At 65.8% G+C, this 57,671-nt stretch carries 41 protein-coding genes (1 of these 41 running past the window's edge); 32 read left to right on the top strand and 9 right to left on the bottom strand.

Annotation, left to right across the window (positions count from 1 at the left end; all coding sequences use genetic code 11):
• The 9 genes from folK to QF819_06410 form a co-directional block, all read left to right on the top strand.
• Positions 1–456 carry the 3' portion of a 2-amino-4-hydroxy-6-hydroxymethyldihydropteridine diphosphokinase gene (folK, locus tag QF819_06450; GenBank protein MDP6802798.1) on the top strand. It extends 72 nt beyond the left edge of the window, so only the last 456 of its 528 coding nucleotides appear in the window; its start codon lies off the left edge, out of view; its stop codon occupies positions 454–456.
• The gene (locus QF819_06445; protein MDP6802797.1) at positions 453–1,091 is read left to right on the top strand and encodes a deoxynucleoside kinase; all 639 of its coding nucleotides are present in this window, start codon (positions 453–455) and stop codon (positions 1,089–1,091) included. Before folK ends, QF819_06445 begins: the two co-directional genes overlap by 4 nt.
• Positions 1,092–1,157: 66 nt before the next feature.
• Positions 1,158–2,012, top strand: a complete 855-nt coding sequence (gene panB / locus QF819_06440) for a 3-methyl-2-oxobutanoate hydroxymethyltransferase (GenBank protein ID MDP6802796.1) — start codon at positions 1,158–1,160, stop codon at positions 2,010–2,012.
• Positions 1,990–2,871 (top strand): pantoate--beta-alanine ligase, encoded by an 882-nt coding sequence (panC, locus tag QF819_06435; GenBank protein MDP6802795.1) that lies wholly within the window; start codon positions 1,990–1,992, stop codon positions 2,869–2,871. Before panB ends, panC begins: the two co-directional genes overlap by 23 nt.
• Complete coding sequence (locus QF819_06430) at positions 2,868–3,614, top strand: NTP transferase domain-containing protein (protein MDP6802794.1); 747 nt, start codon at positions 2,868–2,870, stop codon at positions 3,612–3,614. The genes panC and QF819_06430 overlap by 4 nt, the downstream gene beginning before the upstream one ends.
• Positions 3,611–4,153, top strand: coding sequence for an HIT domain-containing protein (locus QF819_06425; GenBank protein ID MDP6802793.1), 543 nt, complete (start codon positions 3,611–3,613; stop codon positions 4,151–4,153). The genes QF819_06430 and QF819_06425 overlap by 4 nt, the downstream gene beginning before the upstream one ends.
• Entirely contained in the window at positions 4,150–4,551 is a 402-nt protein-coding gene (locus tag QF819_06420) for a LytR C-terminal domain-containing protein (protein MDP6802792.1), read from the top strand. Before QF819_06425 ends, QF819_06420 begins: the two co-directional genes overlap by 4 nt.
• Complete coding sequence (locus tag QF819_06415) at positions 4,548–4,814, top strand: DUF4321 domain-containing protein (protein MDP6802791.1); 267 nt, start codon at positions 4,548–4,550, stop codon at positions 4,812–4,814. Before QF819_06420 ends, QF819_06415 begins: the two co-directional genes overlap by 4 nt.
• Positions 4,815–4,829: 15 nt before the next feature.
• Positions 4,830–5,129 carry a twin-arginine translocase TatA/TatE family subunit gene (locus QF819_06410; GenBank protein MDP6802790.1) on the top strand — a complete coding sequence of 100 codons (300 nt, stop codon included), beginning with the start codon at positions 4,830–4,832 and terminating at the stop codon, positions 5,127–5,129.
• 86 nt (positions 5,130–5,215) lie between these two features.
• Here the strand turns inward: QF819_06410 and QF819_06405 are convergent, their stop codons facing one another.
• Complete coding sequence (locus QF819_06405; GenBank protein ID MDP6802789.1) at positions 5,216–7,063, bottom strand: peptidyl-prolyl cis-trans isomerase; 1,848 nt, start codon at positions 7,061–7,063, stop codon at positions 5,216–5,218.
• A gap of 143 nt (positions 7,064–7,206) precedes the next feature.
• Between QF819_06405 and QF819_06400 the strand changes: the two genes are divergently transcribed.
• From QF819_06400 to QF819_06330, 15 genes are all read left to right on the top strand, one after another.
• Positions 7,207–9,459 (top strand): M23 family metallopeptidase, encoded by a 2,253-nt coding sequence (locus QF819_06400; protein ID MDP6802788.1) that lies wholly within the window; start codon positions 7,207–7,209, stop codon positions 9,457–9,459.
• Positions 9,456–12,953 carry a DNA polymerase III subunit alpha gene (locus QF819_06395; GenBank protein ID MDP6802787.1) on the top strand — a complete coding sequence of 1,166 codons (3,498 nt, stop codon included), beginning with the start codon at positions 9,456–9,458 and terminating at the stop codon, positions 12,951–12,953. Before QF819_06400 ends, QF819_06395 begins: the two co-directional genes overlap by 4 nt.
• Before the next feature lie 145 nt (positions 12,954–13,098).
• Entirely contained in the window at positions 13,099–13,941 is an 843-nt protein-coding gene (locus QF819_06390; GenBank protein MDP6802786.1) for a hypothetical protein, read from the top strand.
• A gap of 55 nt (positions 13,942–13,996) precedes the next feature.
• Positions 13,997–14,992 (top strand): acetyl-CoA carboxylase carboxyltransferase subunit alpha, encoded by a 996-nt coding sequence (locus tag QF819_06385; GenBank protein ID MDP6802785.1) that lies wholly within the window; start codon positions 13,997–13,999, stop codon positions 14,990–14,992.
• Between the two features lie 128 nt (positions 14,993–15,120).
• Positions 15,121–19,269, top strand: a complete 4,149-nt coding sequence (gene porU / locus QF819_06380) for a type IX secretion system sortase PorU (GenBank protein ID MDP6802784.1) — start codon at positions 15,121–15,123, stop codon at positions 19,267–19,269.
• Between the two features lie 45 nt (positions 19,270–19,314).
• The gene (locus QF819_06375) at positions 19,315–20,358 is read left to right on the top strand and encodes a PorV/PorQ family protein (protein ID MDP6802783.1); all 1,044 of its coding nucleotides are present in this window, start codon (positions 19,315–19,317) and stop codon (positions 20,356–20,358) included.
• Positions 20,359–20,431: 73 nt separating this feature from the next.
• Positions 20,432–23,788 (top strand): FG-GAP-like repeat-containing protein, encoded by a 3,357-nt coding sequence (locus QF819_06370; protein MDP6802782.1) that lies wholly within the window; start codon positions 20,432–20,434, stop codon positions 23,786–23,788.
• Positions 23,785–24,534 carry a hypothetical protein gene (locus QF819_06365; GenBank protein MDP6802781.1) on the top strand — a complete coding sequence of 250 codons (750 nt, stop codon included), beginning with the start codon at positions 23,785–23,787 and terminating at the stop codon, positions 24,532–24,534. Before QF819_06370 ends, QF819_06365 begins: the two co-directional genes overlap by 4 nt.
• A 44-nt stretch (positions 24,535–24,578) precedes the next feature.
• Positions 24,579–25,553: an NHL repeat-containing protein gene (locus tag QF819_06360; GenBank protein ID MDP6802780.1), complete on the top strand. Its 975-nt coding sequence runs from the start codon at positions 24,579–24,581 to the stop codon at positions 25,551–25,553.
• An 11-nt stretch (positions 25,554–25,564) separates the two neighbouring features.
• Positions 25,565–28,864 carry a hypothetical protein gene (locus QF819_06355; protein MDP6802779.1) on the top strand — a complete coding sequence of 1,100 codons (3,300 nt, stop codon included), beginning with the start codon at positions 25,565–25,567 and terminating at the stop codon, positions 28,862–28,864.
• A 9-nt stretch (positions 28,865–28,873) separates the two neighbouring features.
• Positions 28,874–30,574 (top strand): BamA/TamA family outer membrane protein, encoded by a 1,701-nt coding sequence (locus tag QF819_06350; GenBank protein ID MDP6802778.1) that lies wholly within the window; start codon positions 28,874–28,876, stop codon positions 30,572–30,574.
• An 11-nt stretch (positions 30,575–30,585) separates the two neighbouring features.
• Positions 30,586–32,613, top strand: a complete 2,028-nt coding sequence (gene ligA / locus QF819_06345) for an NAD-dependent DNA ligase LigA (protein ID MDP6802777.1) — start codon at positions 30,586–30,588, stop codon at positions 32,611–32,613.
• A gap of 172 nt (positions 32,614–32,785) precedes the next feature.
• Entirely contained in the window at positions 32,786–36,439 is a 3,654-nt protein-coding gene (locus QF819_06340; protein MDP6802776.1) for a S8 family serine peptidase, read from the top strand.
• Positions 36,440–36,585: 146 nt separating this feature from the next.
• A complete protein-coding gene (locus QF819_06335; protein ID MDP6802775.1) occupies positions 36,586–37,890 on the top strand; it encodes a sulfatase in 1,305 nt (434 codons plus the stop codon).
• Positions 37,891–37,982: 92 nt separating this feature from the next.
• The gene (locus tag QF819_06330; protein ID MDP6802774.1) at positions 37,983–40,544 is read left to right on the top strand and encodes a S49 family peptidase; all 2,562 of its coding nucleotides are present in this window, start codon (positions 37,983–37,985) and stop codon (positions 40,542–40,544) included.
• On the opposite strand, the gene QF819_06325 is transcribed toward QF819_06330, so the two are convergent.
• Both QF819_06325 and QF819_06320 read right to left on the bottom strand, forming a co-directional pair.
• Positions 40,492–41,070 (bottom strand): hypothetical protein, encoded by a 579-nt coding sequence (locus QF819_06325; protein MDP6802773.1) that lies wholly within the window; start codon positions 41,068–41,070, stop codon positions 40,492–40,494. The genes QF819_06330 and QF819_06325 overlap by 53 nt on opposite strands.
• Positions 41,071–41,079: 9 nt before the next feature.
• Positions 41,080–41,457, bottom strand: coding sequence for an FMN-binding protein (locus tag QF819_06320; protein ID MDP6802772.1), 378 nt, complete (start codon positions 41,455–41,457; stop codon positions 41,080–41,082).
• Between the two features lie 650 nt (positions 41,458–42,107).
• Between QF819_06320 and QF819_06315 the strand changes: the two genes are divergently transcribed.
• Complete coding sequence (locus tag QF819_06315) at positions 42,108–43,229, top strand: hypothetical protein (protein MDP6802771.1); 1,122 nt, start codon at positions 42,108–42,110, stop codon at positions 43,227–43,229.
• Between the two features lie 91 nt (positions 43,230–43,320).
• Here QF819_06315 and QF819_06310 read toward each other — a convergent pair whose 3' ends face one another.
• The 3 genes from QF819_06310 to QF819_06300 form a co-directional block, all read right to left on the bottom strand.
• A complete protein-coding gene (locus QF819_06310) occupies positions 43,321–43,818 on the bottom strand; it encodes a hypothetical protein (protein MDP6802770.1) in 498 nt (165 codons plus the stop codon).
• A 314-nt stretch (positions 43,819–44,132) separates the two neighbouring features.
• On the bottom strand, positions 44,133–44,660 hold the full coding sequence (locus QF819_06305; GenBank protein ID MDP6802769.1) for a gamma carbonic anhydrase family protein: 528 nt from the start codon (positions 44,658–44,660) through the stop codon (positions 44,133–44,135).
• A 31-nt stretch (positions 44,661–44,691) separates the two neighbouring features.
• A complete protein-coding gene (locus QF819_06300) occupies positions 44,692–45,474 on the bottom strand; it encodes an enoyl-CoA hydratase-related protein (protein ID MDP6802768.1) in 783 nt (260 codons plus the stop codon).
• Between the two features lie 471 nt (positions 45,475–45,945).
• Between QF819_06300 and QF819_06295 the strand changes: the two genes are divergently transcribed.
• From QF819_06295 to QF819_06265, 7 genes are read left to right on the top strand one after another with little or no spacing between them, the layout of a single operon-like run.
• On the top strand, positions 45,946–47,625 hold the full coding sequence (locus QF819_06295; GenBank protein ID MDP6802767.1) for a glycerol-3-phosphate dehydrogenase/oxidase: 1,680 nt from the start codon (positions 45,946–45,948) through the stop codon (positions 47,623–47,625).
• Positions 47,622–48,839, top strand: coding sequence for a glycosyltransferase family 4 protein (locus tag QF819_06290; protein ID MDP6802766.1), 1,218 nt, complete (start codon positions 47,622–47,624; stop codon positions 48,837–48,839). The genes QF819_06295 and QF819_06290 overlap by 4 nt, the downstream gene beginning before the upstream one ends.
• A complete protein-coding gene (locus tag QF819_06285) occupies positions 48,836–49,861 on the top strand; it encodes an NAD-dependent epimerase/dehydratase family protein (protein MDP6802765.1) in 1,026 nt (341 codons plus the stop codon). Before QF819_06290 ends, QF819_06285 begins: the two co-directional genes overlap by 4 nt.
• Positions 49,858–51,678, top strand: a complete 1,821-nt coding sequence (locus QF819_06280) for an HAD-IIIC family phosphatase (GenBank protein MDP6802764.1) — start codon at positions 49,858–49,860, stop codon at positions 51,676–51,678. The genes QF819_06285 and QF819_06280 overlap by 4 nt, the downstream gene beginning before the upstream one ends.
• Before the next feature lie 12 nt (positions 51,679–51,690).
• Positions 51,691–51,918, top strand: coding sequence for an acyl carrier protein (locus tag QF819_06275; GenBank protein ID MDP6802763.1), 228 nt, complete (start codon positions 51,691–51,693; stop codon positions 51,916–51,918).
• On the top strand, positions 51,915–52,439 hold the full coding sequence (locus QF819_06270) for an acyltransferase (GenBank protein MDP6802762.1): 525 nt from the start codon (positions 51,915–51,917) through the stop codon (positions 52,437–52,439). Before QF819_06275 ends, QF819_06270 begins: the two co-directional genes overlap by 4 nt.
• Entirely contained in the window at positions 52,436–54,544 is a 2,109-nt protein-coding gene (locus QF819_06265) for a hypothetical protein (GenBank protein ID MDP6802761.1), read from the top strand. Before QF819_06270 ends, QF819_06265 begins: the two co-directional genes overlap by 4 nt.
• On the opposite strand, the gene QF819_06260 is transcribed toward QF819_06265, so the two are convergent.
• The 3 genes from QF819_06260 to QF819_06250 all read right to left on the bottom strand — a co-directional run.
• Positions 54,541–55,281 carry an RNA methyltransferase gene (locus tag QF819_06260; protein ID MDP6802760.1) on the bottom strand — a complete coding sequence of 247 codons (741 nt, stop codon included), beginning with the start codon at positions 55,279–55,281 and terminating at the stop codon, positions 54,541–54,543. The two genes, QF819_06265 and QF819_06260, sit on opposite strands and share 4 nt — an antisense overlap.
• A complete protein-coding gene (asnB, locus tag QF819_06255) occupies positions 55,278–57,236 on the bottom strand; it encodes an asparagine synthase (glutamine-hydrolyzing) (GenBank protein MDP6802759.1) in 1,959 nt (652 codons plus the stop codon). Before asnB ends, QF819_06260 begins: the two co-directional genes overlap by 4 nt.
• Positions 57,237–57,275: 39 nt before the next feature.
• The coding region (locus QF819_06250; GenBank protein ID MDP6802758.1) for a 4Fe-4S dicluster domain-containing protein at positions 57,276–57,671 on the bottom strand (396 nt) is incomplete at its 5' end.

Here is a 57,671-nt window from a genome sequence, read left to right as displayed (position 1 = left end):
GCGTTGGCCGCCGAAGACAGCGCCGCTTCCGTCACGCTGTCGGGCCTGTTCGATACGGCACCTGTGGGCGGTCCGGAGCAACCGCCTTTCGTCAATGCCGTGGCGGTCATCCGGACCGACCTCTCTCCCGAATGCCTGCTGGACCGCCTGCACGAACTGGAGCATGAGGCCGGGCGCGTGCGGGGGGAGCACTGGGGGCCGCGCGTGCTGGATCTGGACCTGTTGTGGCATGGCGACTCCATCGCGAATGACTCCACGCTGAACCTGCCTCATCCGGGCATCCGCGACCGGAGCTTTGTGCTGGAGCCGCTTGCAGAGATTCACCCGAACTGGCGACACCCGGTCGAGGGGAAGACCGCCAGAGAAATGCGTGATGAGCTGGCAGCCTCGGGTCGCTGGACTCCATGCCGCAGAATCGGTCCGCTTCCCGGATGGACGGGAGGGGAAGCGGTATGACGGAGCGCGAGAATCGCTACATTGCGGTGGAAGGTGTGATCGGAGTGGGCAAGACGACACTGACGCACCGTCTCGCCAAGTCGCTCAGTGCCGTCGAAGTGCTGGAAGTTGTGGAGGAGAACCCTTTCCTCGCGCGGTTCTATGACGACCCGGACTCTTATTCTTTCCAGACGCAGATCTTCTTCCTGCTGTCCCGTTACCGGCAGCAACGGGAACTTTCGCAGCGGGATCTCTTCCGCGAACGCGTCGTGGCCGACTATCTCTTCGCCAAGGACCGCATCTTCGCCACGATCAATCTGGGCGAGGACGAACTGAGCCTCTACCGGACCATTGTTCCGCTCCTGGAGGCCCGATTGACGCGGCCGGATCTTGTCGTCTACCTGCAAGCCACGACGGACACGCTTCTGAATCGGATCAAGCATCGCGGACGACCGTTTGAACGGAACATCTCCAGCGAGTACCTGGAAACGCTCTCCGAAGCCTACAACCACTTCTTCTTCCATTACGAGGAGACCCCGCTTCTGATCGTCAACACGAATGAACTGGATCTCGTTGGAAGCGACAGCGACTACGAAGGACTTCTTTCGATGATTCGTCGCCACGCTTCCGGCACCCACTATGTAGGCGCAGTCTAAACCGCACACCTCGACCGGGCCGGTCCCGGTCGGGTACACTGGCCGCTCCGGAAGGAGGGGGTTCCCATCGCACGAGAGAAGTCGCCGGTGTCCGTGAGAACGCTGCACGCCATGAAGCGGCGTGGAGAGCGGATCACCGTGGTCACCGCCTACGACTACCCCTCCGCGCGCATCTGCGACGAAGCGGGCGTGGATGCGCTCCTGGTGGGGGACTCGCTCGGGATGGTCGTGCAGGGGCACGAGAACACCCTCCCGGTCACGCTGGACGACATGGTCTACCACGCGCGTATGGTAACGCGCGCCCGGCCGCGCGCTTTTGTGATCGCGGACATGCCCTTTCTTTCGTTCCAGTCCGGGCGGCATGACGCCGTGCGGAACGCGGGCCGGCTCATCAAGGAAGGGCGCGCGCAGGCGGTCAAGCTGGAGGGCGGCCGGGAGTTCCTGGATGTCATCGGCGGCCTGACGGATGCTTCCATCCCGGTCATGGGACACCTGGGGCTCACGCCGCAGTCGATCCACCGTTTCGGCGGGTATCGCGTGCAGGGGAAGGACCGTACTTCCCGCAAGCGACTGATCGAAGACGCCACCCTGCTGGAGGGCGCGGGGTGTTTCTCCATGGTTCTGGAGGGGATCCCCTACGAACTGGCCGCAGAGATCACCGCTGCGGTGGACATTCCCACAATCGGGATCGGGGCGGGACCGCACTGCGACGGGCAGGTCCTGGTGTTCCACGACATTCTCGGTCTGGAGAACGGAATCCAGCCGCGGTTTGTGAAGCGGTACGCAGAGGTCGGCCGCGTGATGGTGGAGGCGCTGCGGCGTTTCCGGGTCGAAGTCCGAGACGGCGCTTTCCCTGACCTGGAGCACAGCTACAGTGCCGGAGAGCGGAGGCCCGACCGTGGAGATCGCGAAGACGGTTGAGGAAGTCCGCCGGGCGGTTTCCGCAATCCGCGAGGGCGGCCACCCGGTGGGGTTCGTCCCGACCATGGGTGCGCTCCATGAAGGCCACCTCTCGCTGGTGAGATTTGCACGGCGCCGCGGGGCGTCGGTGGTGGTCTCGGTCTTCGTGAATCCACGGCAGTTTGGCCAGGGAGAGGACTTCGGAACCTATCCGCGGGATCGGCCCCGGGATCTTCAGCTTGCAGAGGAGGCGGGGGCGTCGGTGTTCTTCGCTCCGTCGGTTCCAGAGATCTACCCGGACGGATTTGCGACCACGGTTCGTGTGAAACCACTGGAAGCGGGGCTTTGCGGTCGCGTTCGCTCCGGCCACTTCGAAGGCGTGGCGACGGTGGTGGCGACGCTGCTGAACATCGTCCGGCCGGACTTCTCAGTGTTCGGAGAGAAGGACGCCCAGCAGGCGCTGATCGTCAAGCGGCTGGCTGCGGATCTTCGCCTGCCGGGGCGCATCCTGACGGCGCCCACCGTGCGGGAGAGTGACGGTCTGGCCATGAGTTCGCGGAACGCCTACCTCTCGCCGGAGGAGAGGCACGCGGCGGCGGCCATTCCCCGGGGGATTCGCGCGGCGGAAGAACTCTATGCGTCCGGCGAACGCTCCGCGGCGCAGCTCGTTTCGGCAGTGCGGAGCGAACTGGCGGGAGAGCCTCTTCTGTCGGAGGAGTATGTGGAGATTGTGGACAATGAGACGATCGGGCCCTGGCCTGGCGGGGACGCTCCCGCGCTCCTGGCCGTGGCCGTTGGCGTGGGCGCGGGGCGACTGATCGACAATGTGTCTCTGGGGTCGGCGGTCGCCGACGGAGACGGAACGGGAGAAGGGTCGTGACGGAAACAGACGGAGTGGCGGTGATTCTCGCGGCGGGGGAGGGCAAGCGGATGAAGTCCGACCTGCCCAAGGTGCTGCACGAAGCGGCGGGAGAACCTCTGCTGGCGCATGTCGGTCGTGCGGCACGCGAGTCGGGTGCGGCGCGGATCATCGTCGTGATCGGGAACGGCGCGGATCTCGTGCGGGACGCCTTCCGCGAAGAAGGCTGGGAGTTTGTCGTCCAGACGGAGCGTCTGGGCACTGCCGATGCCGTACGCCGTGCCGCGCCTCTTCTCGGCGAGGCGGATGGGGATGTGCTGGTGCTGGCCGGAGACACGCCGCTTCTTCGAGGAAGCACGCTGGCCACGCTCCTTGCCCGGCATCAGGAGAGTGGTGCCGCCGTGACCGTGCTCACCGCCCGGTTTGCCGATCCCTTCGGGTACGGTCGGATCGTGCGCAATGACGACGGTGACTTCATCGGCATCGTGGAGGAAAAAGACGCCACCGTAGATCAGCGCGCGATCGATGAAGTCAACTCCGGCGTCTACTGCTTCTGTCGGGAGGACCTTCTCTCCGCTCTTGCACGCATCGGGGCGAACAACGCACAGGGCGAATACTACCTGACCGATGCCGTCGGCATTCTCCGGCGCGCCGGGAAGAAAGCGGTGGCCGTCGCGGCAGCGCAGCCGGAAGAGATCCTCGGCGTGAACAATCCGGATCAACTCCGGGAAGCGTGCGAGATTCTGGAGCGGGAGGGATCATGAGTGGCCGGGACGCGGAAGGAACACTCCTCACGCGGCTCTGGGCCACCTGGCGAATGAAGTACATCCGCTCCATCGGCGAACCCACAGACGGCTGCATCTTCTGCACACTCCTTGAGGAAGAAGACGGCCCCGGAAATCTCGTGCTGCATCGGGGGGATACCTGCTTCGTGGTCCTGAATCTCTACCCGTACAATAACGGGCACATGATGGTCGTCCCGAAACGCCATGTGTCCGAGTTCGGCGAGTTCAGTTCGAAGGAGGCTTCGGAAGTCATGGAACTGGCCGCGCTCATGCAGCGCGTTCTGGATTCCACCCACCAGCCCCACGGGTTCAATCTGGGGATGAATCTGGGCCGCGTCGCGGGGGCGGGAATCCCGGATCACCTGCACCTCCATCTGGTGCCGCGGTGGACCGGCGACACCAACTTCATGCCCGTGACGGCAGAAACCAAGGTGCTGCCGGAGGCGCTGGAGGCCACCTGGTCTCGCATCCGCGAGGGCGTCATTGCGGAGCTGGAGAAGAAGGAGGGGGCGGAGTGAAAGCCGCCGGGCTCATCGGAGGGGTTGTCGCAGCCGCAGTCGGTTTCGTGTTTCTTCTGTCGTCCGGGAAGGGTGAGCGAGCGGAGTCGCTTCGCACTGACGGTTCGCCCATTCGCGTGGAAGTGCTCAACGGCAGCGGGGAGTCCGGCGCGGGGCTGATTCTTGCGGAAGAACTGAGGGATGTGGGCTTTGATGTCGTCGCCATCGGGAACGCGCGACGCTTCGATTACGAGCGGACACTTGTGCTGGATCGTGTCGGGCAGCCGGAGTACGCGCGGCGCGTCGCATCCGCACTGGGAGTGGAGCCCTCCGTCCAGCAGAGGAACACGGACATCCTGCTGGATGTGACGGTCATCCTCGGGAAGGATCGGGCGACGGCCCGGAAGGAGGGAGCATGACGGTTCGCCATCGAAGTCCCGGCATTCTCGTGTTCGGGATTATACTGGGACTCCTCATCGGGGCGATTGTCGGAGAGGCCATTGGCCTCATTCTCCCGGACGGCGTGGTGAAGGAGTTCTTCCTTCTGTCTGTCGGTACTTCCGTGGGCCCGGCCACAGTGAATCTTGTCGCGTTGTCCTTCACGGTCGGCTTCACCGTGAAGATCAATCTGATGGCGGTGCTGGGGGTGGTCTTCGCCACCTACCTGCTTCGCTGGTACTAAGAGGAGGAGACGGACATGCCGGGCGGTATCGGCGGAATGGAACTCATCCTCATCTTCCTGATTGTGCTTCTGGTGTTCGGCCCGAAGAAGATCCCCGAGGTGGCGCGCGGGATCGGGAAGGGCATCCGCGAGGTTCGCAAGCTCTCCACCGAGATGCAGCGCGAAATGAACCTGGCCGAAGCGGTGCGGGAGGCGGAGTCCGGGGAAACTCCGAAGGCGGGGAAGGAGTCTTTGCCCACAGGGATCCGGGATGAGACCTCCGCGAAGGACACGGACTCGCCGGAAGTCCCCAAGGGAATGGACGACCCGGTCTAGCACCTCATGCGGCGCCCGTCCGGGCTGTCGCCGCCGGTGAGCCGGGGCGACCACCCGGAAAGGCGGGTCCGCGAGGGCGTCTCCGGTCAGTTCTCTCGCAGGTAGGACAGCACGGCGTCGTCCGGCGTCCACAGGGTCTCGGACCGCGTACGGAAGTCCTCGATCTCCGCGTTCACCAGAAGCTGCTCCAGCCAGCCCGCCAGGAGGCGCTGCCGCTTGTCACCGATGAGCCGGTTGCGGATCTCCGCCTGCTTCTCGACGAAAAGGGCTTCCTCGCCCGGGATTCGCTCTTCCACCATCAGGACATGGAAGCCCCGGTCGGTCTCCAGGACTTCGGATACGGATCCGGGATCCATGGAGAATGCCGCCGCGCTGAAGTCGTTTCGGACGCCGACTCCCGGGACGAACGAATCCCGCGTGAACTCCTTGGGCGTCTTGATCTCCGTTCCCAGCTCTCGCGCGATTCCCTCGAGCGATCCGTCCGATGCGGCGACGGCGGCCTCCAGCGCCTCCTGCGCCCGGGTGGCACGGAGTTCGCGGACGACATAAGCGCGGACCGTGTCCAGTACCTCGTCCATTGGCTGGGCATGGGCGGGAATCCGCTCCACGAGCCGGTACAGGAAGAAGCCTTGATCATTCTCCTCAGGATCCGGAGAGGTCGCGCCCGGATCTTCGCGGAATGCCAGGTTGCGGACGCCTCGCAGGTACCCGATGCCCGGCACGCGCTCGCTCCGGGTGAAGGGGTCCGTTCGGACCAGCTCGATGCCGAACTCGTCCGCGGTCTTCGCGAAGTCACCGCCCTCGGCGAGCGCGGCGGCAAAGTCGTCGCTCCGGGCCGCCGCCTTCATGATGGTCTTCCGGGAAGGCTCGACGCGCATCAGGATGTGTCGCGCCCGGACGAGGTCTCGATCCTCTTCGGTCTTCTTCTCTTCCACCTTCACAATGTGCAGGCCGAAGTCCGTCCGGACGACTTCGGAGATCTCTCCGGGATCAAGCCCCATGGCCGCGCTCTCCAGAGCGGGGGGCATCTCCCCGACGCCGAAGAACCCCAGATCTCCGCCGCGCTCCGCAGACGCGGGTTCTTCCGACCACTCCGTGGCGAGATCCGCGAAGTCCGTTCCTTCGAGGGCCATCTCCCGCAGGTCCAGGAGATCCTGACGAACCTCTTCGGAATCCGCCGGAGAGGGTGTCTTCGGAAACTGGATCACTTCCAGTACGGCCTGCTCCCCGATCTGGAAGTCCTCGCGATGGGATTCGTAGTAGGCGGTGAGCGCGGTCTCAGGCGGCGTCTCGTCCGCCTCCTCCAGTTCCACCGCGCTGATGAGCGAAGTGACATGCTTCACGCGCGCGGTTTCATGCTGGCGGTCGAACTGGGAGCGGACCTCCGCGGAGGTGACGCGCGCATTCATCCCGACATAGGCCACGAGCTTGTCCATGGGCATCGTGGATCGGATGTACTGCTCCACGCCCGACCAGTCGATGGACGGGTCCGCCATGGCCCGCTGATAGGCGACGGCGTCGAACTGCCCCTCTTCGTTGACGAACTGGGAACGCAGGATGGCGGGCGGGTTGCTCCGGAGCACTTCCAGCACTTCCGCATCCGAGGCCCCGATCCCGTACTTCTTGACGCTCTGAACGAGCAGCGTTTCCTGGATGAGCGTGAGCCATGTCTGGGATTCGATGCGCTCCAGGTCCGCGTCGTCGGGCGAGCGCCCGGTGCCCTGCTCGAACTCGCGGACGGTGTTCTGCCGAGTGGCGCGGTAGGAATCGAACGGGATGTCCTGTCCGTTCACCTTCCCAATGGCACCGCCGCCCCCCGGGCCTCCGCCTCGCGTGGACTGCATGCCCCAGTCGAAGAAGATCAGCCCGAGAAAGGCGACCAGGGCGAGGAAGAGGACCACGCGGGTCTTCTCCCTGAGAGTGTTCATCAGCATGGCGGATCTCCCGTGAGTCTCAGCGCAGAAAGGTTCCGGTTCGCGGAAAGCCCGGCGAAGATATCACGCCTTCGGAAGGGCGGGCAAGCGTGAGGGCGACGCGTCTTGACACCCCCTGCGCAGCGGTGATAATCGATTCACGCATGAGAAATCCCGCCCACCGGCCCTGCCGACCACTCCTTTCAGCCGTTCTGAGCGTCGTTCTTCCGCTGGCTTTCGCCGGATGGGCCGGTCGCTGTGCCGCCGGAAGCCCTCCTGCCGTCTGGCCAACGGATGCTGGCTGGTGCGTCACTTCCTCCTTCGCGGAGTTCCGCCCCGGGCATTTCCACTCGGGGATCGACATTTCCACTTGGGGGCGCGTCGGTTACGAGTGCCGGGCGGTGGCCGATGGCGAGATCTCACGCGTTCGCGTGTCCTGCTACGGCTACGGGAAAGCGGTCTACCTTCGGCTTCACGATGGACGAACTGCCGTCTACGCCCACCTGTCCCGCTTTGCCGGAGCGGCGGCGGACTCCGTTCGCGCTCTTCAGGACGCCGCGGGGGACGCGTACCTGGACTACGAGTTCGCACCGGGGAGCCTCCCCGTTTCCCGGGGGGAGGTGGTGGCCTACACGGGCCAGTCCGGCGTGGGTGTGCCGCATCTGCACTTCGAAGTCCGCGACATCGACGAGCGGCCCATGGACCCGCTGGCACACGGGTTTGGCGTTAGGGATGACTCCCCTCCCGGGATCGTCCGCGTGGGGCTGGTGCCGCTCGAACCGGGATCCGCCGTCGAGGGGAAAGCGGGGACCGTGCTGTTCCCCGCGAAGCGCTTCGCCTCCGGGACACGCGGTGAGCCCGTGCCCGTGCGCGGGATGATCGGAATCGAGGTCGAAGTCGAGGAAACGACCTCCGGCTGCCGTCGGGGGCTGGGGCCGTCGCGCCTGGCGCTTCTGGAAGACGGCGAGGAACGGTGGAGCATCGACTACGACCGCTTCGACTTTGCGGATGCGGGGAAGATGGACCTTCGGGTGGATCCCCGCTATTCGTACGAAGGGCGGGGGCGCTTCCACCGGCTCTGGACTTCGGAAGCCGAGGCTGCCTCCGGTGCGTTTGCTCCCTCGGGAGACGGGGCGCTTTCGGGCGAAGCCCCGGGGGAGCGGGTCCGCACGCTGGAGATTCGCGCACACGACGCTGCCGGAAACGAGGGCGGTCTGACCGTGGTCTTGTCGTTCGCGCCGCCGCCGGGCGTGGCGCTCCTTGCGCTGGCCCCGGGAGGGACTTCGGCGGATTCGATGGAAGTCCTGGGCGTCGTGGACAGACCGGGGCGCGCCGTCCGGCGGGTTCGCATGGAATGGTCCACGGACGAAGGCCGAAACTGGAGCGCACCCGTGGATCTCCCGGTGGGCGAGACGGGCGCGTTCGGTGCGTGCTTCGCTCTGGCGGGCGTACCGGCTCTCGTCCGCGTCTGGGCGATGGATGCGCTGGGCGTGGAGAGTGCCCCGGTAGTCCGGGCGACTCCCGGGCACCCGCCGGCGGAGGTCGTGTTCTCCACACCGACGGTCGTCACAGCGGGTGCATGGCTGGAGCTACTCTTCCCCCGGGAAGGCGCGCCCGGGGACTTTCCCGGCGCGGAGCCGTGGGGGCGAGGCGGGCTTCGGCTGGTCCTTCCCGCGGACGCGCCCCGGAGTTCCACGCTGCCCGCCGCGGGTCTCGGCGCGGACCCCTGGGGGCGTCCGGCCCGCCTTCCCGCACTCCCGGTTCCGGGCACGGCTCGGGTGGACGGGCGGACCCTTCTGATCTCTCCCTCGGGCCTCGGCACATGGACGCTCCCGGACGGGGCCTTTCGCCGTCCCGTCTTCGCGCGGCTCCACGAGATCCCGCCGCCGGAGGACGGCGCCCTTCGCCCGGCAAGCTCTCTCTTTCGGCTGGATACGGGGTGCATCTCTCCGGCGGTGCCGTGCTCCGTCGCCATCGCGCCCGGCCCCGGGAGTTTTGACCCGCTTCGGCTCGGACTTTTCGTGCAGGAACGGGATGGTTTCGGTACCATCGGCGGGGCGTGGGAACCCGCCCTGGAAGCTTGGGTCGCCGAGGTTCGAACCCCGCTGCCCGTGGGGCTGTTCGAGGATTCGATCCCCCCGATCATCGAACCGGGTCGGCTGGAGCATCGAGCTGACGACTTCGTGTTTCGATTCACTCTGCGGGACGACGGCGCGGGCGTGGACTGCGATGGCGTCGAGGTTCTCGTGGAAGGTCTGCCGACCATTGTCGAACTCGACACGGAGACGGGAGAGGTCGCTGCGCGCTTCCCGGCTTCCGTGCCTCGCGGAGAGTCCGTCCGTGTGAAGATCGTCGTGGCGGACCGGTGCGGAAACCGGGTGGCATCGGAGCTTGAGCTTGTTCTGGAGGAATCTTGAAGCACTGCGACTTCGTACATCTGCACAACCATACCGAGTTCAGCCTTCTCGACGGTGCAAACCGAATCCGGGATCTCGTGGCCCGCGCCAGAGAGTGCGGAATGCCCGCGCTGGCGATCACCGATCACGGCGCCATGCATGGATGCGTGGAGTTCTACAAGGAGGCGCGCAAGCAGGGCGTCAAGCCCATCCTCGGGTGCGAAGTGTACATCACCACGGGAAGCCGCACCGATCGGATCCCCACCAGGGGCGGCGGTCCACGCACGCATCACCTGGTGCTGCTGGCCCGGGACGCGGCGGGGTATCGCAACCTCATGAAGCTGACTTCGGCCGCATACCTCGAGGGGTTCTACTACCGCCCGCGGATCGACCATGAACTTCTTTCGCGTCACTCCGAAGGACTGATTGCGCTGACGGCCTGCCTTCAGGGAGAGGTTCCGTCGCTTCTTCTGGAGGAGAAGGAAGACGAGGCGCTTCGGATCCTCGGGACCTATCAGGACATGCTCGGCGCGGAGAATGTCTATGTGGAGGTTCAGGATCACGACATCGACGAAGAGCGCCGCGTCATCCCCATGCTTCGGCGGATCGCCGACCGCTCGGGTGCGAAGATGGTGGCCACCAACGACTGCCACTACGGGGCGCAGTCGGATGCGGAGTCTCACGACATCCTGATCTGCATCGGGACCGGCAAGGAGTTTGACGACCCGAAGCGCCTCCGAATGAGCACGGACCAGCTCTACTTCAAGACCGCCGACGAGATGAAGGAGCTTTTCCGTGACATTCCGGAAGCGGTCACGAACACGCTGGAGGTCGCGGAGCGGTGCAATCTGGAACTGGAACTGGGCGTCAACCGAATGCCCCGCTTTCCGATTCCCGAGGGGGCGAAGGGCGAAGCGGAGTACCTCGCCGGGCTGGCGCACGAGGGGATGGCGGCCCGGTATCCATCGGCGGACGAGACGGTTCGTAAACGCCTTGAGTACGAACTGGGCGTCATCACGCAGATGGGCTACCCGGGATACTTCCTGATCGTGCGGGACTTCATCCATGCGGCGAAGGACCGGGGCATTCCCGTCGGCCCGGGCCGGGGTTCCGCGGCGGGGTCTCTGGTTGCGTACTGCCTTGAGATTACGGATGTGGACCCGATCGCCCACGGGCTTCTCTTTGAGCGGTTCCTCAATCCCGAGCGCGTGTCGATGCCGGATATCGACATCGACTTCTGCTACGAGCGGCGCGCGGAGATCATCGACTATGTCGTGAACAAGTACGGGAAGGAGAGCGTCTCGCAGATCATCACCTTCGGGTGCATGGCTGCGCGGGCGGTGATTCGGGATGTGGGCCGCGTTCTCAAGGTGCCGTTCGGGGATGTGGACCGCATCGCGAAGATGGTGCCCGATGATCCCGACATGACGCTCGCGAAGGCCTTCTCCATGAATCCGGACTTCGAGCGGCTGGAGCGGGACGACGCCACCTTCCGCCGACTGGTAGGGCACGCGCGGGTGCTGGAGGGGCTGTCCCGACACGCCTCGACTCATGCGGCAGGCGTGGTGGTGGCGCCGGGAGACCTCACCGATTTCGTTCCGCTCTTCAAGTCCGGGCGGGATGAGATCACCACGCAGTACGACATGAAGTGCGTGGAGGATGTCGGACTGCTCAAGATGGACTTTCTGGCGTTGCGCACGCTGACGGTTGTGCAGCGCGCGCTGGACATGGTCAACGCACGACTCGGGCAGACGATCACCCCGGCCGAAATCCCGCATGACGATCCGGCAACCTACGAACTCCTGGCGTCCGGCGAGACGGTGGGCGTCTTTCAGTTGGAGAGCGGTGGAATGCGCTCGATGCTCCGGAGCCTCCGCCCCACCGGATTCAACGATATCGTCGCGGTCAATGCGCTCCATCGACCCGGGCCGCTGGGTGCGGGGATGGACAAGGAGTTCATCGACCGGAAGCACGGCCGCCGCGAAGTTCAGGTGCTGCATCCCGAGATGGAACCCATCCTCCGCGACACGCACGGCGTCATTCTCTATCAGGAGCAGGTCATGGCCATCGCTGCGCGGATGGCGGGCTTCTCTCTCGGAGAAGCGGACCTTCTGCGTCGGGCGATGGGGAAGAAGAAGATCGAGGAGATGGACCGCCAGCGGGAGAAGTTCGTGGCGGGGTGTGTGGGGCGGGGGATCGCCGAAGGGGTTGCCGGGAAGGTCTTCGATCTGATGGCGCACTTTGCGGGATACGGCTTCAACAAGTCCCACTCGGTGGCGTACGCCGTCCTTTCGGTTCAGACGGCATGGCTCAAGGCCAACCATCCGGCGGAGTTCCTGGCGGCCACGCTGACTTCGGAAATGACGAAGTCGAAACGGATGCCCGTCCTGATGGAAGAGGCCCGGCGAATGGGGCTTTGTCTTGTGCCGCCCGATGTCAATCGTTCAGAGACGGGCTTTATCGTGCGGGACGGCGCGATCATCTTCGGAATGGCGGCCGTCAAGAATGTGGGTGTCGGTGCGGTCGAGCGGGTTCTGGAGATTCGCTCGCAAGACGGAGAGTTCGGGTCGCTGATCGACTTCGTCACGAGGCTGGACTCGAAGGTTCTCAACCGGCGTGTCGTGGAAAGCCTCGTCCAGGCCGGGGCGCTGGATTCCTTCGGCACTCACCGCGCCGAAGTGTTTGAGGCCGTGTTCGATGCCATGGGACACGCTGCGCGGCTTCAGCGGGAGAGAGACCTCGGGCAGACCTCTCTGTTCGGCGAAGGAATCGGAGACTCCACCGTCGTTCCATTCCGGGATGGGCTTCCCGAGGTGGAAGAGTGGACGAAATCCGACCTTCTCCACCGGGAGAAAGCGGTGCTGGGTTTCTACTTCTCCGGGCACCCGTTGTCCCGGTGGCGGCGGGAGATTCGCTCCTTCGCGACGGCCCGGACGGATGATCTGGAGAACCGAACCGACGGGACGGACATGATCCTCGGGGCGCTGGTGGTCGCCGTCCGAACCAAGCTGGATCGGCGTGGGAACCGAATGGCGTTTGTGGAACTGGAGGACTTCACGGGAACCGTGGAGGCGCTGGTCTTCTCGGAGCCGTATCGAGATTGCGCCGAAACGCTGGCCGTGGATTCGATGGTCCTGATCGGGGGGACGCTTTCCGTGAAGGACGAAGGGGAGCCCAAGATTCTGCTGAACCGCGCCATGCCGCTCGATTCCGTGGCGGAGGGGCTCACCGAGAGGATCGTGCTCGATGTGATCGACTCAGAAGTGGGCGATGTGTTCGTGGAGAAGGTGAAGGAAATCGGTCGCCGTCGCCTCGGGGGGCTCCCCACCGTGCTGCGCGTGGGGCTCTCCGACGGGAATATGGTCCCGGTGGAGGTCACCGCTGTGCGGCTCCGGGCGGATGAGGAAACTCTGGAGGAACTGGAGGGACTGGTGGGGGAGAACGCCGTCCGCCTCGCGGGGCGATGGCCCGCCGGGGTTCGCGAAGGCCGCAGAGGGCGTCCGGGGCAGAGGTAAGGGCAATGGGCGCTCCGCGGAGAGGGTTCGTTGACATTCCGAAAACGGGTCTGATACCGTCCCCGGCGCCGGGAGTGGCCCGCCCGCGTCCCGCTCCGGATGCGTGCCGGGCGCGGCGGAGGGGCATTTCCCACCGGAGGAACCGATGACCGGATTCGCGAGCAGATCAGGGATCACTTTCAGCCCCCGCAGTCGGGTTGGGGCGGCGGCTTGTCTTCTTCTCCTCCTGCCGTGGGCAGGTGCACTTGCCGACGAGACCGCTTCCACCGGTTTCCTGGTGCCATCCCGTGTCCTGGTGGATTCCCCGACGGCGGGGCTTCTGCCTCCCGGCACATTTGAATCGCGGGCCCGGGTCTTCCCGGGAGGCGGCGTGGAGTTTCGCGTGGACATCGGCCTGCAGGACTGGATCACGGTGGGGGCCGGTTTCGGCGGGCTGAAGGTGATCGGGGATGGCGAGCCGGACTGGAACCCTCACCCGGGGATTCTGATGAAAGTCCGCGTTGCGGAAGAGACCTACACCATGCCGGCTTTCGTCATGGGAGTGGATACACAGGGCGCCGGGTACTACGACACCGGACTGGCCCGATACCAGTTCAAGTCCCGGGGCGTTTATGCGGTGCTCTCGAAGAACTACGCGGTGGGCGGAGACCTCTCCATCCACAGCGGAGTGAGCCGATCGCTGGAAGATCTGGACGACTCCGACCCCACGCTCTTCGTGGGCGCGGAGAAGAGCCTCGGGGATGCCTGGAGTATGGTGCTGGAGTACGATCTTGCCACGAACGACGACCTTTCCGATGGGGTCTACGGTCGCGGGCGGGGCTACTTCAATGCCGCATTCCGATGGAGTCTTGCCCCCGATGTGGAGGTGCGCTTCGTGATCCGGGATATGCTGCGCAACTCCGAGAAGCTGGATCCGGGTCTCGCGGAAGTTCTGGTCGACGAGGGCTGGGGCCGGGAGTTCACGCTATCGTACGCGGAGTCCTTCTGAGGCCGCGCTTCGTCCGGGCGGATCGATCGCCCGCTTCCATCGTGTGGAGATGTGCATGAGCGAGGGATCGGGAGGCTGGTTGGACTTCGAGCAACCTCTTGTGGAACTGGAGACCAAGATCCGCGAACTGGAGGATCTTGCTTCCAGCGAGGAGTTCGAGGTTCGCGATGAGCTGCAGAAGCTCGAAGGGAAGGCGGAACAGCTTCGTCACCGCATTTTCTCCAGGCTGACGCGGTGGCAGACGGTTCAGCTTGCCCGGCACTCAAAACGCCCGCAGGCACTCGATTATATCGACCGGATGACCACGGGTTTCTGCGAACTCCACGGGGATCGCCGTTTCGGGGACGACGGGGCCATTGTGGGGGGTATCGCGGGATTCCGGGGGCGAAAGGTCATGGTGCTGGGGCACCAGAAGGGGCGGGATCTCAAGGAACGGCTGGCACGGAACTTCGGCATGCCCCACCCGGAAGGCTACCGGAAGGCCATGCGCCTCATGGAACTGGCGGGGAGGTTCGGTCGCCCGATCCTGAGCCTGATCGATACGCAGGGCGCGTTCCCCGGCGTGGAGGCGGAAGAGCGAGGCCAGTCCGAGGCCATCGCGCGGAATCTGTTTGTCATGGCGCGTCTACCCGTTCCGATTGTCGGGGTGGTGATCGGCGAAGGCGGAAGCGGCGGGGCGCTGGCCATGGCGGTCTGTGACCGGATCTACATTCTTCAGCACGCGGTTTACTCGGTGATCTCTCCGGAAGGGTGTGCCGCCATCCTGTGGGGAGACCGGGCGAAGGCCAAGGACGCGGCCGAGGCCCTGCGCGTGACCGCGCCCGATGTGGAGGAGCTTGGGATTGTGGACGGGGTCATCCCGGAACCGGAGGGCGGCGCCCACCGGGATCCCGCGGAAGCGGCACGGCTGGTGGGAGATGTACTGGAGACGGCATTCACCGATCTGGCCGCCGTTCCGGTGGAGGAGCTTCTGGCGAATCGCATGGAGAAGTACTCGCGGATGGGCCGATACTTGGAGGACGGCGTTCTCCGGGGCGGGGGGGCGTCTTGACAGTTTTCAGGGATCGTTGCAAGTTCAACCCCCTGCGTACGATCCGTGTGCGCGGGCTCGGCGCGGACACGGTTTCTTTCCCGTCCGCAGGGGCCGTTCGGTTACCACTTTCAGAACCTGGAACACGAATGCGGAAACTCCATCTTGCGGGATCCAAACCAGCGGCGGCGGTTCTTGTGGGGGCCGTCCTGAGTGCACTCTCTCCGGTGGGGCTTCTCTTGCAGCCGTCGGCCCTCGCCGCGGAAGCGTCAGGGATTCGTGTGATCTCCTCCGACGAGCGATCACTGGTCGTCGAATGGACGCTGCCCGAGCGGGCGCTGGAAGATGTCCCCGGTCGCGGAGCTACCAAGCGGCCCACTTTCAGCCGGGCGGTGCATCTGGCCAGGCCGGGAGAGGCGGACCTGCCATCGGCCGTAGGGCTTCTGGGCATTCCCCCCGGGGAGATCCCGAAAGTCACGGTGTCTGCGGTTTCCGTGACCCGCAGCCCCTTTCCCTATGCCTTGAGCACCCGGATGGACGAATCGGACGACGCGCCCGGGAGTGCCGCGATCCGCTCGCACCCATGGGCGGAGATTGCGGGAACCTCGAGCGTGAGGGGGCAACGAGTGGCCCGGCTGGTCTTCCATCCCGTTCGGCATGACGCGGGGTCGAGGGAGCTCGTATGGGCGGAGCGCTTCATCGTCCGGTTGGACTTTTCCAGGCCGGAGACGAGTCGGGCGGGCATTCCGCGTCGGGATGCAGCGGACTTCGAAGCGGCCTTCGATTCGGCTCTCCTGAATGCTCGAACGGCTCGTCGCTGGCGGACTCCGCGCCGGGCGGGGGGAGTCCGGGGTCTCGGGGACTCCTTCGGTTCGGCGCCGGTCTGGTTGAAGGTGCCCATCCAGGCGGGGGGGATGTACCAGCTGGACTACTTTACCTTCAACGATGTCGGCGTGGATCCGGGATCGGTGGACCCGACGACCATTCGTGTGTTTTCCGGGTCCGGGATCGAACTGCCGGAGGATTATTCGGTCGCGCGTCCTGAGTTCATGTCCGAGTGTGCCCTTCTGGATCTCGGCGACGGGGACAGCGTTTTTGATCTGAGTGACCGTTTTGTCTTCCATGCGCTCGGCCCTTCGGCCTGGGGGGCGGAGTATTCTTCGTCCCTGGCCCGCACCGACCACATCGACAACCCGTACAACCGGGAGACCACCTACTGGATCACCTGGGGCGGGTCGTTCGTGGATCCTCCGGCGCGGATGACCACGCGCAGCGCGGCGGCGAGCGCCACTTCCTATGCGACCACGGCACCGCATCGGATTCACTTCGAAGAAGACAATCTGGAGAGTTTCAAGCATCGGGATGAAGACGGCTGGATGTGGGAGTCCCTTTTCGGCAGGGGAGACAACCGGTCGTACTCCATGTTTCTGGATCGCGCAACATCTCCGGAAGCAATGGTCAGGGCGCGACTCTACAGCTTCCAGGGGAGTCTTACGGCACCCCAGCGGGATGTTGAGCTCTATCTTCAGGGAGGGTTGGCCGCGGATACGGTCTGGACGCACTCCGCGTACCTCGCGACGATGGATCTGTCGGGGAGCGTATCCACGCTGCAAGACGGAACGAACTCGCTGGTCATCAACGCAAGTTCCGAGGGAGCGACCTTCTCCGACCATCTTTACCTCGCCTGGTTTGAGGTGGAGTACGAGAGGGCGCTGGAGGCGGAGGGGGGACACTCGTTGTCCTGGTACTCCGATCCTGCGGACAGCGTCTCGGACTACCTCCTCTCCGGCTTTGATGCGGCTCCGGACGACATCCTTCTGTTCGATGTGACGGACGCCCACGAAACGGTACGCCTCACCGACTACACCGTCTCCGAGGCGCTGTCGCCGCATGGTGTGCGCATGTCGGATTCGCCGGGCAGCGGTGTTCGCTGGTACACCTGCGTGTCACCTGCCGGGTTTCTCTCGCTTCCCCCGGCGGAGACGGTCGAGATCGTCGGCCTCCGGAGTCCCGCGCGGGCCGCGGAGTATCTGGTCATTACCCACTCGAAGTTCCGGGAAGGCGCTGAGCGTCTTGCCTCGCTTCGTGCGGGTTTTGCCCCTCATCCGTACACGACGGCGGTGGTGGACATCGAGTCCGTGTTCAATGAGTTCGGGTGGGGCATGCAGGATCCTTCCGCCATCCGGGACTTTCTGGCCTATGCGCTGGAAAGCTGGTCGGTGAGCCCGCTGTATGTGGTGCTGGTTGGAGACGCGGTCTTTGATGTGAAACAGAACCTCTCCGGCAGTCCGGAGAATTACATTCTCCCGTACAACAATCGTTATCGCCAGATCAACACTCAGTACGAGGGCGGTGACAACGGGTCCTTCTACGCGACGGATGACTTCTTCGGCTATCTGGAGACCGCGGACTACGACAGCGCGGGGGCTCAACCGGCTCTCGATGTCGTGATCGGGCGCTTCCCGGTTTCCACCACGGCGGAGTTGGATGTCATGCTGGACAAGCTGGAATCGCAACTGAACTACGAAACTCCGGGACACTGGCAGAATCGGGTCGTCATGGTTGCGGATGACGAGCGCACGGACACGGACTCCGCGCGCGAGTCATTTCATACGACGCAGGTGGAGGCCCTCGCGAACGGGTACCTGCCCACCGCTCTGGAGCGCGTGAAGATCTACCTCACCGAGTACCCCAGAAACGACTTCGGGAAGAAGCCCGAGGCCCAGCAAGCGTTCATCGAGGAGTTCACCCGGGGAGCGCTCATGGTGACCTACACGGGGCACGGGGATCAGAACACGATGGCTCACGAGGAGGTCTTTGTGTCTCAGAAGATCCCGGAGCTCTTGAACGAGACCCGGACTCCTCTCTTCTCCACATTCTCGTGCACGGTGAGCCGGTTCGATCTACTGGGCGGAGACAGCATGTGCGAGCTTCTCCTGTTCCATCCCGACGGAGGCGCGGCGGTGACCTTTGCATCCGGTGGGCTCGTGCAGGCCGGAACGAATGCCGCGCTGAACAAGTTCTGGCTTCAGGCGATGTTCGGAACGCCGTATCTGGTGGAAACCAACTCCCGGGCGGTGAAGTCCGTGGGGCTGTCGGCAATGGAAGCCAAGATGATGATGCCGTCGAGTGTTCCGGTGAGGATCAACAACGAGAAGTATGTGGTCCTTGGAGATCCCGCGATGGAAGTACGCTTCGGCGAGTACTTCGTCCGGTTCGACTCCACGACCGTGGACTCCAGCTACACGGAGGGCACGCTTCGGGTCATTCGGGGGCGCGTGGTGGATGAAAACGGGCAGACCGTGGACGGAACGCACGGTTCGCCCGCGTTCAACGGGACGGCATTCGTCATGACGACGGAAACCGCGGACACGACCGGCTACGACTACACGGACTATTACGGCGTGGAGAAGCACATTCCCTATCGGATTGAAGGCCCGACCTCCTTCCGGGGAGATACGCCGATCACGGCGGGCGAGTTCGAAGTGAAGTTCTTCCTGTCGCAGGGCGTGCTTTCCGGGAACAGTGGCCGCGTCAGCGTGTTTGCTCTGGAAGACGATCTTCTGCGTGACGGTTCCGGGGGGTACGACTCCCTGGTCGTCGCGCCCACGATTTCGCCGGAGCAGGTGGAAGATTCCGAAGGACCGGGTCTTCGCATCTCATTTGAGGGGTATGACAGTTTCGTGAGCGGAGACTATCTCTTCACCGACAAGCCCGTTCTCCTGGTGGATCTCGCGGATTCCAGCGGGATCAATCTGCGGCCTCATCCTCAGTTCGCCCGGCTGGAAGTGGATGTGGACGACCATGAGCGCGTGGATCTCTTTGAGGACTTCATCTATCAGGACGGAACTTCCACGACCGGTCGTGTCCGGCGCGTCTTGCCTCTGGGTTCCGGAGACCATACGATCGTGGTGAAGGCGTTCGACAATGTCGGCAACCGAACCATTGAATCGGCAAGTTTCCGTGTGGTTCTTCCAACCACGGATTTCGAAATCGACGAAGCCTTCACCGCGGTATACCCGAACCCGTTCTCGGATGAGGTGGCGTTCGTGTTTCGCGTGACGCAGGCTGCGGAGGTCACGCTCAAGGTGTTCACGGTAACCGGCCGAAAAGTCAGGGAGAGGGGGCCTGTCTCCGTGTCTGCTGGAGAGGGTCGCATCATCTGGAATGGGCATGACTCGAACGGAACGCCCATGGCCAATGGAACCTACATTTATCTCCTCGAAGCGGAGTTTGATGTCCCGGGCGGGAGTCGAACGACGGACGAGTTCATCGGGCGTGTCGTGCAGATGCGCTAGTTGCCTCCTGCAGGCAGGCGGCAATCGGAAAGGGAAGACCTGGTCATGCGGAAGATTCTCAGTGTTCTGGCGGTGGTTCTTCTGGTCCCGGTGGCGGCGGGGGCCGTTTCCGAATCGGTGACTCCATGGCTTCTGTTCAGCATGGGAGCCCGGGCCTCGGGAATGGGCGGCGCGCACATTACCGAAGCGAGCGGTGCGGATGGTGTCTACTGGAACCCGGCGAATCTCGGGTACATCCGGGGTCCGTCGCTGACAGGCATGCACTTCGCGCCGGTCCCGGACCTCACGGACGATGTCTACTTCGAGTACGCATCGTACGCGAAATGGATGGAGGGCATCGGAGGAGTCGGCGGGAACATCATGTTTCTGACCTACGGGACCAGCGAGGCGACGGATGCCTCGGGGATTCGCCTGCGCGAGTTCACATCCTGGGAGATGGGGATCGGCGGCGGCTGGGGAACGGAGATTTCGTCTCACTTCGCGGCGGGCGCGGGGGCGAAGATCCTGTTGAGTTATCTTTCCCCGGAGATCGGAGAACTGGAAGAGGGGCAGGGAATCACCTGGGCCATCGACATGGGCGTTCACGGTCATGATCTCGGACCGTGGGGCCTGCGCTGGGCTCTGGCCATTCAGAACATGGGGCCTGCGCTGAAGTTCGTGGACAACGGAAGCCCCAATCCGCTTCCACTCAACTTCCGCATGGGGCTGGGCGTGACTCCCTTCGAGAATGATGTGCATCGAATCTCGGTGGTCGCGGATGTGAACAAGGTGCTCGTCCGGCAGCGCGGAGGGACCGGGACGGAGGAGTTCTCGGTGGACCCGGCGTGGAAGGCGCTCTTCACGGCATGGACGGACGAGAGCCTCAGTGACGAGTTCAAGGACATCATCTACAACTACGGCATGGAGTACTCCTTCGCGGATTTCGTGTTCCTTCGAGCCGGGTGGGTTCATGATCAGACGGGAGACATCACCGACTACACCTACGGGATCGGGGTCTCCTACGCGTCGGCACGAATCGATTTTGCCGGGTACCCTCAGGCCACAGGACTCGACGATGTGAAGAGGTTCTCTCTTTCGTACGAGTTCTAAATCTCCGGTACCAGGACCGTCCCCTTCCGAAAAAGGGGGACGGAGGCCCGGTCGAGAAAGCGAGACGCCCCAGTTGGACGAGAGAAGTCGGGAGCGAACGGGCCGAAGCCTGCGGCCGCTCCTCACGCTGGCGCTGTTGATTGCGCTGGGCGCAGTCAGTATGGGACCGCCGAATGGCGCCCGCGCGGGGAAGCTCCCTGCAGCCGGCTACCCCGGGAAGGGAAACTCCCGCGCGAATGAAGCCTCCCTCCGATCGGCCGAGGGAGTGGAGCGTCGTCACCGGCGGCTGGATCTGGATCTGGGGCCGGTCACACCGGTCTTCGCGCGGCGTGCGCTGGAGCGGCGTCCGTCCTTCACGCGGGACGGAGGCGAGACGCTGGTCGTGAAAGCGGCGGCACTCCGGATTGAGTTCGCGGAGGACTCCAAGGGAGACCTCACGACCGGGGACGGCCGGATGATGCGCGAAAACCCGGACCCCGCGACCATTTTCATCGATCCGCCTCCGCACGATGATGCGTTCTTCCAGGCGCACATGGAGGCGCTGCAGCGGTACTGGCTCTCCATGAGCTACGGGAACATCAAGATCGAGGGTACCGTCTTCCCGAGAAACCAGCGCTGGGGCGCGTACGAACTTCCGGACATGGCGGACTACGGCCCGGAAACCGAAGACGACTTCTTCACTGTGGAAGGACTCACGAATCTCTTCCGCGATGCCATCGTGGCCGCCGATGCAGACTCCGATCTCGTCTGGGCCGATTGGGACATCTTCTTCGTCATGCACGCGGGAAGTGACTGGCAGAACGATGTCTTTCAGAATTCCCCCTACGACCTCCCCACATTCTCGATCTCGCTGACTGACTCCGATGTGGTCGTTACCGATACGGCGGACACCATTACCACAGGCATGGTCTTCCCGGAGACCTCTTCGCAGGACGGGTTTCTGACGGCGCTGAATGGCGGGATCGCTCACGAGACGGGGCACCAGCTCGGACTCTTCGACATCTACAATGTGGAGAGGTTCACCCCGACCGTCGCCTACTACGACCTGATGGACAGCGGGAATCTCACTCGCGTCATGCTGATGACTCCCGCGCAGGATGACACCGTGGAGGTGGTCGGCGTCTTGCCGTCCGCCGTGGGAGCGTGGTCGAGGTGGCTCTTGCTGTACCAGTTCGGGATCAGTCCTGTCACCGTGACCGAGGACTTCCCGCGCGCGAAGCTCCGTGCCATCCAGGATCCGTCGCGGGGGCTGCCTCCCGGCACCGCCAAGTGGTACGAACTGCCGATCAGTGCGACGGAGTACTTCCTGGTGGAGAATCGAGTGGACAACCTGGATGGCGGGAGTCTTGAAACCGGGTTCAACACGGCTCTCGATCAGGACGACTCCACCGGAGTGGTTCTCGGTCCGATCGACGCCACTACCGAAGAGGTCAGTCACAACTACGATCTCCTGATCGATCCCGGGGTGCTGATCTGGCACATCGACGAGCGGCAGATTCTGGCGAACTTCGCGGCGGGACGCGGAATCAATGTTCTCTACGACAAGCGGGGGGTGACGATCGAGGAGGCTGACGGGATCGTGGACATCGGGAGCCCGTATTCGTACTTCCCCATGGGAACGGACCGCGAGACCTTCCATGCGGACAACAACGCGGACTTCACACCCCATACGCGCCCGAACTCGGACAGCAATCTCGGAACTGCGTCGAGTATCTCCATCAGGAACATCGGCCCCCGGGACAGCACCGTCACGATGGACTTCGGGTTCTCCTCCAAGCCGCGCGGATGGCCGGTGCAGGTGGGGAGCTACGGCAGCGGGGGCGCGACAGCGCCGGTGATTGCCGATGTGGATGCGGATGGTCTCGGAGAGGTTGCGGTGTTCGCAGACAGTTCCGTCTTCCTCTTCCGGCATGCGGACACGGACGGAGACGGAGAAGTGAATCCGGCCGGTTCGTGGCCCGCGCCAGCGCCTCCCGGGCGCGTGAATGGAGCTCTTCAGGCATCTCCCGCGATGGGCGATGTGGATGGAGACGGCCGGCTGGAGGTCGTCGCGTATACGGATTCGGGTGCCGTGTACTGCTGGAACGACGATGGCACGCCCGTGGCCGCCGCGGACTCGGCGGGGCAGGTGCTGTTTCTCGGGGCGGCTGGCCGCCCGACGACCCCGGTCGTGCCTGCCGATCTGGACGGCGACGGTACGGACGAAGTCTATGCGGCGACGCTCGCGGGTCACCTTGTGGGCTATGACCTGTCGGGGGGTGCGCTCGCCACGAACTTCTCCAAACCGCTCCTTGGTTCGGTGGCGGTGGATTCCCTGTTCCCGACGCTGGCGTTCGGAGATCTGAACGACGACGGCCTTCTCGACGGGCTCGTGGCGTATCAGCATGGTGACAGCGTTCACATTCAGCGATTCAACGCGCAGGGGCGGCGGATTCTCCGGATTGGACACGCGATGGACGAACCGGAGAGCGGTACCGTCTTCGTCGGGATTGCGGACATGGACCGCACGCCCGGCGTGAACGATTCCGAGATCCTTCTGGCCACCGAGGGTGGGTGGATGGCGCTTCTCGATCGAGACGGCGCGATGATGAATGGCTGGCCGCTTCGAGTGGACGCCCCGATCGGAGGAGCCCCCGCCTTCGGCGATGTGGACGGGGACGGGCTCTTGGAGATTGCCGTTCCATCGGGAGAGGGGACCTGCCACTTGTTCAACTACAACGGAACTCATCCGCCGGGGTGGCCGATTCAGATTGAGACCGTGGATCACCCGCCGACCGGCCTGCCTCTCCCGGGAGCGGCCATTGCGGATGTGGATGGCGACGGGCGGCAGGATGTGGTCCTCGGCGCTCCGGACTTCACCGTGCGTGCGTACAGCGGGTCGGGGATCCTGCTGGAGGCATTCCCGATTCCGGTCGGTGGCCCGATGGCATCCGTCCCGGCGGTGGCCGATGCGGACGGGGATGGTCGTATGGAACTGTTCGCACGATGCACCGACGGGAGAGTCTATGCCTGGACCACGGGCGGCTTTGCATCGCGGACCAATCCCGCATGGCCCATGCTGGGCGGTGGGCCGGGACTCCACGGATCGTATCCGGCGGAGCGGCTTCCCCTCTTCCCGGATGAGGAGGGCGGAGTTCTGGCCGGTCCGGTCACCATCTACCCGAATCCCGCATTCGACAGCCACGGAAGCGTGACCGTTCGGTATACGCTCGGGCCAAGTCCGGATCCGTCGACGCAGGTGCGGCTCACCGTGTACGACCTCTCCGGCGCGGAGATGTTGAGCCTTTCGGGACCGACGCTGTCCGCGACGGAGAATGTGATCACTTTCCCGGTGGCCGACCTTGCGAGCGGGGTGTACCTGTGCTCCGTGCAGGCGCTGTCCGGAACGCGGGAAGAACAGATTACGCAGAAACTGGCGGTGATCCGATGAAGCGACTCACCGCGGGACTGGTGCTGCTGGTCGCGCTGGGAGCGGCTTCCGTCCTGGCGGCGCCTCCCCCGCCTGCGGGAGACTGGGACTGGGTGGACGCGGCCCCGCCCAGTGCCTCCACCGCGGAGAAGTCGGTGGCGCGTGCGCTGGCGTCGTCCGCCCTGTTTCCGGGACTTGGCCAGCGTTATGTGGGTCATACGAGAAGAGCCACGGTCTTTCAGATTGTGGAAACGGCAGTCTGGACCACTTTTGCCATCCACCGATATCGGGGAGCCATTCGCCGGGACCGGATGATCGATTATGCCGTGCTCCACGGCGGGGCGAACCCGTCGGCTGGTTCGGACTATTACGAGCACATCGGGCACTGGTTGTCGCAGGAGGAGTGGCTGGACATCGTCCGCCGCGACGCGCGACTGCGCTTCCCGGATGATCCCGCCGCGCAGGACGAGTTCCTTTCTCAGACACGGTGGTACGGGTCGGAGGCCTACTGGTCCTGGCCGGACGACGACGCGCGGGTGCGCTTCCGCGTGCTGCGCTCGGGAAGCGAACGCGCGTTTCGGAACTCGCGTCTGGCTATCGGAGCGGCTATCTTCAACAGGCTGGTGTCCCTGGTGGATGCTCTGGCCGTCACCCGAGGGCACAACCGTCGGGTTCGGGAGGAACAGGCCACGCTGGAGTGGCGCATGGGCCCCACGCCGACCGGAAGCGGTCTTGTCGTGGGACCCGTGGTGACGGCACGGTACTGACTTCCCGCCGACGCGTCCCTTTGATCCCGGAGGTCGCGCCAAGAGTGGAATCCCGGATCCTCTCCACCGCTTTCGTAGTCCTGCTGGCTCCGACTGTGCTCGGTGCTTCTTCCGCAGAGCAGGACTCCGCCGACCACGGCGCGTACTTCGTGGCACGCCACGAGGCGTCGCTCCAGTCGCTGCCGGACTCCCCCGGGTTTCGCGCGCCGGAGGGAGTCTCCACCGATCCCCTGGGGCAGGTGTTCGTCGCGGACACCGGGAATCATCGTGTGTGTCTCTTCTCTCCGGCCGGGCGTTTCGTGCGGGAGCTCGGCGGCTACGGATGGGACGACGGGGAGTTCGTCGACCCGACGGATGTCTGTGCCCGAGGAGGGTTTCGGCTCTTCGTCGTGGATTTCGGGAATGACCGGATTCAAGAGTTCTCCATCTCGGATGAGTCGCCGGTGGGCGTTGTGTTTCCGTTTCGCGCCGGGGCGGGTTTCTCCGACGAAGAACTCGTGCGGCCCGTGCGGATGGACACCGATGCGGAGGGGCGTCTCTACTTTTCGGATGCGTTGTCGCATTGCGTCTGGGTTTTCGCGCCGACCGGGGAGCCGGTCGGCAAGCTCGGCGGGCTCGGTGAGGAGCCGGGGCGCTTTCGTGACCCCGCTGGCGTGGCGGTCGGTCCGGACGGGCGCGTCTTTGTCGTGGATCGAGGGAATCGCCGGATCCAGGTCTTCGACGCGCTCGGAAACTGGCGAGCCTCCTGGCAGGGCGGCGAGGGCTTCGTGGATCCGACGGGGATCGATGTGGGCGCTCGCGGAAATGTGTTCGTGGCCGACGCGGGGGCCGCGCGAGTGCGCATCTTCACCCCGGCGGGAGTGCCGCTCTTTTCCTTTGGCGAGCGGGGCGACGCTCCCGGCCGGTTCCTGGCTCCCGTGGATGTGGCGGTCGCGGAGGACGGGCGAGTCTTTGTCGTGGATCGAGAGCGCGAAGCCGTGGAGGTCTTCCGCATCCTGACGGAAACCCGCGCCCGTTGACGGCCTGCCGCTTGACTCGTGCCTCGGCGGCGATCCTGGCGGCCTTCTGCGTAGGGGCGGCCGCGGAAGCGTTCGCAGCGATGGCGGCTCCGGAGACCACAGAGGTCTTTGCCGAACCCCCGGAGGGCGGTGTCCTGGTTCTGGCGCATCGATTCCTCCTGGTCGGGTCGGAGGTGGTTCGGGTGGACGGCGAACTGCGGGCGCGCGAAGTGGACTACCGGCTCGACCCGGACGCGGGGCTTCTCCGGTGGGCGGATGGGATTCAGCCGCCGGGGGGCGTGTCGGTGAGCTACTCGTGGGTGCCGGTGGACCTTCCGCGGGAGTTCACTTCGCTGGTGCGCGGAGAAGCTTCGCCCGAGGGTGCGACGGCGCTTCCGGAAGGGACCCCATCCGCTTCCCGCGAGGGGGGCGAGCAGCCATCGCCGGGCGCGGGTCTTCGCATCACCGGGGCCAAGACGCTGGCGATGGAGGTCGGCTCGAACAAGGACGCCGCGGTGGAGCAGTCGCTGCGTGTGCAGGTTCGCGGGGATGTTGGCGACCATGTCCGCGTCACCGCGCTTCTCTCCGATCAGGACATTCCTCTCCAGCCGGAAGGAAACACAAGGCGGCTGGAAGAGCTGGACGAAGTTCTCATTCGCGTGGAGAGCCGACGGGGTTCCGCCACGCTCGGAGACTTCGTGGCGGGTCGCAGCGGGAGCGCGTTCGGAGACTTCGACCGCCGTCTCTCCGGGGCGGAGGCGGTGGTGAAGGCGGGGGGCGTGAGCGTCCGCGGGATCGGGGCAGGCGCGCGTGGCAACTTCCGGAAGGCCGAGTTCCGCGGCATGGAAGGGAAGCAGGGTCCGTATGTGCTGGCCGGCGACGGTGAAAACCCGGAGGGCGTGATCGTGGCGGGGTCGGAGAAGGTGTGGCTCGACGGGCGCGCACTCACGCGCGGTGAGAACCACGACTATGTCATCGACTACTCGCGCGGGGAGGTGGAGTTCACCAATCGGGTTCTGGTGACCGAGGACTCGGAGATTGCCGTCGACTTTGAGGTGGCGGAGCAGGAGTACCGCCGCAGCTTCTACTTCGGGGAGACGAAGTACTCATCGGAAGGCCGGAGGGTTCAGGTCGGAGCGTCCTTCGCCGCGGAGACGGACGGCCACGATCCGTTGCGCGTAACGCTCACCGATGAGCGTCGCCTGGAGATGCAGCAGGCGGGTGATACCACGGTGGTCGTGCCCGGGTGGGTGTGCGATCTGGAGGACGGAGACTACCACCAGATCGACGGGCACTTTGAATACGCGGGGCGGGACAGTGGAAGCTGCGAAGTCTCGTTCTCCCGCGGGGGGGCGGATTCGTTGCGGGCGTATGAGCGCGACCGGGATCTCGATACCGGGCTGACTTACTTCCGATGGGTCGGCCCCGGGCTGGGGGAGTATGCGCCTTATGTCGAACTGGCGGCGCCCCGGAGTGCCGCCCTGGCCGATGTCGGCGTTCGCCTTGAGGCCGGGGAAGCGTTTCACCTGTCGATGGACGCCGCGGTGAGCCGGGAAGACGCGAACACGCTCAGTTCTGTCGACGACGGCGACAACACGGGCCGGGCCGGGAATGTCACGCTGTCGTTCGATCCCGGGGGCGCGGATCGGGCGAAGGACGCGCTGCGCTGGCACTCCACCGCGTCCCATCGAACGGAGGAGGCTTCCTTCGTGTCGATGGGACGCACGCGAGGCGCGTTCCTTGGCGAGGTGTGGAACTTCACCGACACCACGCGCACCGACGAAGCGGTCACCCAGGTCGAGACCCGTCTGGAGCGTCCGGGGCGCTGGGCGCTGGGAGGCGCGTGGGGCCGGATGGATCGGACGGGGCGTTTCGCCAGTGAGCGCCGTGAGGGTTCCGCCTCGTGGAAGGGGGGGCGCATCGAGAGTGCCACGCTGCGCGTGGAGTCCGTGCGCCGGGAGGACCGGACTTCCTCGTCGGGGGGTGCGGTGGGTGATCTCCTTCGGCAGCGCGGCGAGGTCATCGGGAGACTGGGTCCGTTCCATCCGGGCGTGTCGTGGTGGAAGGAGTGGCGGGAGGACCGGGAGAGCGGAGCGCGCACCCGGGGGGAGGACGACGAGGAACTCGGTGCGTCTCTCGACTGGAAGCCGGGGCGGGGATACTCGGCGCGCGCGCGGCTGGGGTGGCGGCGAACGGATGTCGTGGATTCAGCGCTCGGGGAGTGGGTCCGGCAGTCGATCGGGCGGACTGCGGAACTTCGCGGCGAGGCTTCCCCGTCGCGATCCTTCCGCGCGCGCTTCTCGTGGATCCGGCGTGCGCTGGATGTGGTCGAAGGGCGCCCGGGAGAGGACCGCGTCACCCATCTCCTGCGCGGGGATCTTTCCCACGAAAACCTCGGCGGTCTCTTGCGCGGGGACTATGCCTACGAAGCGACTTCCCGCGTTTTCACCGACCGCGTGGCGGGAAGTTCCGCCACCGAAGAGCCGACACTGGCCGTTTCCGCGAGTGCCCGGGTGCGCGTCGGCGGGAGGTCCAGAAGGTCCCGCGGTGCTGCGGAGAGTGCGGACTCGGCACTCCGGCGAATCCTGTCGAAGGTAGAGGCGGAGACCGTGATTCGGGTGCAGGAAGAGACAACGGCCGCCGACCGGACTTCGATCTACCTTCTGGATCTGGCGAAGTACCAGCGGGACGACACCACGGTCTACGGAAAGATCCTCCTTCGACAGGAAGCCACGCTCTTTCCGGGGGCGGCCCGGTTCTCGGTCACCGGGCGCCTGGAGAGGATCGATGCGGAAGACAACCGTGCGGACCCCGAGCGCGTGGAGATCGTCACCACCCGGCGTGTTCTTCGAGCACGCAACGCACTGAACAACCGGTGGACGCTGGAGACACAGGGAACCTGGCAGACGCAGTCGCGGTCGGATCGGGGAGCGGCGGAGTTCGACATTCGCCTGCTGGAGATTCGCGAGGAACTGGTCTGGCAGCCGCATCCTGCGCGGCGCCTGTCGGGAGTGGCCGCGTGGGTTTCCGAGCGGAATGAAGAAGGCGGGAGCTTCATCAAAGGCGCGTCCGTGGCGCTGGAAGGCAGCTCCTCGGTGGGGGCCGGGGGGCGGGTGTCGGGAAGACTGTCGTGGACTCATCCGCTGGAGGCCGGGGGCGCGGATACGGGGATGCGATTCCGGACCCGGGACGAGAATGAGCTGGAGTGGCGGACGACCGCCGAAGTGCGTCTGTCGGATTCGGTGTCGGCGTCGTTGTCGTACTCCGGCCGGTCGCTGGAGGGGATTCCCACGCGTCATCTGGCGCGCGTCCAGGCGCGAGCATTGTTCTAGGAGACGAGGATGGTTCGTCGGGTGGGTGGCATGGTCAAAGTGTTCGCCGCGATGATCGCGCTCAGCGCGGGTGCGGTCCGCGCGGACGGGCTTCGGGCGATCGTGCTGGAGGGAAGCCTCCCGGCGGATTCCGCTTCGGTGGCAGCACTTCTGCCGTGGACAAAGGACGGGCCGCTTCCCGATGGCGCCCCGCAGGAAGCCGCGCGCCTTGTCGAGCGGGCGCTGCGCGACGCGGGCTGGTGGGGGGCGATCGTGCGCGGGGAGATGCGCGGGTCGCCGCCGGATACGCTCGTTCTGCACGGGGAGTCGGGCGAGCCGGTCGTTGTGGGCGAAGTCCGTCTGCGCGGTCACCGCGTTCTGGCCGCCGAGGAGATCCTGGCGCGTGTGGACCTCCGCGCCGGGGCCGTCTTTGACGCGACCGCTCTGCGGAGAGATGCCGCGCGGGTTCTGCGTGCGTACTCCGAGCGCGGGCACCCGCTGGCGCGCGTCTATCCGAGCCGTTTCGAAAAGCGGGATGACGGTCGACTCCTCTTCACCCTGCGAATCGGTGAAGGCCCCCGAACCTACATTGAGTCCGTGCGCGTCTTCGGCGAGTGTGAGACTTCGGCTTCGGTGATTGCGCGACTGGGCGGTGTTCGCCCTGGCGATCGGTGGAATGTCGCTCGCGTGGAGGAGATGGCGACGCGTCTCCGCCGGGAGGGACTCTTCGAATCGGTGTCGGAGCCGCGAGTCGTGCGGGGGAGCCGGGATGACCGCGTGGGTCTGGAGCTGGAGATTCGCGAAGGTCCGGCCAGTTCCTTCTTCGGTGTGCTGGGGTACACCCCCGCGAGCGGCGGTGGCGGGGAACTCGTCGGCCTGGTGGACCTGTCGCTCGGGAACATCCTGGGAACCGCACGTCGGGCCGGCCTGCGTCTGGAGCGGAGCGGCGGCGGCGTGCAGGACTTCGCGTTTCGATTCCGCGAACCCTGGATCCCCGGGACTTCCCTGTCGCTGGAGGGGGGCGCGGCGCAGTCCGTACGCGATACGCTGTATTCGCGGACGGATCTCGACTTGACGCTGGGGATTCCGCTGGGGGCGCGTTCGGTGGCGTCCGTTGTGGTGGATCGTCGCCGGAGTTCTTTCACGGAGGCCACCGGTGACCGGGTCAGCGAGACCTCTGTGGGAGGTGCGGCTTCCGTGTCGTTCGAAGGACGGGATCGGCGATTCAATCCCGGGAGCGGGGGACAGGCGCGCATTCTGGTCGGGTCGCGGCGGGCGGCTGCCGGAGAGCGCCGGACGCGTTTGGAAGCGGGCGTACACGCGCTGCACCCGTTCGGGCGACGGTGGGTATTCTCTCAGGAGGCCGGGGCGAGAGGTGTGCGCCAGGCGGCGGGCTCGGTTCCCCTGTACGCGCAATACTGGGTGGGCGGAACGAACACGGTGCGCGGTTATGAAGAGGAACGATTCCACGGAGACATCGTATGGTGGACGCGGACCGAGTTGCGTTATCGTGTGGGGCGGCTGTCGCGGGTGTTCGCTTTCGTGGATGTCGGAGGCGCGCGCTCCGCCGCCGCAGGTCTCCCGGCCGCGTGGGACACTTTCCCGGGCGGAGGGTTTGGCGCGGCGCTGGAGTCGGCGGGGTCGGGTGTGGTGCGGATTGAGTTTGCGATGGGGCGCGGCGACGCCTTTTCCGAAGCGAAGGTTCACGCGGGGCTGGAACGCGAGTTTTGACGGAGGCGGGAATGGCGGGGTCGGCGAAGTCGGCAGACCGGAGGCGTGCGAAGGAACTGGCGGCGGAGATTCGCCGACACGAGCACCTCTACTATGTGCGGACCGCGCCGGAGATCACCGACTTCGAGTTCGATATGCTCATGAAGGAACTGGAGGCGCTGGAGGAGGCGCACCCGGACCTTCGGACGGAGGATTCTCCCACGCGCCGTGTGGGCGGGGAGCCGCTGTCGTCGTTTGCGTCGGTGGAGCACTCGGTGCCGATGCTCTCGCTGGCGAATACCTACGGGGAAGGCGAGATCCGCGAGTTCGACCGTCGCGCGCGGGAGGCGTTGCCGGATGAGTGCGTACGCTACCATGTGGAACTGAAGTTCGACGGCGTGGCCATCTCCGCGCTGTATCGGAACGGCGTCTTCGTGCGGGGCGGCACTCGGGGTGACGGACGCACGGGCGACGACATCACCGCCAACCTTGCCACGGTCGGGGCGCTTCCCCTGGCGATCCCCGATCGTCGAGAACTGGAAGTGCGCGGCGAGGTCTACATTCGCCGCGATGACTTCGCACGGATGAACGAGGAGCGTGTGGAGGGCGGGAATGAGCCCTTCGCGAACCCGCGCAACACGGCGGCGGGTACGCTCAAGCTTCTCGATTCGCGCGAGGTGGCCCGGCGACCGCTGCGCCTCTTCGTGTACCAGTTGGCGGCGGCGGAGAGCCTCGGGTTTGAGCGGCACTCGGACGCGATGGAGTTTCTGGCGGAACACGGATTCCCGGTGAATACGGAGCGAACCCTGGTGGAGGGGATCGATGCCGCAGTGGATCTCATCGGGTCGTGGCGGGGAAAACGCGAGGCGCTTCCCTACGAGACGGACGGGTTGGTCGTCAAGGTGGACTCCTTCCGACAGCAGGCGCGTCTGGGGGCCACGGGGAAGGCACCGCGCTGGGCGGTGGCGTACAAGTTCCCGGCCGCCGGGGAACAGACGACACTCCGGGAGATCACCGTGCAGATCGGGCGGACCGGGGTCGCCACACCGGTGGCCGAACTGGAACCCGTGCGCGTGGGCGGATCGACCGTGGCGCGAGCCACGCTTCACAATCTGGAGGAAATCCGGCGGAAGGACATTCGCGTGGGGGATACGGTGGTGGTCGAAAAGGGCGGCGAGGTCATCCCCAAAGTCGCGGCAGTGGTTCGGGAGAAGCGCCCGCCCGGCGCGACGCCGTGGGAGTTTCCCCCCGACTGCCCCGCTTGCGGGGGCGCGCTCGTCCGCGATGAAGAAGAGGTCGCGTTCCGGTGCGACAGCGTCCGTTGCCCGGCGCAGATCACGGGGCGGATTGACCACTTCGCCTCCAGAGGTGCGATGGACATTGAAGGGCTGGGCGAGAAACTGGTCGCTCAGTTGGTGGGTGCAGGCCTGGTGCATGATGTGGGAGACCTCTACGCGTTGCGTGAAGAGGACCTTGCGGAACTGGATCGCATGGGGGAAGTCTCCGCGCGGAATCTCGTTCACGCGCTCACGGAGTCGAAGGGGCAACCGTTCCATCGCGTTCTCTTCGCCGTCGGTGTGCGCCATGTGGGGGCGCACGGAGCGCGGGTGCTGGCGCGGGAGATCGGCTCGGCGCGGAAGCTGGCCGCTGCGGAGGAAGAGACACTGACCGCCATTCACGAAGTCGGCCCGGCGATGGCGGACTCCATCCGGGACTTCTTCCGCAGGAAGGACTCGCTGGCACTCATGGAGAAGCTCGCGGCGGCGGGCCTTTCCATGCGGGACGACGGGGTGGAAGTCCCGCGCCCGCTCGAAGGGCGGACTTTTGTCCTGACCGGGAAGCTCACCGGCCGCTCGCGAGATGAGGCGGCTTCGCTTCTCAGGGAACAGGGGGCTCGTGTGGCGGGGAGCGTCAGCGGGAAGACGGATTTTCTTGTCGCGGGAGCGGATGCGGGCGGGAAGCTCCGAAAGGCCGAAAAACTCGGTGTACGCGTCCTGGACGAGGCTGCGTTGGAACGCATTCTGGCGGAAGGCCTGCCGGAAGAAGGCCCGGGCATCTGAGATCTGCCGGATGGGCTTGCCGGTAGCCTCCCGCTTCCCGTCCGTTTCTGGTATTCTTGAACGGCTTAGTGACTATGCGTGCCGTGTCCCGCGCCGCCGGGGAGCGCCCCCTGGTGAAGGCCGCGACCGGTACCGCATTCATCCGTGACGGGTCGTTCCGAAAGGACTCTCCATGAAACTGCTGCCGATTCTTGCCTCCGCGATTTTCCTTCTGTGTTCGACGGTCCAGGCCGGGGTGATTGCGCCCGGACTGGAGCGGCAGATGGACGGCCTTTCCGATGCGGACGAGCTCAAAGTGCTCGTGGTGCTTGCGGATCAGGCGGATGTGCCCGCCATGGATCGAGCGCTTCGTCGCCGCGAAGCGACGATGGAGGCCCGGCACCGGGCGGTCATCGGCGAACTTCAGAGTCGCGCTGCGGATTCGCAGGCGGGGCTGCTGGCGGATCTGGAGTCACGGAGCGTGTCGGGTGGCGGTGTGCGCGGCTGGACGGCGCACTGGATCGTGAACGCGGTGGTAGTGAAGGCGACGGTGGCCGCTGTACGGGAGATCGCGGCCCGCGCGGATGTGGAGCGAGTAGAGGCGGATCTGGTCGTGGAGCTGATCGAACCGGTGGCTCCCGGGGAGAGCAAGGGTCGCGACGCACGGGGTATCGGCATGACGCCGGGCGTCCAGGCGATCGAAGCGGACCGCGTGTGGACCGAGCTCGGCGTTGACGGCACCGGGGCGATCGTCGGCAACATGGACACCGGCGTGGATCTGTCCCATCCCTCGCTTTCCGCACGCTGGCGCGGGAACACGGAACCAGTGGCGGAGTGCTGGCTGGATTCCGCAGACCTTGGCGACGCCACACCCGCGGACCAGCACTATCTCGGGCACGGCACCCATGTCATGGGGACGATTGCGGGACTGGCCCTCGACGACACCATCGGCGTGGCTCCCGGGGCGGTCTGGATCGCGAGCAACGCGATCTATCAGGGGACCGGTACGGAGTTCGACAATGATGTGATCGCGTCTCTGGAGTGGTTCGCGGACCCGGACGGGAATCCCGCGACCATGGACGAAGTCCCCGATGTCGTGCAGAACTCGTGGGGCGTCAATGAAGGCTTCTCGGGCTACTACGACTGCGACAGTCGCTGGTGGACCGCGATCGACAACTGCGAGGCGGCAGGCGTGGTCCTTACCTGGTCGGCGGGGAATGAAGGATCGGGCAGCACCTCCCTGCGAAGCCCGGCCGATCGTGCGGACTCGGAGACGAACTGCTTCAGCGTCGGCTCCACGCTTCCCACCGCTCCGTATGCCATCAGCGGCTTCTCCAGTCGCGGCCCTTCCGGCTGCGGCGGAGCTTTCGCGGTGAAGCCGGAAGTGGTGGCTCCGGGCGAAGACATCTACAGCGCCCAACCGGGGGGCGGGTACCAGTACCTGTCCGGAACCTCCATGGCCGGTCCTCATGTGGCCGGTGTGGTGGCACTGATGCGGAGCGCGAATCCCAATGTGGATGTAGTGACGATCAAGACGGTTCTCATGAACACGGCGACCGACCTCGGCGACCCGGGAGAGGAGAACACCTACGGTCGCGGGATGATCAACGCGTACAATGCGGTGCTCGCCGTCATGGGTGGACTGGGTACGGTGGAAGGGTATGTCACCGATTCAGGGACCGGGTTGCCGATCGAGGGAGCCGTGGTCGCCGATGTCGGTGGTTTCCAGAGTGTGAGCACCGACAGTACGGGACTTTTCTCCATGATGCTGTCCGCGGAGCCGCACAGTCTGGCATTCTCGTTCTTCGGATACTTGCCGGACACACTGTCCGTCACGGTCGTGGAGGACTCCGTCACCGACGCCAGTCACGCGCTCACCACCGCGCCGCAGGCCAGGCTCCACGGCTTTGTGTACGGCCCGACCGGTGCGCCGCAGGACAGCGCGACGATCGAAGCGCTCGGGACGCCCGTGGCACCGGCCATGAGCGATCCCACCGGGGCTTACGAACTGTTCCTCCCGCAAGGCGGAACCTATGAAGTCCGCGCCTCTGCAAGCGGAGTGGGCGCAGCGCAGGAGACGGTGACGCTTCTGGCGGATTCTCTCCTCCACTTCAACCTGCCCGTTCTCTACCGCGAGGACTTCGAGACGGGTGACTTCAGTATGTACCCGTGGGCGCACAGCGGTTCGGCCGACTGGACGGTGGATGCATCGACCGCCTACGAGGGTTCGTACTCGGCGCGGTCGGGTTCCATCACGCACAATCAGGAGTCGGTGCTCTCGCTGGATGTGCATGTTGACGCGAGTGGAGACCTCTCCTTCTGGTATCTGGTGTCATCCGAGGCCAACTACGACTACCTCGAGTTCTTCGTGGACGGGGGGCAGGCGGGAGGGTGGTCCGGAACCGTGGGCTGGTCGGAAGCGGTCGTGCCCGTGACGGCAGGGACGCATACCTTCACCTGGAAGTACACGAAGGATGGATCGGTGGACACCGGATCGGATGCGGCCTGGGTGGACTACATCACCTTCCCGACGCTCGGTCCCATCCCGCGGCCGGAACTCTCGGTGGCGCCCGCGCTCGTCGCGGAGACGGTGGAGCCGAACGGGTTCGCACAGAGCACCGTCACGCTCACGAACTCCGGCGACGCGGATCTCGACTACAGCATCAGCTGGGTCACGGCGGGGCCGAAAGCCCGCCAGCGAGAGACGATCGACCTCGCCAAGGGGGAGGACGATCCTCGCGTCGGGGAAGCCCCGATCGCGGGGCAGGGCGGACCGGATGCGTTCGGCTACAGCTGGATTGACAGCGACGAGCCGGGCGGGCCGATCTATGCGTGGGAGGAGATCAATGCGATCGGGACGGCGGTTTCCGTCGGAGACGACTGGAATGTCGGACCGTATGGGCTTGGCTTCAGCTTCAACTTCTACGGGACCGTGTATGACTCGGTGCGGATCTGTTCCAACGGCTGGCTGTCGTTCACTTCGAGCGCGACCACCTACACGAACCAGGGGATCCCGAACAGCTCGGATCCGAACGCCCTTCTGGCCGGGTTCTGGGACGACCTCAACCCGAGTTCGGGTGGCACCATCTACTATTACGCGGATGTCGCGAACGCTCGGTTCATTGTGGAGTGGGACGGCATCCACCACTACTACTCGGGCAATCCGGAAACCTTCCAGATCATCCTGAACGCCGACGGGAGCATTGTGTACCAGTACGCAATCGTCGCCAGCGACGCCAGCTGCACCGTGGGGATCGAGGATCCCACCGGTACGGACGGGCTGGAGGTGTTGATGGGGGTGTCCGGCTATCTGCACAACAATCTGGCCATTCAGTTCGCGGCTGCCGAGCCTCCGGCTCCGTGGCTGGTGGTGTCGCCACTGGCGGGTACGGTGGTTCCCGGAGCGAGTGCGGATCTCACCGTGGACCTGGACGCGGCGGGGCTGGCCGAGGCGGTGTACACCGGTACGATCACCATCGCCAGCAACGATCCGGGCGGTTCCGTGGATGTTCCGGTCACGCTGACGGTGCAGTCGTCCACCGGGGCCGCGATGACAGGGTTGCCGGAAGAGATGGCACTGGGGGCTCCGCGCCCGAATCCGTTCCGGGGGACGACCTCCATTTCGTTCGATATCCCGGAGGGTGACGGGAGTGCGGTCCTTCGCGTGTACGACATCGCGGGGCGCGCGGTCCGGACGCTGACGGAGGGGTCGGTTTCGCCGGGCAGCCACACGGCGGTGTGGGACGGCACGGACTCCGGCGGACGACGCGTGGCGGGCGGGATCTACTTCTACCGCCTGACCGCGGGGGACTTCGACGAAACGCGAAAAGTGGTGCTGCTCCGGTAGCGCCCGCTTGTCCTGGTGCGAGAGAGCCCCCTTCCACGGTGGACGGGGGCTCTTTTGTCAGCGGGCGTCCCGCTTTGCCGGGAGGGTGCCGCTTTGCCCTTCACGCCCCTTGACGGTCTCTTTGCAGCGCGGCTAGCGTGCGCGTTATGAGCTTTCGATTCCTCCTTCCGGTCGCACTGGCCATCCTCCTTCCGCTGTCCTGTTCGCGGGAGGGGGTGCCTCCCGCGCGCAGCGTCGTGCTCGTGTCACTCGACACGCTGCGGGCGGACCGCCTGGGCGCGTACGGAAACCCGACGGGGACGAGTCCGCATCTCGACCGGCTGGCCCGTCGCGGAGTGTCCTTTGACCGGTGCATCGCGCAGTCCACCATGACGACGCCGTCGCATCGGTCGCTCTTCCAGTCGCGGGAGGCTTCGGCGGTTTCGAAACAGTCGCCCGTTCTGGCGGAGTGTTTCCGGGACTCCGGGTTCGCGACCGCCGCCTTCACCGGTGGGGGGAACATCTCGGCAAAACTCGGCTTTGCGCGCGGTTTTGACCGGAGCGAGGAGACCCCCGACGGGCTGGGCCGGAGCATTGGCCTTCTGGACGAATGGCTGGACGGTGTGACCGGAGGGCGCTTCTTCGCATTCCTCCATACCTACGGAGTGCATCTGCCGTACTCGCCGCCGTCCGCGCTGGAGCAGCGGTTTGATCCCGGCTACAAGGGAGACTTGCGTGGTGACCGGACGCGGGTGGTGTGCCGGCAGATTCGGCGCATCAAGGAATACGCGGACTTTCAGGGAGAGGTGGGATTGTCGGAAGCGGATCGTCGCCATCTTCTTGCGCTCTACGACGCGGAGATTCGAAGCGTGGACTCGGAAGTGGGGCGGCTTCTTCGGCTTCTGGACGAGCGGGATCTGGCCGGGCGGACCGTCGTCGCGATCGCTTCCGATCACGGAGAGGAGTTCTTCGACCACGGGTCGGTGCTGCACTCGCACACGCTCTATCAGGAACTGGTGCATGTGCCGCTGATTCTGCGGATTCCCGGGGGGGCGAGCGGTGTGCGCGTGCCGAACGCCGTGCGGAACCTGGACATTGCGCCGACACTCCTGGAACTGGCGGGAGTGGCGGCACCGGAGAGCTTCCGGGGCGTGAGCCTCTTGCGGCGTGTCCGGGGGGAGCGCCCTCGCGCGCTCCCGGCCGCGAGCGAGATTCGGGGAATGAAGTCGTGGATCGAGGATTCGTGGAAGGTCGTGAGCGGCCCCGGGGGGACGGAGCTCTTCGATCTGGCCGCGGACCCCGGAGAAACGCGGAATCTCGCCGTGACGCTGCCGGAGAAGGCGGATTCGCTGCTGGCGGCGGCGGCCCGGGCGCTGGGGTCCGGGATGGAAGAGGAGGTGTCCGACCGGCCCCCGGAGGATCTGGATCCTGAACTGGCGGATCGGCTGCGGGCACTGGGCTACATTGACTGAGGAGCGTGGATTCTCTGGCAGCATGGCACGGGCCTGGGTACGCTCTTCCTCCCCCTGAACAGTCTCAACTCCCCGAGGAAAGGACTTCCGACATGGCTCTCTCTCGCATGATCCACACGAGGCTCCGGAGCGCGGGCGCGCTGTCGGGGGTGCTCCTGATACTCCCCGCGCTTTCGCTTGCCGCAGGCCCCCCCGTGCCCGACGCGGCACGCTGGGATCTTCTGTCTGCAACACCCGGTGTGCTCTCCGGCGCGCCCGGGGGGATTTCGAATCCCGCCTGCTGGGGCATGGCGCCGGACGGGGATGTGGCGTTCTGGTGGGATGACTCGGGCGACATCGACGGGCGGCTCGACCACTGGGGGCTCTCGCTCGGCGGCGGGCTGGGGTTCTCCGTGGAAGAGTGGGCGTGGGGGGATAGTGTATCGGGAGGCATCCGTGCGCTGCGCGACTGGCAGATCGGACTGGCGGGAGGAGACGGCGGGCGCTACTGGGGCGCGGCGTGGCGCTGGTCGAGCGGGGCGGTGTCCGACGGGAACCGGGAGAAGGGGCTGGCGCTCGGATCGGTTCATCGCCCGTTCCGTCATCTCTCCCTGTCCGCGTCATCCTTCCTTTCGGCGGAATCCGATCGCCGCAACCTCGTGGGCGGGCTCGGCGTGCGTCCGTTCGGCACGGAGTTCCTGACGGTCTTCGGGGATTATGCGCTGGCGGACGACTCGGACGACCTGCTCGACGGGCACTGGACGGCGGGCGCCGAACTGCGGCCCTACCGGGGGGCGCGTCTGGGCGTGCGTGCGAGGGAAGACGCGGCGGGTGACACGGAGTACTCGCTGACGCTGGGTGTGGCGCTGGATGCATTCGGAATGTCGGCGACGAGCCACCGTGACGCCGGGGGCGAGGAGGTTCGCACCACGAATCTCCTCCATTCGAACGCGCCGTACCGCGGCATCCCTGTGCATAGCCTCTTTCGGCCGCTGCGAGGCGCCGACCGGGTGGTGCCCGTCAACCTGGAGAACAAGACGCTGGCATACCAGTCGAACCGATGGGGAGACGAGAAGCGGGTGGCGTGGCGGGATCTCTCCCGGCACCTGGACAGGATTCTCCAGGACGGGTCCGCTTCCGGCGTGGCCGTCAACATCGCGGGGCTTTCCGGGCGCGTCTCGCTTCTGTGGGAGCTGTCGCGGAAGCTCTCCGAGTTCCACGAGGCAGGGAAGGAGGTCTACATCCATCTGGATCGCGTCGGCATGAACGGGATGGCACTGGCCTCCGTGGCGGACCGCGTGACGATCGATCCGGAGGGATTGGTGGAGCTCCCGGGAGTGGCCCTGCACCGCACCTACATGAAGGACGCGCTGGCAAAGGTCGGAGTCGGATTCGAGGAGTGGCGCCACTTCAAGTACAAGTCGGCCCTTGAAGGATTCTCGCGGGCGGACATGTCGGACGCGGACCGCGAGCAGCTCGGCCGGATTGCGGATGTTCTCTACGAAGAGACGCGCCGCGCCGTCTGTGAGGGTCGCGGGCTCTCGGAGCGGGAGTTCGACGCGATGGTGGACGGGAAGCTCAGGTTCCCTGCGCGGGAGGCGGTGGAGGAGGGGCTGGCGGATGCCGTTGCCCGCTGGCATGACCTCGGCGAATGGCTGAAGGAGGAGCGCGACGGGATGAAGCTCGCGAAGCTCGAATCCGGCGCGGACCTGCGCGAGTGGCACCCGGGCTCGGTCTGGGGGAAGCCGGATCGGATCGCGCTGGTGTATGCGATCGGGCCGTGTGCCATGGATTCCGGCATTCGCGGACGCGCCACCGGCAAACACCTTCGGGAACTGGCCAAGCGAAAGGATGTGGCGGCGGTCGTTCTGCGCGCGGACTCGCCGGGCGGGGGTGCCCTTCCGAGCGATCTGGTGGCCGAAGGGCTGACGAAGTGTCGCGACGAGAACAAGCCGGTCATCGTGAGCCAGGGGAATGTCGCGGCGTCGGGCGGCTACTGGATCAGCATGGACGCCGACCGGATTCTGACGACCCCGGTGACCGTGACCGGTTCTATCGGCGTGATCGGTGGCTGGGTCTGGGACAACGGGCTGGGCGAGAAGACCGGGTTCCACTCGGACGGCGTGCAGCGCGGCGCCCATGCGGACCTCACTGCAGGCACGGGCTGGTTCGGCGTGATTCGTCTGCCGAAGCGGAATCTGGACGAAGAGGAACGCGCCCGGATCGGGGAGATGCTCGTCTCGACCTATGGTGACTTCGTGGGGCGCGTGGCGGTTGCGCGCGGGCTTCCCGAGGAGGAAGTGCGGCGCATTGCCCAGGGGCGGGTCTGGATGGGCGCCGACGCGGTGGAGCTTGGGCTCTGCGACGACATTGGTTCACTGGACGACGCGCTGGCCGAAGCCCGCGAGGCCGCGGGGATCGGGCCGGACGAGACGGCACTCGTCATGGAGTTCCCGAAGCGGAAGCTCATCACTCTGGACTTCGGCGTGGGGCTGGGAATGGGAGTGCTGGAGCGGATCGCCGGGCACTGGTTGCCGGGGTTTGCCGGGTCGCGCCCCGAGACCCGCGCCTACGAGAGGACCTATCTGGAAGCGATGGTGGAGTCTCCCGGACGGCCGCTCGTCATGACGCCCCCGGACTGCCTTCCTGACGGCTGGGCGGACGAGGCGCAGTAGCACCGGCAGACACGGGGCACGGGCGGTCGCCGGCGCGCGGCCGCCCGGGCCTGCGCGCCACTCCCGCGAGCAGCGCCAGCGTCAGCCCCCCCAGCGACGCCTGCAGCAGGAGGAACCCCGCCACCTTCGCCCACGCAAACCCCGGGTGGACGAACCGCACGAGCCACCCCGCGCCTTCGTCCAGCATCGCCGCCGCGAAGGTCACCGCGACGAGCGCCTGCTTCACGCCCTCGCGCAGCGGCAGGAAGACGAGCAGGTGGGTCAGCGTCATCACGAGCATCCCCATGGCGAACAGGTGGAAGTGCGCCGTCTCGGCCATCGATCCCAACGGGCGCGCGGGGCGACCGAACTCCACATCCGCGGCGCCCAGGTAGTAGTCGATGACGGAGGCGGGGCTCAGCGACATTCGCTGGAAGTAGAGTACGAAGCTCGTCGCCCAGAAGAGCAGCACGAACACAAGAAAGAAGAGGAGGATGAGCCGGAGTGTTCCTCCCTGCGGACGGTCCGGGCTGGCGAAGAAGCGCAAGAAGACCCCCTAGGGAAGGTCGGCGCCGGTGGGGCGCGCGAGGGACGAGGCAACTTCCCGCGCGCGCCGGACGGTCGCGACGGCAGCGCGGGCGGTGTATGTGGCGCCGGTGAGCGTGTCGATGCGATCCGGCGGCGGCAACTCCTCCTCGAACCGGTGCGCAGACAGACGGCGGAGCCACGCGGCGGGCGGGCGGTACTCCCACGGTTCATGGAACGCGACCAGCCGCAGATCCAGAAGGGCGCCATCCGGCGAAGCGGTCACGAGGATCGTCTGGGGCTGGTTCCGCACGCGACGCGTATCGAACCAGGCCCAGCCGAGCAGGCGGCCGTCCGCCGAACGCGCCTCCCGCAGCGTGGGGATCCGGGGATGGGGACTCTGCCCCATGACGCCCCCTGGAAAGGCGGTTTGGAGTGCCTCGTCAGCGGTCACCAGGACGCGGGAGGAGGCCACGGACGCGACGAAAGCGGTCAGGAGAACCGCCAGAAGCGGAATACGAGAGTTGTGTTGCGAGGATTGTTGTTTTGCCCTGCGCTTCCCTCCAGGCGTCTCCGTCGCGCTAAGTTCCGTCTCTGCCACGGTCTCAGGCGCTCGGGCCCACGGTTGGTCGCGCAAGCGAATCAGGCGGGAAACAGCCGAATCGGACGGTTTGTCGGCAGATTGAATACCCAACCCGCCGTATTCCGCCGGCCCGTCCTCTCCGCGGGGGGGATTGACCAGGCGGCCTCTGGCTCGACTGAGAGCCGGGCGCCCGCGTTCCATAGAGTCCACGCTGTTGACCTGCAATGAAATACACCCCTGAATGGGCCGTCGTGCGCCCCGATGGCTCTCTTCGAGGCCAGAACACCCGGCCCTTGGTTCCCAACAACAATCTCTGCAACACAACCGACACAATACGGGGGAGCCATGCCGGGGTCAAGTGCGGATCACAAAGTTGAGGGCACTTGACACTCCCCCCTCGCCCCGCTAGGTTGCGCCTTCGCTCGGCAGTGGCCCCGGGCGAGAGCGCAACCCATCCCGGTCACAGGAGAACGGAAATGAGAGTAATGAGAGTTCTGATTGTGGGAGGAATCGTGGCCGTGGCCGTGACCGCTTCGGCCGAGGCCGGAGAGGCCGACTCCCCGTCCTTCGGGGGCTATGGCGAGTTCCGCCTGGACGTCCCGACCACCGCGGACGGGGGAGAGGCGTCAGCGGACTTCCATCGATTCGTGCTGCTGGCCGAGCGGCATTACTCAGGCGGTGTGGATCTCATGGCCGAGGTGGAGTTCGAGCACGGGACCACCTCGTCCAACCCGGCGGGAAAGTCGGGGTCGGTCGCACTGGAGTTTGCCTATCTGGATGTTCAGGCATCCGAGGCGGCCACGCTTCGCCTGGGGCTCGTCCCGATCCCGATGGGCTTTGTGAACCGCGTTCACGAACCGCCCTTCCGCCGTGGGAACCGCCGTCCGGCAGTGGAGCGCTCGCTCATCCCGACAACCTGGCGCGAGCTGGGCGCGGGCCTGCGCGGGGGCGGCCTGGCGGGCGTGTCGTGGGACCTGATGGTGGTCACCGCACCGGATGCCCAGGGCTACGGCAAGGGCGGGATTCGCGGGGGTCGCCAGAAGGGGAACCACGCGCGTGCCCGGAACGCGGCGGTCGTCGCGTCGTTCGACCACCGGAGCGGCGGCTTGCGATGGGGCGGGTCGATCCACGCCGGGCACGCCGGGCAGGGGCGGGAGTTCGACGGTCGCGAGGTTGCCGTCGCGACCGTCGTTTCGGAGGGACATATGGAGCTTCGCCGTGGGTCGTGGACGGGGCGCCTTCTCGCGGTGGGCGTCTCCATCGGGGATGCTGACGCGGTCAGTGTCGAGAAGGGCGAAACCGTGCCGGAAGCGCAGTGGGGCGGGTATGCGGAACTCGGCCGTGAGCTGGTGAACCCGCCTGCGTGTCCGGAAGGCTGGACCGCATACTTGTGGGGGCGCTGGGAGACGATGGACCTCCACCACGAGGTTCCCCCCGGGTTCGCTGCCGATGCGGACCTCGCGCGGGACGCGCTGACCTTCGGCGTGGATCTCTTGCCGGATCCGTCGGTGGTCCTGAAACTGGACTGGACGGTGCGGACGGGAGGCGGCGGGGAAGAGTCCGGCCCGCTGCGGATCGGTGCGGGGTTTGTCTACTGACAGCCACTCACTCCTTCACCTGCGAAAAACCCCCCGTCGGCAAGCCGGCGGGGGGTTCGCACTCTTCACGACCCCGAAGGGTCACGCGCTCCTAGTTCCACCAGAAGGTGAAGCCCAGGTTGGAGCTGTTCGCACCGACCGTGCCGTAGTTGGTGGTGCTCTCACCCACGACGGGGCTGTCATTCATGATGTTGAGGCCGTGGCCGAACCAGAGCGTGACATTGTCCGTGGCATCCCAGTTCGCCATCAGCCAGAGCTGAATGTCGAAGTTGGTCTGGCCGTCGTCCGTCTCCACATAGGAGCCGTTCGTCCAGGTGAAGCCCGGCGCCACATGCAGTCCGGAGCGATCACCGCTCACGAGCTCAAAGAGCAGTCGGGCGTCGATGGCGGTCTCGGTCTCGAGCTCGCCCACCGTCTCGGTGTCCCAGCTGTTGTAGCCAACATTGGCGTTCAGGGTCATGGTCTCGCTCATATCGTAGAAGAGACCGATCGGAGCCGTGTCCGTCATGTAACCCAGACCCCAGCCCTCGGCGAACACCGGACAGGCCATCAGCATCACAGCCGCAATCACGAGAATGGACTTACGCATGCAAGAAACCCTCCTCAAGGGGAATCGCCGGATCCCGAGCAGCCCGGGATCCCTCACCCGTCCTCCCGAATGGTCCGGGAGGACCCTCACCACATCCACCCCCCGGCCGTGTTTCCCTTCCGGGTGTGCTTCCCGGTGCGGAAAGGCTCATCCGCAGGGCTCCGGGTCGCGCCGAGGTTACGGGAATCTCCCGCCAGCGCGCAAAGTGCCACAGTCTGACAGAATCTGTAAAGGGGAGATTCAAAGAGGGAGTGGGCAGCAAGATTGGGGAAACGGCGCAAGGCCAGGCCGCTTCCGCGGCTGAGGCGGCAGGGTCAGCCGTGATCCTCGCCGGATTCGGCGTAAAGTGCCATCAGACGCTGGTAATGTCCCGTCGCGCTGGCGGCTTCCGCGCGGGCCTTTTCGGAGAGTTCCCCGCGTAGCCGCGCCGGAACGCCGGCGACGAATGTCCCCGGATCGACGCGGCCATTCTCCTTCACGACCGAACCGGCGGCCACCAGTGCGTCTTCTCCGACGAGGGCGCCGTCGAGGATGGTGGCGTTCATCCCGATGAGCGCCCTGTCGCGGATCTCGCATCCCTCCATCACGACCGCGTGCCCGATCGTCACCTCCCGGCCGATGATCGTGCCGTTTGGCTCATTGCAGTGCACCACCGTGTTGTCCTGGATGCTGGAGCGTTCCCCGATGCGAATCCGGTTTTGATCCGCTCGAAGAACCACGCCGAACCAGATGTTGGCCCCGGCTTCCACCACGACATCTCCAATCAGCGTCGCGTTGGGGGCGACGAAAGCGGACGGGTGGATCTTCGGCGTCTTGCCCAGCACGGTCACGATATGAGCCATGATTGCTCCTGCCTCGTGTTCAGTCACGGCTCTACCGGCCCGTGAAGACCGCCTTCCGCTTCTCGGCGAAGGCGGCAAAGCCTTCCTTTGCGTCGTCCGTGTCGAAGAGCGGGCCGATGGCTTCGCGCTCCATGTCCAGCGCCTCGGAGAGCGGCATTTCCATCCCGTCGAAGATGCAGCGCTTGATCGAAGCCATGGCGACCGTGGCTCCCGTCGCGAGCTTCCGCGCCATCACGAGCGTGTCGGCCAGATACGAATCCTGCGGGAAGATCCAGTCGACGAATCCCAGTTCGTGGGCACGCGCAGGCGGGACCGTCTCTCCCGTGAGCATCATCGAGAGCGCGCGGGTCCGCCCGATGAGCCGGGGGAGACGCTGCGTTCCGCCGTTGCCGGGAAGAAGCCCCAGCGTGACTTCGGGAAGCCCCATGCGGAACGCGCCGTCGCCCGCGGTGCGAAGGTCGCAGGCCAGTGCGATCTCCAGTCCGCCGCCCAGTGTGTGCCCTCCGATGGCCGCGATGAAGACCTTGGAGGAGTCTCCCATCTTCCGAAGGGTCGCGTGGGCGAATCGAATCATCTTCATGTTCTCTTCCGTGGTGTTTGCGCGGAACGCCTTGATGTCCGCTCCGGCGGAAAAGAAACCGTCCAGCGCGCTCTTCATGACGACCGTCTTCACGGAGTCGTTGGAGATCATCTCATCGATCGAGGTGTTGAGATCCTCCATGAAGGCGAGGTTGTAGCTGTTGGCCTTCGGGCGATTGAGCGTGATCGTTCCGACGGCTCCGTCCTGCTCCGTGGTCACAACGCGATCTGACATGGTCTTCCGATCTCCCTGTTCCGACGGGCCGGCACTCAGTCCAGCCCGTCGGAGCGTGTCAGCGGTGGACGAAGATCCCGGCCCCGCCTCAGGGCAGGTTCTTGTGGGCTCCGTCGCACCACGGTGAGTTTGCCGTTGCCCCGCACATGCAGACGGCGTGATTCTCCCGCGCCGGTGCCGAAGCGATCACTGGGCCTTGAGCCTTGCCCGTGCGCGCGTGGTTCCCGTCGCAAAAGGGTGCTTTCCCCGTTTCTCCGCAGGCGCAGAAGGCGTGCGTTCCCTCTTCCAGTAGGCCGATCCAGGGGTGTTTTGCGTAAGGCATGACTTCTCCGAACAGGGGCGGGATGGCACTCGGCGGGAAGTTTCGCACAATCGCCGGGCAACGCAAAGGGATAGACTGTCCATTTTCATGCCGATAACTTCCAGAGGATCCGTCGGATCGGACCCGGTTTCACCACCTCGGGAGAGCCCATGAAGCGCAGTCTCCACCGCATGAGCAATCAGGAGTACGACCTCCTGATTGTGGGGGGCGGGATTACCGGTGCCTGCCTGGCGTGGGAGGCGACTCTGCGCGGGCTGTCGGTCGCTCTGGTGGAGAAGTCGGACTTCGGCGCGGCGACTTCCGCCGCGTCATCGAAGCTCATTCACGGCGGCATCCGGTACTTGCAGCAAGGGCTGCCCGGCAAGGTCCGTGAGTCCGCCGCGGAGCGCCGCATCTTCCTGCGCATCGCGCCGCATCTCATCCGCCCGGTGCCGTTCCTCGTTCCCGCCTATCGCGGGTTTCGGCGGGGGAAGGCGCTTCTCGCATCGGGCATGGCCGCTTACGACATCCTCACGCGTGGCGCGGGCGGGCGCATCGACGGGGACGCGGGCGTGGACCGCTTCCGGATTCTCTCGCGGGCGGAGACTCTTCAGCTGGAGCCGGGAATCCCGGACGACGGCCTCACCGGTTCCGCACTTTACCCCGAGTACGGGATGCACAGTTCGGAGCGAGTGACGCTTGCGTTTCTCTCCGGGGCGGCGGAACGCGGCGCAGACCTTGCCAACCATGCGTGCGTCACCGCCTTCCTTCGCCGGGAAGGCCGTGTGATCGGAGTGCGGGTCGAGGATGCCGAAGGGGGCGCAGACACACAGGAGATCCGTGCGAAGACCACCGTGAATGCCACCGGACCGTGGGCCATGAAGATGGCGGGCCTGCTTCGTGACGGTTCACGGCACATCCGCATGGCGCACTCCCGGGGGATTCACCTGGTCCTTCGGCCCCTCACGCAGGGCCGGGCCATTGCGCTGGCCACGCGCGCCCGGCAGGGGGCAGTCCTGGGGCGCGGCGGTCGTCATGTCTTTCTGATTCCCTGGCGGGGTTGCACGCTGGCGGGAACCACCGATGTTCCCTTCACCGGCGATCTCGACGAAGTGGCGCCGCGTGCCCGCGACATCGACGCCTTCCTTGCCGATCTGGCGACCGCCTGGCCGAACGACCCGCCGTCCGCCGAGGATGTCCGCTTTGCATGGGGGGGACTCTATCCGCTGGTGAATCGAACCGCCCGGGCCGGGCTGTACCAGGGAAGCGGGGAGTACCGCATCTGGGACCATGCGGCGACCGATGGTGTGGGGGGAATGTGGACGGTTCTCGGGGCGAAGTTCACGACGGCGCGGCTCCTGGCGGAAAAGGCCGTCGATGCGCTGCTTGCGAAGCAGGGAGTCGCCCCGTCGAACTCGCCGTCGCTTTCGCGCACGACCTGCCTTCCGGGTGGCGACATCAAAGACCCGGTCGCCTTCGCCGATGCCGCTGCCCGGGAGGCGACCGCTGATTCCGGGGAAGCGGCGATGCGGGAACTCGCTTATACTTTCGGCTCCGGGTACGGGAGTGTCCTGGCCCTCGCGGAAGAGGACCCCTCGCTGGGGCGACCCGTGGCTCCCGGGCTTCCAGTCCTTCGTGCCGCTGTCGTGCACGCCGCGAGAGCGGAAATGGCCGGGACGCTTGCGGATGTGGTGTTCCGGAGAACCGGACTGGGTACGATCGGGCACCCCGGACGGGAATGTCTGGAGGACTGTGCCGCTCTTCTCGCCCGGGAGTCGGGTTGGGACGATCGGCGCGTGCAGAGCGAACTGGCACAGGTGGAGTCCATGTTCGGGAGGATGTTCGAGTGAGTCCGCCCTCCGGTCGATCGGTGCTCATGATCGCCCCGACCCCCTTCTTCGCGGACCGGGGATGCCATGTGCGCATCTACGAAGAGGCCCGGCTTCTGCGGGATCTCGGATACCGTATCGAGATCTGCACCTACCACAACGGTCGGGACATCGACGACTTCCCCACGCACCGGATCTTGAATGTCCCGTGGTATCGAAAGCTCGGTCCGGGGCCGTCATGGCAGAAACTCTACCTGGATGTGCTTCTCTTCTTCCGGTGCATTTCGGTGGTTCGAGAGATGAAGCCCGACATCATCCATGGGCATCTGCACGAGGGTGCGTTGATCGGGTCGGTGCTCGGTCGCCTGTTCTCGATTCCCTGCATTGCGGATTTTCAGGGGAGTCTGACGCTGGAACTGGACGATCACGGGTTTGGCGGCCGCTTCCGTCCGCTGTATCGATTCCTGGAGTGGGCGGAGGGGTGCATCGACCGGATGCCCGACGGGATCTTCGCCAGTTCCGCCGCGATGGCGGAAGACGCCACCGGGCGTTTCGGTGTGGATGGTGACCAGGTCACGGTGGTGCCGGATGCGGTGGGGGCGCACTTCTTCAACGGCGAAGGCGGCCTCTCGCGCGAGGCGGCCGGGATTCCCGCGGATGCGACGGTCATCGTGTTCATGGGCGTCCTGACGAAGCATCAGGGCGTGGACACGCTTCTCGACGCGGCGCAGATTGTGCTGCGCGACCGCCCGGACGCGTTCTTCCTGGTCATGGGATACCCGGGCGAAGAAGCCCTTCGGGAGGACGCGGCGCGACGCGGGATCGGAGAGCGGGTCCTCTTCACGGGGCGTGTGGACTATGTGGGGACCGGAGCCTATCTGGCACTGTCGGACCTGGCAGTTTCACCGAAGGTCTCCGAGACGGAAGGGAACATCAAGCTGTTCTATTACATGGCGGCCGGGCTGGGGACGATTGTCTTCGAGAGCGGACCCAACCGGGAGATTCTCGGGGATCTTGGGGTGTACGCGCGGGACCGGTCGGCGGAGGCGTTTGCGGAGGCGGTCTTGTCGACCATGAAGCGTCCGGATGAGCTCCCGGAACTCGGCGCCGCGCTTCGGAAGAGAGCGTCCGAGGTGTGCTGCTGGGACAACAGCCGCGATCGCGTGGCGCGTGTCTATGAGCGGCTGATCTCGGCATCGGGATCCGGCGCCGAAGGCGAAGGGGCTGGATCGTGACAGGAGAGATCGGGAAGATCCTCGTCACCGGAGGCACCGGGTTTACCGGAAGCCACCTCGTGCAGCGTCTTCTGGAGCGTGGCGAAGCCGTCCGCGTTCTGGACAAAAGCCCCGGGATCTTCCGCGACGAACTGGAGGCCGCGGGCGCCGAGATCCGGATTGGTTCCGTCACGGACGAAGACGAGGTCCGGGAGGCCGTCCGAGGGTGTCGGGTGGTGTTTCATCTGGCGGCCGCATTCCGGGATGTGATGGCTTCGCGCGAAGTCTACTGGGATGTCAATGTCCGGGGGGTGGAGAGAGTGGCCGAGGCCTCGCTGGCCGAGGGTGTGGAGCGGTTTGTCTATTGCAGCACGGAAGGAGTCCACGGGCTGGTGGAGGATCCGCCCGGAACGGAGTCTTCTCCCGTCAATCCGCAGGACTACTACGAGTACACCAAGTGGGAGGGCGAACGGGCGCTCGCGCCCATTGCGGAGAAGGGGCTGCCCACCGTGGTGCTTCGCCCGACGGCGATCTACGGCCCCGGAGATCCCGAGCGCTTCTACATGATCTTCCGGAGGGTGGCGTCCGGCATCTTCCCGATGTTCGGAGACGGCACCACCTCCTACCACCCGGTTTACATCGACAATCTCGTGCAGGCCTTCGAACTCTCGATGGATCGGGAGGAGGCCGTGGGGGGCGTGTACCTGATCGGGGATGAGGACTGCCACTCCATTGAGCACCTCGTGCGCGCGGCAGCGCGTGCCATTCACGCCGAGGTGCGGATTCCGCACTTTCCGTTCTGGATGCTCTGGGTTCCCTCGGTCGTATGCGAAGCGGTGTGTCGCCCGTTTCGGCTTCGCCCTCCGCTCTTTCCGCGCCGTGCCGACTGGTTTCGCAAGACGCGTGCGTTCGATATTTCCCACGCGAAGAAGGAACTGGGGTATGCGCCGCTCGTGGATCTGGACGAGGGGCTTCGCCGGACTGCGGCCTGGTACATCGAGCGGGGGATGCTTCCGGGCGTGAGCGCGGACGGACCGTCGTGAGTTCGCAGGACGAAATCGCCCGCGGAGACGCTCTTCGGGATGCCGGAGATGTCCCCGGCGCGTTCGCCGCGTGGGCCGTCGCCGCCGCCGCGAACCCCGATTCCACGCGTGTCTGGAAGCTGGAAAAGCGATTTCGCGCCCTGCCTCCCACGGCACCCGGAGAGGATCGCGGCGTTCCCGTGCGCGTGGCATTGCTCGGAGATGCGACCATGGACTACACGCGTGCCTTCGCGGAGGTCGTGTGGCGCGCTCATGGCTTCGATCCGGCCTTCTACAACGCGCCTTTCGGCCAGTACGCGCAGGAGATACTGAGCGCCGATTCCGGCCTCCACGCCTTCGCGCCTCACCTCACGCTGCTCGTCGTTCACGGGGAGACGCTGGCACTGGAGGACCCTGCGGACGAGGGCGTGCCGGGGGCGTTCACGGAGTTCGTCGGCTTGTGTCGCCGCCTGGCGTCGGAGGGGGAGGGGATCGTGCTGGTGCACGACTTCCTCGTTCCGGAAGACGCCGAAGAGGGGATGGCGAAGCGCGTGGTCTCCATGAATGACGCATTGGGTGCGGCTGCGGAAGAAGAGCGCGCACTCTTCGTCTTCCCGATGGACGCGTTTGCGAAGCGGGTCGGGAAGGCGCGGCTTCGAGATCCCCGGCTGTGGGAGCGCGGGCGCATTCCCGTGGCGGAGGAACACCATGCGGCGCTCGTGAGGGAGTACCTTCGGACGGTCAAGCCGCTCACGGGAAGGAACCGCAAGTGCCTCGTGCTGGATCTGGACAACACGCTCTGGGGCGGGATTGTCGGGGAACGCGGCGCGAGAGGGGTGGACCTGGGGCCAGGTGCCGCGGGCGCGCCGTTCGCGGCGTTTCAGCGCGCCGTACTCCGCCTCTTTGAACGGGGCGTGATTCTGGCGGTGAGCAGCCGGAACAACGAGGCGGACGCCATGGAAGTACTGGAGCGGCATGAGCACCAACTGCTTCGCCCGGACCACTTCGCCGCGATGCGGATCGACTGGCGCGACAAAGTAGAGCACTTGCGGGAGCTGGCCTCGGAGATCGGGATCGGCCTCGACAGTCTGGTCTTCCTGGACGACAACCCGGTCGAGCGAGGAAATGTGCGGCACCGTCTGCCGGAGGTGCTGGTGCCGGAACTCCCCCGGGACCCATCGGAGTACGCGCGTTTTCTGGGCGCACTGACGGACTTCGATACGCTCTCTCTGACGGACGAAGATCGCGCACGGGGACGCATGGTTGCAGCCGACAAGAAGCGGCGCAAGGCGCGGAGCAAGACCGCGGATCTGGAAGAGTACCTCATGACGCTGCGCACCGAAGTGACGCTTCATCGGGTGCGGGACGGTGAGATCGATCGAGTCCACCAGCTCATGCAGAAGACAAACCAGTTCAACACGACGACGCTCCGATGGAGCCTTGCCGAGGTAGAGAGCTTTCGGGAAGACCCGCACGGTGCCCTGCACACCGCCTCGGTCACGGATCGGTTTGGAGACAGCGGGCTGTGCGGCGTGTGCCTCAGCCGGAGCGTCGAAGAGAAGGCCGTGGAGATCACCGGTCTCCTTCTGTCATGCCGCGTGCTGGGTCGGGGCGTGGAAGATGCGGTGCTCTGGTGTATTCTCCGGGAGTGGAAAGAGAACGGCGCACGAATCGCGCGCGGTCTCTTCACTCCGACGGATAGAAACGAGCCGTGCCGTGAGTTCTTTGTTCGAAACGGGTTCGTGTCTGCGGGGCGCGGCGAAGCGGGTGAGTGCTTCCAGCACAAGATGGAAACACTCCCCGAGGGTCCGGCGTGGGTCCGGGTGATCCGGGACTGAGAGGAGACTGGCGTGAAGGAGAGCGTGGCGCGTATCGTGGCGGAAGTGCTGGAGGTGGATGCGTCGGCGCTCCTCTCGGGTGCGATGCGGGAGAATGTGCCGGAGTGGACTTCACTTGCGCACCTGCGGGTGGTGACCGCCGTCGAGAGGGAGTTCGGCGCGTCGTTCACGATGGAGGAGATCGCCTCGATGGACGGAGTGGAGCGGATCGCGAAGCTGGTGGAAGGAGAGAGCGCGTGAAGATCGGCACGGCGCTCCGGCGTACGCTTCTTCCCGGGTTTGTCGTCCAGATTCTGTACTGGATGCGCTGCGGCGCGATGGTGAGCGCGCGTTCTGAAGTGGAGTTCTCGCCCTCCGCGCGCCTTGGCCGCGGAACCGTCATCAGCGCATTCACCAAGGTGAAGGTCGGCGGTCCTTTCGTGACAGGGCTCCGGACGCAGATTGCCTCGCACTGTTTCCTGTCATCCGGGGCGGGGGGGGTGACGCTCGGGGACGATGTGCTCATCGGGCCGGGTTGCGTCATCGTGGGAAACAACTACCGCTATGAGAAGCTGGGCGTTCCGCTTCCCGATCAGGGGACGGAGAGCCGCGGCATCCGGATTCACGATCGTGTATGGCTCGGAGCGCAGTGTGTGGTGCTGGACGGCGTCACGATGGGCGCCGATGCCATCGCGGTCGCGGGGTCCATCGTGACTTCCGATGTGCCGGAGGGTGCGGTCGTCGAAGGGAATCCGGCCCGGGTGATCTTCACCCGGAGGTGAGTCGCCCCGGGGAGGGCGTGATGCGCGTGCTCCGTAGAGTGCTGGCCGGGCTGTTCCTGGCGTGTGGAACGGTCTCCGCGGGCGGCCCACTGGAGATCCGGGATGCCGACACCCCGGCGGCGTGGATTGCGCGCGACGGAGTGCCGATCTTCGCGTACGGCATCGGACCTCAGCGTCTCTTCTGTCGTCTTCCGGTCGAGCGTGGCGGGGAAGGCTCCTTCGACATTCGCGACTTTGCCGAATGGGCGGCGGGCCGGGGGGTCACGATCGTACGCGGCTATCCGCCCAGCCATGCGACCGGGGAGCAGTTCGCGGAGCTCTTTCATCGCGCGGGAGGCGACCCCGCGCGCTTCGACCTGACCCGGTTCCACCCCGGCTACTTCGAACGGCTTCGGGAAGCGTGCCTTGCGCTCGACCGGCACGGCATTTTCGTTCATCTGCAGATGTGGCAGGCGGTCGCATGGAAGAAGGAGTTCGCCGACTCCTATTACCACCCGGACCGAAATACGAATCCGGCGCTGGCCGCAGATGCGGGACCGGGCCGGTTCGTGATCTTCCCCGGAGAGAACCCCGCGCTCATCGCTCATCAGCGGGAGCATGTGCGGCGCTTTCTTGATGCGACGGGAGACATCGGGAATGTCTTCTACGACCTGATGAACGAAATCGGGAATGGCACCGGCCTGTCCGCGGAGTGGGTGGAGGCCATGCTCGACGAAGTGGACGCGTGGGAGGCGCGGACGGGAATGGATGTGCTGATCGGCCTGAACGATGAGGGGCGAAATCGCGCCGAGGGCGGCGCGTCACTCTCGAACCCGCGCATGGAACTGGCGTTTCTGGATCGGGGGCGCTACGACCGGCACCTGGAGGTGCGCAGGGAGTTTGGCAAGCCGACGCTGGGCGTCCGGAATATCGAGTGGGACGCGCAGGCGAAGGAGCGAACCTACTTCTACGGAGTGCGGGATCTGACGGTCGCGGGTCGCCCGGACTTTCGCGCGCGGAGCCGGAGGATGTACTGGCGGATGCTCATGGCGAAGAACCAGTGCAACGCGGGGTATGCGGACTTCGGGATGGATGCCTGCTGGATCTCGGAGGCGCCGGGGGAGGACTTCGTCGTGCTGGCGGACTTCGCCGCGGCACTCGGGGAGGAGTTCCCGGGCCTGCGGCCGTCCCCGGAGGTGGTCTCGGAGGCCCCCGTGCCGCCGGAGGGGCGGCGTGCGCTGGTGGGGGAGAGGATGGCGGCGGTCTTCCTGGAGGCGGCCCCCGGGCAGGCAGGCGTCCGCTTTTCACCCGGTCGCGTGGCGCTGGCCGGTCTCCCGTGGCCGGACGGGATGGCGGAGGTGGAGGAGTGGGATCCACGCCGGGGCATCCTGGAGACGCGGGAAGTTCCCGTGCGTGGCGGGTGTGCGGAGTGGGAGGCGGGGCCGTTCGTGGACGCGTGGGCGGCGGTCGTGGTGAGGGAACCCGCAGCCGCGACGGGAAGCACGGCGGAGCCCGGGGAGGTGTCTGTCGCGGCCTCGGCGCTCCCCGAACTTCGTGCAGTGGCGGATGGCCAGGCGGTCGTTCTTTCGTGGGGAGGGGAGAGGGGCCGCGCGGTGGAAGTCCGGCGGGGGGTGGGAGAAGACTCGCTGCGTCGCCTCGCCGTGACGGTTGCGGGGAGGTTTCGCGACGAGACCGCTCCTCCGGGCGTGGATCTTCGCTATCGCGTGGTGTACCCCGACGGCCGGGCGTCCGGCGAGGTCCGCGTCCGCGTGCCGGACGAATCACCGGACGAGGCAACGGTCCGCCTTCATCGTCGCTTCCCGACGGCGGTCATCCTCTGGGCCACCGGGGTTCGCGACGGAGATCTCAGGGCCGCGGAATGGCAGGGTCGAAACGCGGATGGAGACTTGTGGCGCCCGCTTCCGGGAACCGGACTCCGCGGGGTTCTTCTCGAGGACGCGGGGCTGCCGCGCGGTGCGCGCCGTGCGTATCGCGTCCGGTGGGTGGACGACGCGGGGAATGCCGGTCAGTGGTCCGCGCCCTGCGTGGTGGAACTGCCCCGGCCGGGGATACGGAGCCGCGCCAGGGATTTTCTGCGGCGCATGGTGCGGCGAATCGGCGGTTAGTCCGCGCCTTTCGCGGAAAAGGCGAACAGGGCGATCCCCGCAGCCACCGAGGCGTTCAGCGAGTTCACCCGCCCTTCCTGCGCGATGCGCACCACATGGTCCGCGCTGTTCAGCACAAACTGGCCCACGGCATGGTTCTCCCCGCCGATGACGAGGAGCACCCTCTCGTCGGAAAGGGCCGCGGCTGTTTCGCGGAGTCCGTCGGGCCCTCCGCCGTCCAGGGCGACCACGCGAAACCCGTGTTCGCGAGCAGTCACCACATAACGATTGGTGGTCGAGTCGCGGGCGATGGCGAGAAACTCGGTCGCCCCCGCGGAGACTTTGACCACGGAAGGGTAAATCTCGGGGACGCCCCTTGTCGGCAGAAGGACCGAGTCGAACCCGAAGATTTCCGCACTCCGAAGGATGGCGCCGACATTGTGCGGGTCTTCCACATTGTCCAGCAGCAGGAGACGCGGCCGTGCGAAGAGTTTCCCGGAATCGGTGTAGGCGTACGGCTCCGCCTGGAGCACCACCCCCTGATGCTCGCGGCTCCGCGCAAGGTCGTGAAGTCGCCCGCGATCCACCCGCTCGACGGTCACGCCATGCTTCCCGGCGAGGGCGGCCAGCTTCGCCAGTCGCGGGTTGCGGCCCTTGTCATCCAACAGGAGCGCGCGCAGGACTCTTCGTCGCTTCGCACGGAACACCTCAAACGCCGGGTTGAGTCCGTAGAGATACTCGCGGCTCGGCTTCGTCATCCTCGTCCTCCGTGGGTTGTGGACAGGGCGTCGTCCACCCATTCCTCCAGTTCGTTCACCGAAGCGCCCTCGATGAAACGGCGGAACCAGAGTTCCAGCGTGAAGAGCATCCACAGGCGGTAGTTGTGGTCGAGTCGCCCGTCCGCGTGTTCCCGGGCAAGGCGTTCCATTTCCCAGCGCCGCAGGATCCCCGCCTCGGCCAGGTGGCTGTCGCGGGCCACCTGAAACGCGAGCCCCCGCAGGTCCTCGCGGAACCAGAGGGCCAGCGGAAAGCCGAACCCTTGCTTCTTCCGCCGGGCCAGACTCTTCGGAAGGTGGCGTGCGGCGACCTCGCGGAGCATGTGCTTGATGCGCCGGCGTTTCAGATGCATGGACGCGGGGATCCTCCGCGCGAAGTTCACCACGCTCCGGTCGAGAAGCGGACTGCGCGCCTCCAGACCGAACGCCATCGTCATTCGATCCACAATGGGAAGCTGGTGTTCAGCGAACCGCGTGGAGCAGTCCGCGTGCAGCATGCAGTCCAGAAAGTGGCGGGGTGAGTCGTCGGAGAAGTACTCGTCGAGGAGGCGTTCGCTTTCGATTGCGCCGACCCGCGACCAGCTGCGCTCGGTGAAGAGCGCGCGCTTCATCTCGTGTCCGAAGCGCAGGAAGGACGCACTTTCGGCATACCGCTCGACGCCGGACAGGTCCGACATCCGGTCCAGCCAGCGCAGCCTGGCGGCCGGGCTGTTGTACCCGAAGCTGTCGGGGAACCGGCGAATCAGCGGGCGAAAGAGACCTCGACGGAGGGGTGCGGGAATCCGCGCATAGAGACCGGCGAGTTCCTGTCCGACATAGCGATCGTAGCCGGCAAAGAGCTCGTCGCCGCCGTCGCCGCCCAGCACGACGGTGACATGATCGGAGGTGATCCGGGAGACGGTGTAGACCCCCGCGGCCAGCGGATCCACGGGTTCGTCCATGGCGTCTACCATGCGCGGCGCGAGGCGGGCGATGTTCGGCTTCTCAATGTGCTCGAAATGGTCGGTGGCGTAACGGTCCGCCACCTGTCGCGCCCAGGGGAGCTCGCTCTGGGACGAGTCGTCCACGCCAATGCTGAATGTTCGCAGCGGCTGGTTCAGCTGTTTCGCAGCCATGGCGACCACCAGGCTGCTGTCGATCCCGCCGGAGAGAAACGCGCCGAGCGGGACCTCGCTCTCCAGGTGCGTGGCGACGGCTCTCGTCAGGACCTCGTCGAGTTCGTCGAGGATGTCTGTTTCCGACCCGGTGTGTTTGGGGCCGAAAGAGGGACTCCACAGGCTCTTGAAAGTTCGCTCGGACTCGTTCACACGGACGCGGTGCGCGGGCGGGACCTTGGAGATCCCCGCGAAAAGAGTTCCCCGGCCCGGGAGATACCGAAGGGACATGGAATGCGAGAGGGTCTCGAGATCCACCTCCGCCCGCACCAGTCCCGAGGCCAGGAGTGCCTTCACCTCGGACGCGAAGATCCAGCCTTCGGTCGTCTCCGCGAAGAAGAGCGACTTCTGGCCCATCCAGTCGCGGGCCAGTGTGAGGCATCCCGAACGGTCATCCCAGATGGCGAAGGCGAACATGCCTTCCAGGTGACGAATACCGTCGTCGCCCCATGCGTCGAATGCATGAAGCACCACCTCGGTATCGGACTGCGTGGAAAAGGCGTGTCCGGCAGACTCCAGTTCGCGACGGATCTTGTGGTGGTTGTACACCTCGCCGTTGTAGACGATCGTCCGGCGGCCGTCTCCTGTGGTGATGGGCTGGGCACCGCCGTGGACATCGATGATGGACAGACGGCGCATCCCCAGCGCAATCCGCGGCGTGACAAGGAAGCCCTCGTCGTCGGGGCCGCGATGGGCCAGCGCCGTGGTCATCTTCCCGATCAGGCTCCGGAGGCGATCCGGATCTGCGGGCGAGCGCGGAACAATGCCGGCAATGCCGCACACAGGATCACTCCTCCGGAACAGGCGGGTTCAGCGGGACCGTCACGAACCGGAGACGAGTCCCGCCTTCAGATAATCGCGGTTCATCTCGGCGATCACTTCCCGCCCGATCTCCTTCGGGCAGGCGGCCTCGCATTCGTAGTGGTTCGAGCAGTTCCCGAATCCTTCGAGATCCATGCGCTCCACCATGGCCAGCACGCGTCGAGTCCGTTCGGGCTGCCCCTGCGGGAGGTGCGCGAACTGGGTGACCTTTGCCCCGACGAAAAGCATGGCGGATGCGTTTCGGCACGCCGCCACACACGCCCCGCATCCGATGCATGCCGCCGCGTCGAATGCGCGATCGGCATCCGTTTTCGAGATGGGGAGCGCGTTGGCGTCCGGTGACCCGCCGGTGTTCACGGACACAAAACCGCCCGCCTGAATGATCCGGTCGAATGC

The sequence above is a fragment of the Gemmatimonadota bacterium genome (genome assembly GCA_030747075.1).
Lineage (GTDB): Bacteria > ARS69 > ARS69 > ARS69 > ARS69 > ARS69.
The sequence above is the reverse complement of the archived record's forward strand: the minus strand, read 5'-3'. Positions and strand labels throughout refer to the sequence as shown.

What these genes read in the sequence shown, in the direction of transcription:
- QF819_06425 (MDP6802793.1), top strand. Translation starts at nt 3,611, where the DNA reads ATGAGTGGCCGGGACGCGGAAGGAACACTCCTCACGCGGCTCTGGGCC.
- QF819_06335 (MDP6802775.1), top strand. Translation starts at nt 36,586, where the DNA reads ATGAGCTTTCGATTCCTCCTTCCGGTCGCACTGGCCATCCTCCTTCCG.
- QF819_06330 (MDP6802774.1), top strand. Translation starts at nt 37,983, where the DNA reads ATGGCTCTCTCTCGCATGATCCACACGAGGCTCCGGAGCGCGGGCGCG.
- QF819_06365 (MDP6802781.1), top strand. Translation starts at nt 23,785, where the DNA reads ATGAAGCGACTCACCGCGGGACTGGTGCTGCTGGTCGCGCTGGGAGCG.
- QF819_06410 (MDP6802790.1), top strand. Translation starts at nt 4,830, where the DNA reads ATGCCGGGCGGTATCGGCGGAATGGAACTCATCCTCATCTTCCTGATT.
- QF819_06445 (MDP6802797.1), top strand. Translation starts at nt 453, where the DNA reads ATGACGGAGCGCGAGAATCGCTACATTGCGGTGGAAGGTGTGATCGGA.
- QF819_06320 (MDP6802772.1), bottom strand. Translation starts at nt 41,457, where the DNA reads ATGGGGCAGAGTCCCCATCCCCGGATCCCCACGCTGCGGGAGGCGCGT.
- QF819_06260 (MDP6802760.1), bottom strand. Translation starts at nt 55,281, where the DNA reads ATGACGAAGCCGAGCCGCGAGTATCTCTACGGACTCAACCCGGCGTTT.
- QF819_06340 (MDP6802776.1), top strand. Translation starts at nt 32,786, where the DNA reads ATGAAACTGCTGCCGATTCTTGCCTCCGCGATTTTCCTTCTGTGTTCG.
- ligA (MDP6802777.1), top strand. Translation starts at nt 30,586, where the DNA reads ATGGCGGGGTCGGCGAAGTCGGCAGACCGGAGGCGTGCGAAGGAACTG.
- QF819_06310 (MDP6802770.1), bottom strand. Translation starts at nt 43,818, where the DNA reads ATGCGTAAGTCCATTCTCGTGATTGCGGCTGTGATGCTGATGGCCTGT.
- QF819_06385 (MDP6802785.1), top strand. Translation starts at nt 13,997, where the DNA reads ATGAGCGAGGGATCGGGAGGCTGGTTGGACTTCGAGCAACCTCTTGTG.
- QF819_06415 (MDP6802791.1), top strand. Translation starts at nt 4,548, where the DNA reads ATGACGGTTCGCCATCGAAGTCCCGGCATTCTCGTGTTCGGGATTATA.
- QF819_06295 (MDP6802767.1), top strand. Translation starts at nt 45,946, where the DNA reads ATGAAGCGCAGTCTCCACCGCATGAGCAATCAGGAGTACGACCTCCTG.
- QF819_06400 (MDP6802788.1), top strand. Translation starts at nt 7,207, where the DNA reads ATGAGAAATCCCGCCCACCGGCCCTGCCGACCACTCCTTTCAGCCGTT.
- QF819_06305 (MDP6802769.1), bottom strand. Translation starts at nt 44,660, where the DNA reads ATGGCTCATATCGTGACCGTGCTGGGCAAGACGCCGAAGATCCACCCG.
- QF819_06300 (MDP6802768.1), bottom strand. Translation starts at nt 45,474, where the DNA reads ATGTCAGATCGCGTTGTGACCACGGAGCAGGACGGAGCCGTCGGAACG.
- QF819_06375 (MDP6802783.1), top strand. Translation starts at nt 19,315, where the DNA reads ATGCGGAAGATTCTCAGTGTTCTGGCGGTGGTTCTTCTGGTCCCGGTG.
- QF819_06315 (MDP6802771.1), top strand. Translation starts at nt 42,108, where the DNA reads ATGAGAGTAATGAGAGTTCTGATTGTGGGAGGAATCGTGGCCGTGGCC.
- QF819_06405 (MDP6802789.1), bottom strand. Translation starts at nt 7,063, where the DNA reads ATGCTGATGAACACTCTCAGGGAGAAGACCCGCGTGGTCCTCTTCCTC.
- QF819_06350 (MDP6802778.1), top strand. Translation starts at nt 28,874, where the DNA reads ATGGTTCGTCGGGTGGGTGGCATGGTCAAAGTGTTCGCCGCGATGATC.
- QF819_06390 (MDP6802786.1), top strand. Translation starts at nt 13,099, where the DNA reads ATGACCGGATTCGCGAGCAGATCAGGGATCACTTTCAGCCCCCGCAGT.
- porU (MDP6802784.1), top strand. Translation starts at nt 15,121, where the DNA reads ATGCGGAAACTCCATCTTGCGGGATCCAAACCAGCGGCGGCGGTTCTT.